General features: G+C 39.7%; 55 protein-coding genes, 8 tRNA genes, 1 rRNA gene and 1 riboswitch. Of the genes, 45 read left to right on the top strand and 19 right to left on the bottom strand.

Annotated features, from left to right (window positions below):
- Window positions 1–14 precede the first annotated feature (14 nt).
- From rrf to ACZSMY_RS21955, 3 genes are all read left to right on the top strand, one after another.
- A 5S ribosomal RNA gene (gene rrf / locus ACZSMY_RS21965) occupies window positions 15–130 on the top strand.
- Window positions 131–157: 27 nt separating this feature from the next.
- A tRNA-Asn gene (locus tag ACZSMY_RS21960) sits at window positions 158–229 on the top strand.
- Between the two features lie 6 nt (window positions 230–235).
- Window positions 236–308 (top strand) — tRNA-Thr (locus ACZSMY_RS21955).
- A gap of 329 nt (window positions 309–637) precedes the next feature.
- Here the strand turns inward: ACZSMY_RS21955 and ACZSMY_RS21950 are convergent.
- A complete protein-coding gene (locus ACZSMY_RS21950) occupies window positions 638–1,549 on the bottom strand; it encodes a glycine betaine ABC transporter substrate-binding protein (RefSeq protein WP_465148291.1) in 912 nt (303 codons plus the stop codon).
- A gap of 644 nt (window positions 1,550–2,193) precedes the next feature.
- A complete protein-coding gene (locus ACZSMY_RS21945) occupies window positions 2,194–2,589 on the bottom strand; it encodes a VOC family protein (protein WP_042531008.1) in 396 nt (131 codons plus the stop codon).
- Window positions 2,590–2,789: 200 nt separating this feature from the next.
- Here ACZSMY_RS21945 and ACZSMY_RS21940 point away from each other — a divergent pair, with 200 nt between their 5' ends.
- From ACZSMY_RS21940 to ACZSMY_RS21895, 10 genes are all read left to right on the top strand, one after another.
- On the top strand, window positions 2,790–3,026 hold the full coding sequence (locus ACZSMY_RS21940; RefSeq protein ID WP_042531011.1) for a hypothetical protein: 237 nt from the start codon (window positions 2,790–2,792) through the stop codon (window positions 3,024–3,026).
- Window positions 3,027–3,720: 694 nt separating this feature from the next.
- Window positions 3,721–4,554 carry a sugar phosphate isomerase/epimerase family protein gene (locus ACZSMY_RS21935; protein WP_052484943.1) on the top strand — a complete coding sequence of 278 codons (834 nt, stop codon included), beginning with the start codon at window positions 3,721–3,723 and terminating at the stop codon, window positions 4,552–4,554.
- 84 nt (window positions 4,555–4,638) lie between these two features.
- Entirely contained in the window at window positions 4,639–5,610 is a 972-nt protein-coding gene (locus ACZSMY_RS21930; protein WP_042531013.1) for a tripartite tricarboxylate transporter substrate binding protein, read from the top strand.
- Between the two features lie 61 nt (window positions 5,611–5,671).
- A complete protein-coding gene (locus ACZSMY_RS21925; protein WP_052484944.1) occupies window positions 5,672–6,187 on the top strand; it encodes a tripartite tricarboxylate transporter TctB family protein in 516 nt (171 codons plus the stop codon).
- 19 nt (window positions 6,188–6,206) lie between these two features.
- Complete coding sequence (locus ACZSMY_RS21920) at window positions 6,207–7,712, top strand: tripartite tricarboxylate transporter permease (RefSeq protein ID WP_042531015.1); 1,506 nt, start codon at window positions 6,207–6,209, stop codon at window positions 7,710–7,712.
- A 109-nt stretch (window positions 7,713–7,821) separates the two neighbouring features.
- Window positions 7,822–8,820, top strand: coding sequence for a PdxA family dehydrogenase (locus ACZSMY_RS21915; RefSeq protein WP_193065327.1), 999 nt, complete (start codon window positions 7,822–7,824; stop codon window positions 8,818–8,820).
- Window positions 8,821–8,909: 89 nt separating this feature from the next.
- Window positions 8,910–9,899: a dihydroxyacetone kinase subunit DhaK gene (locus ACZSMY_RS21910; protein WP_193065328.1), complete on the top strand. Its 990-nt coding sequence runs from the start codon at window positions 8,910–8,912 to the stop codon at window positions 9,897–9,899.
- 20 nt (window positions 9,900–9,919) lie between these two features.
- Complete coding sequence (dhaL, locus tag ACZSMY_RS21905; protein ID WP_042531021.1) at window positions 9,920–10,579, top strand: dihydroxyacetone kinase subunit DhaL; 660 nt, start codon at window positions 9,920–9,922, stop codon at window positions 10,577–10,579.
- Between the two features lie 99 nt (window positions 10,580–10,678).
- Window positions 10,679–12,691, top strand: coding sequence for a transketolase (tkt, locus tag ACZSMY_RS21900; RefSeq protein ID WP_368901931.1), 2,013 nt, complete (start codon window positions 10,679–10,681; stop codon window positions 12,689–12,691).
- A gap of 301 nt (window positions 12,692–12,992) precedes the next feature.
- Complete coding sequence (locus tag ACZSMY_RS21895; RefSeq protein WP_319022584.1) at window positions 12,993–13,775, top strand: DeoR/GlpR family DNA-binding transcription regulator; 783 nt, start codon at window positions 12,993–12,995, stop codon at window positions 13,773–13,775.
- A 96-nt stretch (window positions 13,776–13,871) separates the two neighbouring features.
- On the opposite strand, the gene ACZSMY_RS21890 is transcribed toward ACZSMY_RS21895, so the two are convergent.
- From ACZSMY_RS21890 to ACZSMY_RS21880, 3 genes are all read right to left on the bottom strand, one after another.
- Window positions 13,872–14,354: an RpiB/LacA/LacB family sugar-phosphate isomerase gene (locus ACZSMY_RS21890; protein WP_368901930.1), complete on the bottom strand. Its 483-nt coding sequence runs from the start codon at window positions 14,352–14,354 to the stop codon at window positions 13,872–13,874.
- Between the two features lie 260 nt (window positions 14,355–14,614).
- A complete protein-coding gene (gene tpiA, locus ACZSMY_RS21885) occupies window positions 14,615–15,388 on the bottom strand; it encodes a triose-phosphate isomerase (protein WP_368901929.1) in 774 nt (257 codons plus the stop codon).
- A gap of 251 nt (window positions 15,389–15,639) precedes the next feature.
- The gene (locus ACZSMY_RS21880) at window positions 15,640–16,005 is read right to left on the bottom strand and encodes a helix-turn-helix domain-containing protein (protein ID WP_193065333.1); all 366 of its coding nucleotides are present in this window, start codon (window positions 16,003–16,005) and stop codon (window positions 15,640–15,642) included.
- A 160-nt stretch (window positions 16,006–16,165) separates the two neighbouring features.
- On the opposite strand from ACZSMY_RS21880, the gene ACZSMY_RS21875 reads away from it, so the two are divergent.
- Window positions 16,166–16,759, top strand: a complete 594-nt coding sequence (locus tag ACZSMY_RS21875; protein ID WP_465148290.1) for a class D sortase — start codon at window positions 16,166–16,168, stop codon at window positions 16,757–16,759.
- A gap of 56 nt (window positions 16,760–16,815) precedes the next feature.
- On the opposite strand, the gene ACZSMY_RS21870 is transcribed toward ACZSMY_RS21875, so the two are convergent.
- The 3 genes from ACZSMY_RS21870 to fabI all read right to left on the bottom strand — a co-directional run bounded on the left by ACZSMY_RS21870 (window position 16,816) and on the right by fabI (window position 20,674).
- Entirely contained in the window at window positions 16,816–18,054 is a 1,239-nt protein-coding gene (locus tag ACZSMY_RS21870) for a metal ABC transporter solute-binding protein, Zn/Mn family (protein WP_368901928.1), read from the bottom strand.
- Window positions 18,055–18,289: 235 nt separating this feature from the next.
- Window positions 18,290–19,714 (bottom strand): aldehyde dehydrogenase family protein, encoded by a 1,425-nt coding sequence (locus ACZSMY_RS21865; RefSeq protein ID WP_042531037.1) that lies wholly within the window; start codon window positions 19,712–19,714, stop codon window positions 18,290–18,292.
- 183 nt (window positions 19,715–19,897) lie between these two features.
- Complete coding sequence (fabI, locus tag ACZSMY_RS21860) at window positions 19,898–20,674, bottom strand: enoyl-ACP reductase FabI (RefSeq protein WP_042531039.1); 777 nt, start codon at window positions 20,672–20,674, stop codon at window positions 19,898–19,900.
- Window positions 20,675–21,112: 438 nt separating this feature from the next.
- Between fabI and ACZSMY_RS21855 the strand changes: the two genes are divergently transcribed.
- The 10 genes from ACZSMY_RS21855 to ACZSMY_RS21810 all read left to right on the top strand — a co-directional run bounded on the left by ACZSMY_RS21855 (window position 21,113) and on the right by ACZSMY_RS21810 (window position 26,498).
- Window positions 21,113–21,187, top strand: a tRNA-Glu gene (locus tag ACZSMY_RS21855).
- Window positions 21,188–21,190: 3 nt separating this feature from the next.
- A tRNA-Val gene (locus ACZSMY_RS21850) sits at window positions 21,191–21,266 on the top strand.
- A gap of 4 nt (window positions 21,267–21,270) precedes the next feature.
- Window positions 21,271–21,346: transfer RNA gene (locus ACZSMY_RS21845), tRNA-Thr, on the top strand.
- A 42-nt stretch (window positions 21,347–21,388) separates the two neighbouring features.
- Window positions 21,389–21,473 (top strand) — tRNA-Tyr (locus ACZSMY_RS21840).
- A 9-nt stretch (window positions 21,474–21,482) separates the two neighbouring features.
- Window positions 21,483–21,557: transfer RNA gene (locus ACZSMY_RS21835), tRNA-Gln, on the top strand.
- Window positions 21,558–21,652: 95 nt separating this feature from the next.
- A tRNA-Lys gene (locus tag ACZSMY_RS21830) sits at window positions 21,653–21,725 on the top strand.
- A 334-nt stretch (window positions 21,726–22,059) separates the two neighbouring features.
- Window positions 22,060–23,349, top strand: a complete 1,290-nt coding sequence (locus ACZSMY_RS21825; RefSeq protein WP_193064930.1) for a hydroxymethylglutaryl-CoA reductase, degradative — start codon at window positions 22,060–22,062, stop codon at window positions 23,347–23,349.
- Window positions 23,346–24,302 (top strand): mevalonate kinase, encoded by a 957-nt coding sequence (gene mvk, locus ACZSMY_RS21820; RefSeq protein ID WP_212929419.1) that lies wholly within the window; start codon window positions 23,346–23,348, stop codon window positions 24,300–24,302. Before ACZSMY_RS21825 ends, mvk begins: the two co-directional genes overlap by 4 nt.
- A gap of 96 nt (window positions 24,303–24,398) precedes the next feature.
- Window positions 24,399–25,373: a diphosphomevalonate decarboxylase gene (gene mvaD / locus ACZSMY_RS21815; protein WP_042531045.1), complete on the top strand. Its 975-nt coding sequence runs from the start codon at window positions 24,399–24,401 to the stop codon at window positions 25,371–25,373.
- A gap of 9 nt (window positions 25,374–25,382) precedes the next feature.
- Window positions 25,383–26,498 (top strand): phosphomevalonate kinase, encoded by a 1,116-nt coding sequence (locus tag ACZSMY_RS21810; RefSeq protein WP_042531047.1) that lies wholly within the window; start codon window positions 25,383–25,385, stop codon window positions 26,496–26,498.
- Window positions 26,499–26,786: 288 nt separating this feature from the next.
- Here ACZSMY_RS21810 and ACZSMY_RS21805 read toward each other — a convergent pair whose 3' ends face one another.
- A complete protein-coding gene (locus tag ACZSMY_RS21805) occupies window positions 26,787–26,939 on the bottom strand; it encodes an aspartyl-phosphate phosphatase Spo0E family protein (RefSeq protein ID WP_139089041.1) in 153 nt (50 codons plus the stop codon).
- Window positions 26,940–27,076: 137 nt separating this feature from the next.
- Between ACZSMY_RS21805 and sigW the strand changes: the two genes are divergently transcribed.
- The 5 genes from sigW to glmM all read left to right on the top strand — a co-directional run bounded on the left by sigW (window position 27,077) and on the right by glmM (window position 32,207).
- On the top strand, window positions 27,077–27,640 hold the full coding sequence (gene sigW, locus ACZSMY_RS21800; protein WP_042531049.1) for an RNA polymerase sigma factor SigW: 564 nt from the start codon (window positions 27,077–27,079) through the stop codon (window positions 27,638–27,640).
- A 15-nt stretch (window positions 27,641–27,655) separates the two neighbouring features.
- Window positions 27,656–28,297: an anti-sigma-W factor RsiW gene (gene rsiW / locus ACZSMY_RS21795; RefSeq protein WP_042531051.1), complete on the top strand. Its 642-nt coding sequence runs from the start codon at window positions 27,656–27,658 to the stop codon at window positions 28,295–28,297.
- A gap of 485 nt (window positions 28,298–28,782) precedes the next feature.
- A complete protein-coding gene (gene cdaA, locus ACZSMY_RS21790; RefSeq protein ID WP_042531053.1) occupies window positions 28,783–29,604 on the top strand; it encodes a diadenylate cyclase CdaA in 822 nt (273 codons plus the stop codon).
- Window positions 29,597–30,829: a CdaR family protein gene (locus tag ACZSMY_RS21785; protein WP_465148289.1), complete on the top strand. Its 1,233-nt coding sequence runs from the start codon at window positions 29,597–29,599 to the stop codon at window positions 30,827–30,829. The genes cdaA and ACZSMY_RS21785 overlap by 8 nt, the downstream gene beginning before the upstream one ends.
- 34 nt (window positions 30,830–30,863) lie before the next feature.
- Window positions 30,864–32,207: a phosphoglucosamine mutase gene (glmM, locus tag ACZSMY_RS21780; protein WP_042531057.1), complete on the top strand. Its 1,344-nt coding sequence runs from the start codon at window positions 30,864–30,866 to the stop codon at window positions 32,205–32,207.
- Window positions 32,208–32,270: 63 nt separating this feature from the next.
- Here glmM and ACZSMY_RS21775 read toward each other — a convergent pair whose 3' ends face one another.
- Window positions 32,271–32,837 carry an NADPH-dependent FMN reductase gene (locus tag ACZSMY_RS21775; RefSeq protein ID WP_212929421.1) on the bottom strand — a complete coding sequence of 189 codons (567 nt, stop codon included), beginning with the start codon at window positions 32,835–32,837 and terminating at the stop codon, window positions 32,271–32,273.
- 3 nt (window positions 32,838–32,840) lie between these two features.
- Window positions 32,841–33,908: an LLM class flavin-dependent oxidoreductase gene (locus ACZSMY_RS21770; RefSeq protein WP_465148288.1), complete on the bottom strand. Its 1,068-nt coding sequence runs from the start codon at window positions 33,906–33,908 to the stop codon at window positions 32,841–32,843.
- A 307-nt stretch (window positions 33,909–34,215) separates the two neighbouring features.
- Between ACZSMY_RS21770 and ACZSMY_RS21765 the strand changes: the two genes are divergently transcribed.
- Window positions 34,216–36,009 carry a S9 family peptidase gene (locus ACZSMY_RS21765; protein ID WP_193064934.1) on the top strand — a complete coding sequence of 598 codons (1,794 nt, stop codon included), beginning with the start codon at window positions 34,216–34,218 and terminating at the stop codon, window positions 36,007–36,009.
- 58 nt (window positions 36,010–36,067) lie between these two features.
- Here ACZSMY_RS21765 and ACZSMY_RS21760 read toward each other — a convergent pair whose 3' ends face one another.
- The gene (locus tag ACZSMY_RS21760; RefSeq protein WP_193064935.1) at window positions 36,068–36,661 is read right to left on the bottom strand and encodes an AAA family ATPase; all 594 of its coding nucleotides are present in this window, start codon (window positions 36,659–36,661) and stop codon (window positions 36,068–36,070) included.
- Between the two features lie 583 nt (window positions 36,662–37,244).
- Here ACZSMY_RS21760 and glmS point away from each other — a divergent pair.
- Window positions 37,245–39,047, top strand: coding sequence for a glutamine--fructose-6-phosphate transaminase (isomerizing) (glmS, locus tag ACZSMY_RS21755; protein ID WP_042531067.1), 1,803 nt, complete (start codon window positions 37,245–37,247; stop codon window positions 39,045–39,047).
- 494 nt (window positions 39,048–39,541) lie between these two features.
- Window positions 39,542–39,820, top strand: coding sequence for a toxin-antitoxin system YwqK family antitoxin (locus ACZSMY_RS21750; protein ID WP_042531069.1), 279 nt, complete (start codon window positions 39,542–39,544; stop codon window positions 39,818–39,820).
- 98 nt (window positions 39,821–39,918) lie between these two features.
- Here ACZSMY_RS21750 and ACZSMY_RS21745 read toward each other — a convergent pair whose 3' ends face one another.
- Window positions 39,919–40,188, bottom strand: coding sequence for a hypothetical protein (locus ACZSMY_RS21745; RefSeq protein ID WP_465148287.1), 270 nt, complete (start codon window positions 40,186–40,188; stop codon window positions 39,919–39,921).
- A gap of 520 nt (window positions 40,189–40,708) precedes the next feature.
- Window positions 40,709–41,125, bottom strand: a complete 417-nt coding sequence (gene arr, locus ACZSMY_RS21740) for an NAD(+)--rifampin ADP-ribosyltransferase (RefSeq protein ID WP_368901977.1) — start codon at window positions 41,123–41,125, stop codon at window positions 40,709–40,711.
- Window positions 41,126–41,508: 383 nt separating this feature from the next.
- On the opposite strand from arr, the gene ACZSMY_RS21735 reads away from it, so the two are divergent.
- A complete protein-coding gene (locus ACZSMY_RS21735) occupies window positions 41,509–41,742 on the top strand; it encodes a GNAT family N-acetyltransferase (RefSeq protein ID WP_368901978.1) in 234 nt (77 codons plus the stop codon).
- On the opposite strand, the gene ACZSMY_RS21730 is transcribed toward ACZSMY_RS21735, so the two are convergent.
- The 4 genes from ACZSMY_RS21730 to ACZSMY_RS21715 all read right to left on the bottom strand — a co-directional run bounded on the left by ACZSMY_RS21730 (window position 41,719) and on the right by ACZSMY_RS21715 (window position 44,741).
- Window positions 41,719–42,009, bottom strand: a complete 291-nt coding sequence (locus tag ACZSMY_RS21730) for a Uma2 family endonuclease (RefSeq protein WP_052484947.1) — start codon at window positions 42,007–42,009, stop codon at window positions 41,719–41,721. The genes ACZSMY_RS21735 and ACZSMY_RS21730 overlap by 24 nt on opposite strands.
- An 82-nt stretch (window positions 42,010–42,091) precedes the next feature.
- Window positions 42,092–43,135 (bottom strand): hypothetical protein, encoded by a 1,044-nt coding sequence (locus ACZSMY_RS21725; protein WP_368901979.1) that lies wholly within the window; start codon window positions 43,133–43,135, stop codon window positions 42,092–42,094.
- Window positions 43,136–43,189: 54 nt separating this feature from the next.
- The gene (locus ACZSMY_RS21720; protein WP_368901980.1) at window positions 43,190–43,654 is read right to left on the bottom strand and encodes a CBO0543 family protein; all 465 of its coding nucleotides are present in this window, start codon (window positions 43,652–43,654) and stop codon (window positions 43,190–43,192) included.
- Window positions 43,575–44,741, bottom strand: coding sequence for a DUF2515 domain-containing protein (locus ACZSMY_RS21715; protein WP_465148286.1), 1,167 nt, complete (start codon window positions 44,739–44,741; stop codon window positions 43,575–43,577). Before ACZSMY_RS21715 ends, ACZSMY_RS21720 begins: the two co-directional genes overlap by 80 nt.
- An 84-nt stretch (window positions 44,742–44,825) precedes the next feature.
- On the opposite strand from ACZSMY_RS21715, the gene shc reads away from it, so the two are divergent.
- The 11 genes from shc (at window position 44,826) to ACZSMY_RS21660 (ending at window position 53,113) form a co-directional block, all read left to right on the top strand.
- Window positions 44,826–46,700 (top strand): squalene--hopene cyclase, encoded by a 1,875-nt coding sequence (shc, locus tag ACZSMY_RS21710; protein WP_465148285.1) that lies wholly within the window; start codon window positions 44,826–44,828, stop codon window positions 46,698–46,700.
- 366 nt (window positions 46,701–47,066) lie between these two features.
- Window positions 47,067–48,107, top strand: a complete 1,041-nt coding sequence (locus ACZSMY_RS21705) for a DUF1835 domain-containing protein (RefSeq protein ID WP_465148284.1) — start codon at window positions 47,067–47,069, stop codon at window positions 48,105–48,107.
- 27 nt (window positions 48,108–48,134) lie between these two features.
- Window positions 48,135–48,842 carry a hypothetical protein gene (locus tag ACZSMY_RS21700; RefSeq protein WP_465148283.1) on the top strand — a complete coding sequence of 236 codons (708 nt, stop codon included), beginning with the start codon at window positions 48,135–48,137 and terminating at the stop codon, window positions 48,840–48,842.
- 157 nt (window positions 48,843–48,999) lie between these two features.
- Window positions 49,000–49,164 carry a hypothetical protein gene (locus ACZSMY_RS21695; protein ID WP_175296989.1) on the top strand — a complete coding sequence of 55 codons (165 nt, stop codon included), beginning with the start codon at window positions 49,000–49,002 and terminating at the stop codon, window positions 49,162–49,164.
- Window positions 49,165–49,542: 378 nt separating this feature from the next.
- Window positions 49,543–49,893, top strand: a complete 351-nt coding sequence (locus tag ACZSMY_RS21690) for a hypothetical protein (protein ID WP_175297019.1) — start codon at window positions 49,543–49,545, stop codon at window positions 49,891–49,893.
- A 48-nt stretch (window positions 49,894–49,941) separates the two neighbouring features.
- Window positions 49,942–50,487, top strand: a complete 546-nt coding sequence (locus ACZSMY_RS21685) for a hypothetical protein (protein WP_052484948.1) — start codon at window positions 49,942–49,944, stop codon at window positions 50,485–50,487.
- 110 nt (window positions 50,488–50,597) lie between these two features.
- Window positions 50,598–50,912 carry a hypothetical protein gene (locus ACZSMY_RS21680; protein ID WP_042531090.1) on the top strand — a complete coding sequence of 105 codons (315 nt, stop codon included), beginning with the start codon at window positions 50,598–50,600 and terminating at the stop codon, window positions 50,910–50,912.
- Between the two features lie 10 nt (window positions 50,913–50,922).
- Entirely contained in the window at window positions 50,923–51,210 is a 288-nt protein-coding gene (locus ACZSMY_RS21675) for a hypothetical protein (protein ID WP_212929430.1), read from the top strand.
- A 106-nt stretch (window positions 51,211–51,316) separates the two neighbouring features.
- Window positions 51,317–51,416, top strand: a riboswitch (guanidine-I (ykkC/yxkD leader).
- Between the two features lie 74 nt (window positions 51,417–51,490).
- On the top strand, window positions 51,491–51,832 hold the full coding sequence (locus tag ACZSMY_RS21670; RefSeq protein ID WP_042535888.1) for a DMT family transporter: 342 nt from the start codon (window positions 51,491–51,493) through the stop codon (window positions 51,830–51,832).
- Window positions 51,832–52,146, top strand: a complete 315-nt coding sequence (locus ACZSMY_RS21665; RefSeq protein ID WP_193064948.1) for a DMT family transporter — start codon at window positions 51,832–51,834, stop codon at window positions 52,144–52,146. Before ACZSMY_RS21670 ends, ACZSMY_RS21665 begins: the two co-directional genes overlap by 1 nt.
- Window positions 52,147–52,246: 100 nt before the next feature.
- Entirely contained in the window at window positions 52,247–53,113 is an 867-nt protein-coding gene (locus ACZSMY_RS21660) for a hypothetical protein (RefSeq protein ID WP_193064949.1), read from the top strand.
- Between the two features lie 149 nt (window positions 53,114–53,262).
- Here the strand turns inward: ACZSMY_RS21660 and ACZSMY_RS21655 are convergent, their stop codons facing one another.
- A complete protein-coding gene (locus ACZSMY_RS21655; protein ID WP_042531095.1) occupies window positions 53,263–54,174 on the bottom strand; it encodes a DMT family transporter in 912 nt (303 codons plus the stop codon).
- A 137-nt stretch (window positions 54,175–54,311) separates the two neighbouring features.
- Between ACZSMY_RS21655 and pdxR the strand changes: the two genes are divergently transcribed.
- The gene (pdxR, locus tag ACZSMY_RS21650) at window positions 54,312–55,727 is read left to right on the top strand and encodes a MocR-like pyridoxine biosynthesis transcription factor PdxR (RefSeq protein ID WP_042531097.1); all 1,416 of its coding nucleotides are present in this window, start codon (window positions 54,312–54,314) and stop codon (window positions 55,725–55,727) included.
- The last annotated feature ends 519 nt before the right edge of the window (window positions 55,728–56,246 follow it).

The following is a 56,246-nucleotide window of genomic DNA, read 5'->3' as shown; positions in this document are numbered from 1 at the left end:
CTATATTAAGTAAGTCTGGTAGCGATAGCGAAGAGGTCACACCTGTTCTCATGCCGAACACAGAAGTTAAGTTCTTCAGCGCCGATGGTAGTTGGGGGCTTCCCCCTGCGAGAGTAGGACGCCGCCAGGCTTATTTTTTTACATATTTAATTTATATTCCACAGTAGCTCAGTGGTAGAGCAATCGGCTGTTAACCGATCGGTCGTAGGTTCGAATCCTACCTGTGGAGCCTTTTGCTTCCATAGCTCAGCTGGTAGAGCACCACCATGGTAAGGTGGGGGTCAGCGGTTCGAGTCCGCTTGGAAGCTTAGTGTTAAACGCTTATCCTATAAAGGGTAGGGCGTTTTTTTGTGTTTATAAGGCTCTATACTGAATGTGGTGGTGTCCTCCGTTCCATCGTCAGATGGAAAGAAGGCAAAAAAATACACTCCTTTTCCTCTCTCTGATACCCTTGAGTTGTCGAGACAAAAGGAATGGGAGAGGAAAAGAGTGCATCATCATTTTATCACAGAGTTATTAGGAATAAAAGATTCTCATGTAGATGTGTGGATATCAGACTTAAAAAAGGTTTCCATTCAATAGATATATTTATTGAATGGAAACCTTTTAATTATATAACAATGATTAGAGCTAAGAATTAATCCTTTGGTTCTAAATCCTCAAGTGAATCAATATCCATATAAGCTGGTACTGCCAAACCAGTCTTAGCACCATCTAAGTTTGGTCCCAAATCATCAAAATCGCTTTCGTATTGCTCATATAATTCGGCATGTGTCACGGGCATCCATACAGCTAAGGATGCATCAGCACTTCCGGTAGCGATGGATTCAAACATAATAGCTGGGTCAACCTGTGTCAATGTTACCTGAAACCCTTGTTGTTCTAATGCAATTTTAGCAATATTTGCTGTGAAAATAGCATCATCCCAGGGTAAAAGAGCCAACTCAATGGAAGTGCCATCTACAGAATCTACGCCATCTGTCCACTCTGTAACAATTTCCTGATTAGCATCTGCCCAGTCCTGCGCTACTGTTTCAAAATCCTTTTCTTGAGCTTCTAATAGCGCTTCTTCTACGTCTGGAAGCTCTAACTCGATACGATCAAGAATTGTATAAGCTTCAGGCATTTCATCCTTCAGGCCCTCTCTGACTATCGTTGTGATTTGTTCTTCATCTCCATGGATTCCCTGTGGATCATCTAAGTATTTTAAATCCCACTGAGCAAACTTATAGTGAGGAGACCAAGCACTGAAAACGATTGGTTCTTCATTTTCAATAGCATCACTTAATTGCGTTAACATTGCTCCTGCGGAAGACAGCTCCTGCTCCCAACCAGCAAGATTATTGTAGGAATCTAAAACTTCTTCATTTTTTAGAGTTTGCCCGGCACCAGGTTCTGTTCCAGTGATTGTATAATCCAGTTCGTCACTAATATTTGCTTCAGCGTGTACGTCCCCATCATTGGAATTGCAGCCTGCAACAATGAGTGATAAAGATAAACCAGTAATTATACCGAGACTTTTCCAAGTGAATTTCTTAAATTTCATCATATGTAAAAATACCCTCCAATTTTATGTACTGCTTTTCTAATAACGTTACCAATTACTTTATAATACACAGAGTTTGTTATGAGCCGGCAGAATCAATGCTATACTTATTAGGTTTTTAATTCAAACGCTAAAAATAGTTGTTTCTGCATAAATAAGTTGTTAAAAGCGGATTAAACATAGGTTTCTGTAAAAGAGCAGCCTTTTACTGCGTCTATCTCTGTATTACATGTTGCTTTCGAATTTTAGTTAGAAGTTTATGTATTGGAAGTATAGGGTGGTAGGAATTTAGCAAATAATTTTCAAGAGTACAGTCTTAGTTTGGAACGCTTAGATCATAGGAAATCAAAGTAGTTTAAACAACATATGATGTTAGAAAAAATTAAATTTAATATAGTTAATAATTGAATTTAAAAAGCTCAAAAAGTAGAAATAAAAGCATTATGTAGCTAATGAGTCTTCTTCCCTCAGGCTAGCATCCGATAGAGGAAAAGAGTAAATAAAACATGTGTAATCCATTTTAAATTCTCTACCTTTTTCAAAATTGAAAATGCCTATATAAAAAAGCAAATCCATTGAAAATAGGATTTGCTTTTTTATATAGGCATTAAACTATACTACATCCGTTGTACAACAAATAGCTGATATTAAGGTGCAACCAGCTCTACTTTTATTCTATCCGGATCTTCAAAATAAACGGCATAATGATTGTCTCCGCCCGCAAATGGATGTTGGTCAGCATAAAGAATAGATACCCCTCTTTGCTGGAGCCTTTTCGTCATGTCATCTACAAATCTCCGGGAATCTGCATGGAAGGCTAAGTGATTTAAGCCAACTCGGCATCGATGATAAGGAATATCCAGAAATCTTTCTTCCGCTTGTACAAAAACGAGATACGTTTCTCCCAGTTTCCAGCTTTGCCCGCCGTCCCAATTTTGAAAAGGTGTATATCCCAGCTCGCTTAAAAACCAGTCCCAAAAATGAATCGTTTTATTTAAATTAGTAACATAAATTTCAATATGATGAATTAGACCATGGTTCAAAGGAACGCCTCCTTAAATGCAGTAATTATCTTGACTTACTTAATTATTATCTATGCAGATAGATACAATAGGTTTGAAAAAAGTTTACAAAATACGGGATGAATGAGAAAATAAATAGTATATATCTTGATAGAATAAATGCATTATAATCTATTATAGAAGAGCTAGATGATAAAGAAAAGTATTGGAGGAGGAGTTTGATGGTTGAGCGTTATGTTAAATTAGATAAAATTAATGACGTTAAAGATTTTGTAGAAAGAGTATCTGGGTTTGAATACAAGGCAGAGGTTATTTCTGACACATATATATTAAGTGCAAAATCCATTATGGGGATATTCAGCCTGGATTTGACAGAACCTTTAAAATTAAGAGTTCATGCAGATAGCTGCGATGATCTATTAGAGAGTATTTCACTTTATCTTGTTGATAAAGAATAAACTATGAGGGGTATTCAGTTAGGTAACTACATATACTGACACCCCTTTTTTATGTGCGTAAGTAATAGATTTCTCCATAAGACAATGAAACCCTCAAAATGTTTTCCTCGGTGGTTGTTAAATAAAACCTTTCCATTATTGTTCTGTTTTGCCTTCAATGTTGTAAATGTTTCTAAGTAGATTTTTCAACATCTCTTAATTCTATTTATGAATTTCCTGTTTTTGATTTTTTTCAAATGTTTTCGTTTAACATAATGTTTTAAAGGCTAATAAACGATGACTCTTTTAGAGTTAAAGATAGTATTTAATCATTCATATTGAAAACCTGATGATTTCGTAATTTCTGACACCTATTGTAATTAATCAGAGTAGCTTCAATAAGTATGCTCAAACGCTGCATCTAAGTTATATAAGATAGCAAGAATTAAGTAATTGAACTTGTTAAAAAAGAGAAATTTAAATAAGATAGGTCTTTTCGTTGGTTTAATTGGGAAAATAATCAAAATGAAAATGATATAATTAATAATTACAAACATAATCAACAACGAAAAAAAATATTAACTAAATTTATCACAAAAAAACAAAAATATTATTGACAAATCGAAAATAAATGATAATATTAATCTAAGGATTTTGAAACCGATTTCAAGTCACTTTTAAAGTTTTATCCTTTATACAAATAGGGAGGTTACAAATGAGTATTAAATTTGGTTGTCATACATCAACTTGGGAACTAGATTACGATAAAGAGACAGACTATTTAGACAATGTAATGAACACAGTGAAGGATGCAGGATTTAAAGGGGTAGACGTACAGGTTGCGATGTTAGGAAGATATCAAAATAATCCTGAAAAACTAAAAAGAGCATTAGATGAAAGAGGTATATATTTAGCAGCTTTAACAGTACCTTTTACTTGGGAAAATGATGAAGAAACAGAAAAAGAAAAGGAACGTGCGGACTATTATATTGATTATCTGATAAATTTTCCTGGAGCAGTTATGAATCTCCCGTCTCGTGTCGGTCCTAATAGAGATAATTTATTAAAGCGTCAAAAGCAGATTATCGCTTGTGCAAATGCCGTAGGAAAAAGAGCATATGAAAAAGGAGTACAAGCTTCTTTTCATCCTGCTTCACCAAAAACTTCTTATTTCAGAACAAAGCAAGACTATGATGTTTTGTTTGAACTGCTAGATAAAACATATATGAGTTATACTCCTGATGCTGGTCATATAAAAGCTGGAGGAATGCGCCCAGAAGAAATTATTAAAGAGAATCTTTCTATTATCAAACATGTACATTTTAAAGATTGTTCTAATAATTTTGAGTGGAAGGAAATGGGCACTGGAGATATTGATTTCCCTTATATCGTACAGACTTTAAAAGATAGCGGTTACCAGGGGTGGATAATGATTGAAGAGGAAACAGAAGAGGCTGCGGAAGACCCGAATCAGGTGATTTTAAATGTTGGGAAATATGTTGAGGAAAAATTGAGACCGATTACAGATGGTGTTAACCAGGATAACTAATTTCCGTTTTACAGTAATATTTTTAGGTTTTTAATTTAACGCTAGTTGATTTTCAATATTTATAAAGGATGAGGGAGGATTATTATGAAGTTTAAAATAGGTCTTGTTTTATTATCCGTGATGATGTTATTGGCAGGATGCGGGGGAAACAGTGAAGAGGGTAATGCGGCAAATAATTATCCGGAAAGAAACATTGAAGTTTTAGTAGGGCATGGTGCAGGAGGAGGAACAGACTTATTTGCACGTGCTGTGACTTCGGAGTTAGAAGATATTTTAGGAGTAAATATTAATGTTGTTAACCAAGAAGGAGGAGCTGGGGTTGTTGCGGCTCAGAATGCTTATAATGCTCCATCAGACGGATATACTTTAGTGGGGGATGCTGCTTTCCCGCTTACAGTAGCTGCGGGTACGAATCAGCATGGGTTAGATGATTTTACCCCAATTGCCCGTTTTCAAAGTGATACATATGCGCTTTGGGTAGACCCTGATAAATATAGCAGCATTGAAGATTTTATCCAAGCTGCAGAGGACAACCCAGGTGAAATTACTGTAGGTGGAACAGGTTCTATGGGGATGGATGAATTTACAGTATTTCTTCTAGGACAAGAAGCAGAAGTAGATTTGAGTTTTATAGCGATGGAAGGTGCAGGTGATATGCACGCTGGAGTTATTGGAGGACATTTAGATGCAATGGTTGAAGAATTCGGTCCGGCAAAAGCGCTTTATGATGATGGTTCAGTTGAACCTCTTGTAGTTTTTTCAGAAGAGAGATTAGATGAATTTCCAGATTTACCCACAACGGTTGAGAATGGTTGGGACTTAACAGATGGGAATGAGCGTGGTTTTTATATAAAAAGCGATGCTGACCCTGAAATTATTAGTGTATTAGAAGAGGCTATGAAAGAAGTCTATGATTCTGAAGAATATAAAGCGTATGAAGAGGAAAATTATCTGCACTTACGTGAAGGATGGATGGATTCAGAAGAGTTTACACAGCGGACAGAGGAGTTAATTGAACGATATACAGAAGTTGCTGATGAATTGCAAGGAAATTAATTGAGAAAGGGAGGGAAGAACCCTCCTTTCTTAAGCATTACGATATAAAGGTGGGACGAAAATGAATCAAGCAAAAAAAGACTATATTTTCTATAGTATTGTCATGATCTTTGCTATTTTTTTTCTTGCTTCTACTCCTCAAATCCAGAGTACAAATCAATCTTTTATTATTGGACCAGCGACATGGCCATATATTCTTCTGATTTTAATGATTTTTTTGGGACTGTACGGGATTGTTAGCACATTAATTAAAGCAAAGGTAATGAAGTCAGAGGAATTAATAGCTAAAGAAGAAGCAGCACCAGTAAAGAAAATATTTCATTTGTCCATTCCGGTTGTTTCTTTATTGGTAGTAATTATTTATGTATTATTGCTGAATGTAATTGGTTTTATTTTCTCTACCGTTTTGTTCTTATATGGCATTACGCTTTTACTTGGTACAAAAAAACAATTAACGGCTATTTTATTTTCAATTATAACAATGGTAGTTTTTGTTATTCTGTTTTCTGTTTTATTACAAATCCCATTACCAAGGGGTATAGGTGTTTTTAGAGAACTCAGCCTGTTTTTTTACTAAGTTGTAAGGGGGCAACACAATGTTGGATTATTTAATATCGGGACTATTAAATGTAGTCACTGACCCAATAAACCTAATTATGCTAATTGCTGCAATATTTATTGGATATTTGGGCGGAGCTATTCCGGGGGTTAGTGGAACAATGCTGGTGGTAATAATGGTTCCGGTTACTTATTCATTTGAACCAGATTCGGCTTTTATTTTACTTACTGGGATATATGCAATAACTGCATTTTCAGGTGCTATTAGTGCTATTTTACTTAGAACACCAGGAACTCCAGAAGCGGTAGTAACCACGTTTGACGGCTATCCTATGGCGCAGAAAGGGCAGCCTGGAAGAGCTCTGGGGATAGCAATTTTCTGCTCCGTTGTAGGAGGAGTTATTGGTACACTCTGTTTGATGCTAATTTCCCCAGCGTTGGCGAACGTAGCCCTCTCTTTTTCAGCTCCAGAGTATTTTGCTTTAGCAGTAATGGGATTGACGGTAGTAGCTTCGCTTAGTGGAAAGGCTTTGGCAAAAGGGTTGATAGGAGTATTAATCGGGTTAATGATTAGTACAATAGGTATGGATCCGTTGACAGGAACATTGCGTTATACTTTTGGATCTTCAGCTTTATTATCAGGAATTGATTTGATTCCGGTAATTATTGGACTTTTTGCTTTATCGGAATTCCTTAAAAAAACGACAGAGAGCCATGCTGTGCAAGAGGTAATATCAAATGTTAAAACAAAGTTATTTGAAATAGAAATATTTAAAAAAATAAAAGGTACAATGGCCAGATCTACTATTATTGGTATATTTGTCGGCATTTTACCGGGGATAGGTGCAACTACCGCCTCTATGCTTAGTTACAGTGAAACGGTAAGGTGGTCTAAAGAAAAAGAAAAAGATTCTTATGGTAAAGGTAATCCAAAGGGGATTGCTGCATCGGAAACAGCAAATAATGCTGCAGCAATGGGGACGCTTGTTCCGTTATTATCATTGGGGATTCCGGGCGGCGCAACTGCAGCAGTTTTATTAGGTGCTTTTGTTCTTCATGGAATGCAGCCGGGCCCGACACTATTCAGTACGGAGCCAGAATTGATGTATACCATATTTGCAGCATTGCTGATTGCGAATTTAGTTATGCTGATTGTATCAAAACCATTTATAAAAATATTTCAAAAAATAGTTAATGTTCCTTATTCTATTTTAGGTCCGCTTATTGTTGTGTTTTGTGTTATTGGTACTTACACAGTCCGGAATAGTTATGTTGATATTTTGATTATGGTTGTGTTTGGGATTATTGGTTTTATCCTTGAAAAATACCGTTTTCCTTTGGCGACAATTATTCTGGGTGTCGTGTTAGGTCCGTTAACGGAAAGTCAATTTAGAAGAGCTGTTGAGATGTCTAGCGGAGACTTTTCTATTTTCTTCACAAGACCTATTAGCTTAACTTTATTGATTATTTCAGCATTAATGTTGTTTTTCCCATTAATTAGCGGATTATTTAAAAAGAGAAAAAATCAAGAGCAAGAGGGCTAACCTAATAGATAAAGAAAATTAATGATTTATATTTGCTCTCATTAAAATGAAAGGCAAGAGAAATATCATCATCAAAGAATGTGAAATTATTTATTGAGGAGGAGTTTAAATGAGTAAACCACGAGTTGGGTTATTATATGGAGATGCGGCAGGGGTAGGACCGGAAATTGTTGCGAGAGCAATGATAAAGGAAGAAATTTTAGAACAAGCAACATGGGTTTTAATAGGAGACGAAAGAATCTTTCAAAGAGGTGCTGAGGTAGCGGGTAATGAAATGAAGTATCAAAAGGTAGATACAATAGACGATGTTGATCCTGCGAAGGGCAGCTTATGGCTTATTGATGTAAAATCTACTGATCCTAATGATGTCGAATATGGTACTTTATCTGCTGCTTCAGGAAAAGCTGCAGGAGACAATTTAGTATATGCGCTTAATTTGGCAAAAGAAGGAAAGTTGGACGGTTTAACTTATGGTTCTATGAATAAAAGTGCCCTGTATCAGGGAGGGTATGAATTTAAGGATGATATTCATTTAGTAGCTTCTGTATTTGAATTAGAATCAGGATTTAGTGAAGTGAATGTAATGAATGATGTATGGTTTACGCGTGTGACATCTCATGTTCCTTTAAAAGAAGTCGCAGAAAATATTACTAAAGAAAGTGTACTAGAAAGTATCTATTTTGCTAATGAGATTGTTTCTAAAGCGGGTATTAAACCCAAAATAGCAATTGCTGGACTGAATCCACATGCAGGAGATAATGGATTATTAGGTGATGAAGAAAATGATATTATCATCCCGGCAATTGAAGAAGCGAAAAAGAATGGTGTGGATGCTCATGGACCATTCCCGGCAGATACAATGTTCCTTAGGTTAGAAAAAGAATCATTTAACACTCTGCTCGCAATGTACCATGACCAAGCTCAAATAGGAATGAAAACATTAGGATTTAGCAAAGGAATTACGATTAGTGGAGGACTGCCAATTGTAATTACAACTCCAGCTCATGGGACAGCATTTGATATTGCAGGTAAGGGAATCGCGGATTCGAACGCACTGGAAGAATCATTAAAATTGTGTGTGAAATTAATCAATAACGGATATAAGTAAAACGATTATAACTTGTAGAGTTCTCTCCTTTAAAGAGAAAGGAGAGAACTCTACAGAACAATACATAAATAACCGAGGAGGTTCCTCTCATGAAAAAAGTCATTAACAATCCAGGTGATGTAGTTGAAGAAATGCTAGAAGGAATTATGCGCGCACATCATGGTAGCTTCCAAAAAATAGATGGAGTAAATGGAATCGTTAAAAAAGAATTAAAAGATAAAGTAGCTGTTGTTACTGGTGGCGGTAGCGGTCATGAACCTCTTTTCTTTGGTGTAGTTGGGGATGGGTTGGCTGACGGAGTTGCGATTGGAAACGTTTTTGCTGCTCCTACGCCGAATACGGTTCAAGAGGTAGCAAAAACAGTGGACTCTGGCAAAGGGGTTTTATTTATATACGGGAACTATGCAGGGGATGTTCTTAACTTTGATATGGCAGCAGAGCTCCTTGAATTTGAAGATGTGCAGACGACCACTGTTAAAGTGACGGACGATGTGGTTTCTGCACCGTTAGAAAGAAAAGAAGATCGCCGTGGAATTGCGGGAGATATTTTCGTTATTAAAGTGGCAGGAGCAGCTGCTGAGAAAGGTCTTTCTTTAGAAGAAGTAACAGCGGTATCACAAAAAGCGAATGAATATACTTACTCTATTGGGGTAGCATTATCGCCTGGAACCATTCCTGATTCTGGGGAACCTACGTTTACATTAGCTGATGATGAAATAGAGTTAGGGATGGGTATTCACGGGGAGCCGGGGATGGAACGGACCAAACTAATGCCGGCTGATGAACTGACCAATCAATTAATGGAAAAGTTATTAGATGAAAGTCAATTGACATCGGGTGATGAAGTGAGTGTTTTAATCAATGGCCTTGGTTCAACAACATTAATGGAATTATTTATTGTTAATCGCAAAGTAGCGCAAATTCTCGATGAAAAAGGAATTGGCATTCATGATATCGATGTAAATAATTATTGTACAACCCAGGAAATGGGTGGATTTTCGATTTCTTTACTGAAATTGGATGATGAATTAAAAGCATATTATGATGCCCCGGCAAATGCACCATACTACAAGAAATAATGGAGTTGGAGGGATTTACAATGACGGCAACGGACGTAAAAAAATTGGATGCTGCGCAAACAAAAGCAATGATTCTCTATGCAGGAGAAAAAATAAGAGAAAATAAGCCATTGTTAACCAAAGTCGATAGCGCGATTGGTGATGGCGACCATGGAATTGGTATGTCAGTAGGCTTTGAAAAAGTGGAAGAAAATCTAAAAGATCAAGAATTTACAACGATTAATGATATTTTTAAAAAGACGGGTATGTCCATGGTGCAATCTATGGGAGGAGCTTCTGGCGTTATTTTCGGCACGATGTTTCTTGGCGGTGTAAAAGATCTGGATTCTAAAAGTGAATTAGATGTACCTGTACTTTCGGAAATTTTTAGTGCATCCTTAGATGCGATTAAGCAGCGGGGTAAAGCCAGTTTAGGAGATAAAACAATGATTGACGCTCTGGAGCCGGCTGTTAATGGGTTGAAAGAGAGTGTAACTGACTCTGCAACACTATTAGAAGCTTTGAAAAAAGCAGAAGAAAATGCTGCTGATGGAGTAGAGAAATCTAAGAATTATATTGCGAAATTTGGAAGAGCAAAATCTTTAGGGGAAAGAGCGCTTGGTAATCAAGATGCTGGTGCTACAAGTGTATGGATCATCTTTAAATCCATGAGAGAATGGGTAGAGCAATTAAATAAATAGATACGAGGTTAATATAGAGGCATTTCTAAGGAGTGCCTCTATATTATTGAGGCGATTAAAAACAGCAGCTTATATAAAGTAAGGAGAAGGTGATTTAAAATGACAAGTACTACAAACGTATCAACAGAACAATTATCTATTAATACAATTCGAACATTATCCATTGATGCCATTGAAAAAGCAAATTCAGGACATCCCGGTCTGCCGATGGGGGCAGCACCAATGGCTTACACGCTATGGACGGAATTTATGAGGCATCATCCGAAAAGTTCAAAATGGTTTAACCGTGACCGTTTTGTCCTTTCGGCTGGTCATGGTTCGATGCTTTTGTACAGTTTGCTGCATTTATCAGGCTATGACGTATCATTAAATGATATTAAAAATTTTCGTCAATATGGATCTAAAACCCCAGGGCATCCGGAAGTGCATCATACGGATGGGGTAGAAACCACAACTGGCCCGCTCGGACAAGGAATTGCGACAGCTGTTGGAATGGCGATAGCGGAAACGCACCTGGCTGCTACTTATAATAAGGAAGGTTTTAATGTAGTCGATCATCATACCTTTGCACTTGTGGGTGACGGAGATTTAATGGAAGGAATTTCTCATGAAACTGCCTCCTTAGCCGGTCATCTTGGTTTAGGGAAATTAGTTGTCTTGTATGATTCAAATGATATTTCACTAGATGGTGATTTAGATAGATCTTTTTCAGAGAATGTGCAGGAGCGTTTTCAAAGCTATGGCTGGGAAGTCATTCGGGTGGAAGATGGAAATGATGTCGATGCTTTGAGAAAAGCAATGAAAGCAGCGAAACAAAATACGGAACAGCCGACACTAATTGAAGTGAAAACGGTAATTGGGTATGGGTCGCCCAATAAATCAGGATCTTCTTCTTCGCATGGAGCGCCTCTTGGTGAAGAGGAAGCGAAACTTACGAAACAAAACTATAACTGGGAATATGGTGCTTTTCACGTCCCCGTTGAAGTATATGACGATTTTAAAAATAAAGTTGCAGAAAAAGGTGCCAAGGCAGAAAGTGATTGGAATGAACTGGTAGAAGCTTATGCTGATAAGTATCCAGAAGAGGGGAAACAATTGCAATCAGTGATGAAAGGAGAATTACCGGCTAATTGGGATAAAAATCTCCCGGTCTATGAAGCTGGTTCTTCTCTGGCAACGCGAGCCTCGTCTGGAGAAGTGCTAAATGCCATCGCGAAGAATGTACCTAATTTCATCGGTGGCAGTGCGGATTTGGCGGGATCTAATAAAACAACGATAAAGGATGTATCTGATTTTTCAAAGGCTGATTACGCCGGGAAAAATATTTGGTTTGGAGTGCGTGAATTTGCAATGGCGGCAGCGCTTAATGGAATGGCCCTTCATGGCGGATTAAACGTATTTGGCGGCACCTTCTTTGTATTCAGTGATTATTTACGTCCGGCAGTAAGATTGTCTTCTTTAATGAAATTGCCAGTCACCTATGTTTGGACACATGATTCTATTGCGGTCGGGGAAGACGGACCGACTCATGAACCAGTGGAGCATCTAGCTTCTTTCCGTGCAATGCCTGGTTTGTCTCTTATCAGACCTGCGGATGGAAATGAAACGCAGGCAGCATGGAGACTTGCTGTGGAATCAACGGATCAGCCCACAGCTATTGTATTATCGAGGCAGAATCTGCCGACTTTACCAGGAACAAAGGAAAGTGCTTATGAAGGCGTGAAGAAAGGTGCTTATGTGGTGAGTGATTCTTCTCAAGGTGAGTCTGATGCTATTCTTTTGGCAACCGGTTCTGAAGTTCAGCTGGCTGTCGAGGCTCAAAAAGTATTGCGGGAGAAAAATATAGATGCTTCTGTCGTAAGTATGCCATCTTGGGATCGTTTTGAAGCACAAACGGCATCGTATAAAGAGAGTGTTTTGTTGCCTAACGTGAAGAAGCGGGTTGCTATTGAAATGGCCTCTTCATTTGGCTGGGACCGTTATCTTGGGAATGATGGAGTAATGATTGGTATAGATACGTTTGGGGCTTCTGGGAATGGAAATAAGTTAACCGAAGAATATGGATTCTGTGTTGATAATATTGTGGCGCAAGTGGAGCGTTTATTTGTTTAGAATCCGCAGAGATTTAATTTTTTGGTGAACCCAATTTTGGTTCTGCCAAACTCATAATATCCTCATCTATTAAGAATCGGGAGCAAACCGAATCCGATAGATGGAGGATATTTCATTTCCTTTGTTTCTGCTAAGGGAGCATGGATACATAACTTTTAATAAAAAAATTCATTATTTAAAGTAAAATTATCAATCGCTTTCATTTATTATTTTATTCATTCATTTTATGGTATAATACACCATAGACAACTATGGACTAATCAGGAATAGGAATAGATACTTTTTTTTGCGAGGATGACGGATGATGAAAATGTTTGTTACGGAAAGAAGAAACAAGATAATGGAACTCTTGCATGATAAGCAGCGGCTGACCGTGAAAGAATTGTCGGAGCAAATCGGTGTGTCTGAAGCAACCTTGCGTACAGATTTAAACAAAATGGAGAAAAACGGTCTTTTAACTCGTACACATGGCGGGGCAATGTTAAATCAACAGAGCGAGGTTGATTATGATACCAGTTTTTCTGTGCGTGAAAAACAAAACCGTAAAGAAAAATCATTGATTGCTAAGGAAGCTTTTCAGTTCATTGAAGAAAAGCAATGTATCTTGCTCGATGCCAGTTCGACAGCACTTGAGTTAGCACGTTATCTTAATGAACAAATGATCCGGCTGACAGTAGTAACGAGCGGGATTCAAACAGCGCTGGAGTTAAAGGATAACCCGAATATTACGGTTATTTTAATTGGCGGTGTGGTGACGAAGGGTTCTACGACAATGGAAGGCACATTAGGGGTGGAGTTATTAAACAAGCTTAATATTGATATTCTTTTTACTTCTGCCAATGGGTTTTCTGTAGAAAATGGAATGACCGATTTTAATTTGTATGAGGTTGAATTAAAACAACATATGGTGAAGAAAGCGCAGAAAATTGTGGCTGTTATTGATCATTCTAAAATTGGGGTGACTTCTAGTGCGCCATTTGCAAGTACAGATCAGATAGATGTACTTATTACCAATGATTCCATCGATTCGGATACAGAGCGGATTCTTGTGAATCATAATATTCAAGTGATTTCGGCGCTGTAAAGCGAGTAATTTTTTGTTTATATATACTTTAAGGAAAAGCACTGTACAAGAATTTTCTTACGTACAGTGCTTTTCCTTATGATAATATCGAAAACATTAACAAGAACTTTTTGCTGCATCTTTGAAGTTCTGATCAAGAAATTGGCTTTCTCTGTCAGTGATTTGATCTACTTTGCGTTGAGATCCGCCGGACCATGCTACATTCAGATAGGCTTCCACTACTTTTTTAGCGGACTCTGGTCCGATGACTTGGGCTCCCATTGCGATGATTTGGGCGTTATTACTTAATTGAGCGCGTTCTGCAGAGTACGTGTCATGCGCTGTCGCTGCGCGGATTCCCGGGTATTTATTAGCTGCAATTGCAACGCCGAGACCAGTTCCGCAAATAAGCACACCGCGTTCTATTTTCTTCTCGCTGATGGCTTCTGCTACATTGAAGGAAACCCCAGGATAGTCCACAGCATCGCAGGAATGTGCTCCGAAGTCCACCACTTCATGATCGGTTGATTCTTCAATAAATTTCTTTAACGTTTCTTTTAATTCATATCCGTTATGGTCTGCACCAATACCAATTTTCATTCTGCAAACTCCTCTCGTATATTTAATCTACTTTCATTATATACTTCTAATTTTCTTTTATCAACTTTTATTTTCGTTTTTAATCAATTTGATAAAAAATGAAAATAAAATTGCGTACTTTATGGAAGCATCTTTTTCGACTGTGTACAATTCTACAGAAAAAGATTCTTTTGATTCAAAGTATATATTTTAGATATACGAGAGGACGTTGAAGGTTTCAATCATTTTTTATATCAATTATTATTTTATTTCATTTGCTTTTATTTTATTTTTACTTGTTTCACTGTATGAAGAATTTGTTTGTAATTTGCAGGGTCATGTCCGAATCGGCCGATGAAAACCCCGTCTACATCGTCATGGGCGGTAATTTCATAGACATTGTCTTTGCTCACCGAGCCGCCGTAAATGATACGGATGGCTTCCGCTGTTTCTGCATAATATGCTTCTTTAACAATTTCGCGGATCAGTTCATGTGTCTGATGCACATATGCTGCATCGGCTGCTTCTGTCTTTCCGATTGCCCAGACTGGCTCATAAGCTAAGATGGTCCTTCCAATATGTTTTACGTCGACTTCACCAAAGGAAGTAAGGATTTGTTCCTTCAACGCCTGTTTACGTTCCAATTTATTCTCTAAGTACTCCTCTTCACCAATGCATAGAACGGGGGTCAGTCCTTTTTCCAGCGTAAGTTTTGTTTTCAAATGAATCATATCCAGTGTTTCGTGGAAAATACGTTGTCTTTCTGCATGGCCAATTTCCACATAGGTTGCGCCTATGTCGATAATAGATTCAATTGAAACCTCTCCGGTATAAGCGCCATTTTCATAGGGTGAAATATTTTGTGCGCCAAAGGCAATTTCAGACCCTTTTAAGGCTTGTGCTGCTGGGTAGAGGACACCTAAAGATGGGAAGGCGAATTTTTCTACTTCGTTTTCGTTTTTGGCCACTTCTGCTAAGGCTTTTACTAATTCCGTTGCTTTGTCGATTGTGTTAACATATGTTTTATAGCTGATTCCAACGACTGGTTTTCTCATATTATTATCCTCGCTTTCTACTTTTTGAATGCGTTTCCATTTATGATTGTATTTTTCCCTCTATCGTATAGGTATTTCATTGTACCTTTTACAAAGAAACTGTACATTCGCCGGAGGGCAGGCGAATTCGGGTTTTGGCAATACATCACCCCTTTCAGGTAGAAGTTTAAAAGAATAGCTGTTCAACAGCTTGGGTGCATTTTAAATCATCGTGCCAACGTCATGGGGCAAATCAGATAGAAACAGGATTCTCAATCCTTTCTTCTGCTTTTTTTAAATAGCATATAATCATACACATCTTGCATTTCCTCGGGAGTGAGAGCTGCCATATCACGGAGCATCGCTTCGGCATCGGGACTTATCTTTTGAATGTGCTGGACCAATTCATTCTCGTGGTCAGCTGCACTAGAAGGAGCTTCTTCTGCTCTGCCTAATAAATAGTCTGCAGTAACCTTCAATGTATCGGCAATAGCGGTTAATTCTTCTCCTTTAATTGGGCGTTCGCCAGATTCGATCCGATTCATGACACTGACGTTCATATTTACTTGTTTAGCCAGCTCTTTTTGTGTCCAATTTCGTTGCGACCGTAATTGAATGATTCGTTGACCGGTATTCATTGCGCACCTCTTTATTTCTATTTTAGAAATTAATTATAACATATGAAAACGGTGAAAAATAACTTCTGGCGAGGTTTGGATAGAAAAGCGAAAGTATAGTATAATTGTTATAGATTCAGTGTTGGAGATACATATTTTGGTTGATGAAGGAGCGGCTTCAATGAAACGGATAGGAATCCTTTTTATAATAGCAGGTGTCATTTGTATTGGTGTTTTTGGCTATCAAATTATAGGACACGAACAAACGCAAAAGCAGTCTTTGATTCAGGCGGAGGAAAGAATCAAACAAGGCGCCAATGAGCAGGGTGAAGCAGGCGGGGAGGATACAGAAAAATCAATAGAAGCGTTCGATGCGGACCAGGACGAAGCATTTGCTACATTAGAGATACCTAAATTGGGAAAAACGTTGCCTATTGTGGAGGGGACAGACCCAGATTCATTGCAAAAAGGAGTCGGACACTTATCCAATTCCGTTTTTCCTGGGCAGGGGGAGCAAATCCTCTTATCCGGGCATCGGGATACGGTTTTTCGTGATTTTGGTGAATTGGAGATAGGGGATACATTTGTGGTGCAGATGCCTTATGGTGAGTATACGTATGAATTAAGAGAAACGGAAATTGTGCCTGAGGATGACACTTCTGTCATCGGTGAGATGGGGGAAGAGGTATTAGTTGTCACTACCTGTTATCCATTCCACTTTGTGGGCAGTGCGCCGGATCGTTTTGTTGCCTATGCTTATCCGGTTTCTGAATAATAGAACAAAAAAGGAGCTTTCAACCTGATAAATCATATCTGGCTGAAAGCTTCTTTTTAATCATTTAGTACGGTTTTTAACGTTTCAATATTTTTTTCCATTAGACTGAAGTAATCTTCGCCGTTTTCTATATCCTCTTCGGTAATAGTCTCCATATTGCTCAGTACAGCACTGTCAGCGCCAATTTCGTCTTGGATAATTTCACTAATTCTGCTGCTGATATTTCGTTCAAAGACAACATACTTTAAATCATATTCGCGGGCAGTATCCACTATTTCCACCAAAGCAGACTGAGAAGGCTCCTGCGAAGAGGAGAGTCCATGGATGCTGATTTGTTCTAAGCCGTATCGATCTTCCCAATAGCCATATGCTGCATGGGAGACAATCATTTGCGGATGGTCTGCGTTCTCAATCGTTTGTGCTAATTCCTGATCCACCTGTTCCAATTGTCCTTCTAATTCTTCTAAGTTCTCCGTGAAATATGCTTCATGTTCTGGCATTTTTTCGATAAGAAGATCGGTAATATTTTCAGCTAATTGAATGCTGATGACAGGGTCAAGGAAAACATGCGGATCACCCACACCGCTTTCGCCGTCATGATTATCGATCAATAATTCAACGACGCCTGATTCGGCAATTACTTCTCCATCTGCATCTTCAAGCTCCAGTTTTACTTCTAACGTATCGTTGATTTGTGTTTCAAAGGAAGCATCGTCCGCTTCTTCATCCAATTCCCATTCCTCTGAACCCTCTGTGCGGAAATACCAGTTCCATCCCGCGATGTCTTCATCGACATTTGCTTCTGCTTCTATGGAAGCTGTATCGCCGCTGTGGTAATGGTCATTGATGCCGTCAATGATAATGTCGCCGTTGTCCTCTGCTTCTTCCTCGTTGTAATGTTCTTCTTCATTCTCATGAGCGTGCTCCGCTTCTCCGCGAAGAGGGATATCTTCACCGATGGCAGAAACCTCTACATTTTCTCCTTCTAAAATATCCTCCGCTTTGGAAGCAAAAGGCTCCATGCCGACACCGGAATAAATAAATAAATCCTTCTTAGCTAAATCGACCATCTCACGTGAGCTTGGTTCGTATGTGTGTGCATCCGCATTTGGCGGGTAGATGCTTTCTACATCGACATAATCGCCGCCGATTTTGGAAATAAAATCTTCTAATGCGAAAATAGTAGTAGAAATTTCAAGCTGTTCCTGATCTCCATCCTGACTGTCCTCTGCGGATTGACAGCCTGCAAGGAAAAGAAGGAATAAACCGAAAAAGAGAATGACCCGTTTTTTCATTGAATTGAACCTCCATTAATTTATATAGTGCGTTTGAATTTCTTATAAAAAAGAAAAATAAGTAATCCTTACTATTATGGTTTGCTTCGTAAAAAACAAACAATGAACCTGTAATTCTTATTATTCGTAATCGTTACGATTTAAAATTTACAGGTTTTTAGAGGGGTTGTCAAGGAGTTTTTTACAAAAAAATTGTCAGCAGCTCATTTGCTGCTGACAATGGATGTGGTATTTATTAAGGTAAGCCGACAATCGTTTTTGGTTCTAAGAATTCTTCGATGCCGTAATCTCCCCATTCGCGTCCAATACCAGACTGGTCGAAACCGCCAAATGGAGCGGTAAAGTCAGCTTGTTCATTATTGACTACAATTCTGCCGGAGCGAAGGCTTTTTGCTGTTTTGGTCAGCGCCTCCGGATCATTACCGACAACATAGCCTGCTAACCCATAAATTGTACCATTGGCAATTTCAATTGCTTCATCTAAATCGTTATAGGTGATAACGGAAAGTACAGGACCGAAAATCTCTTCCTGGGCAATCGTATCTTCAGGTTTTACATTAGTAAATACAGTCAGTTTAGAATAATATCCGGTTTCCAAGCCTTCTGGTTTACCTGTTCCGCCGGTAACTAGAGTTGCGTTACTGTCGATTCCTTTTTGGATATAGTCTTGAACGGTTTTCCATTGATCCTCCGATACCTGTGGTCCGGTGAAAGTAGACTCGTCTTTTGGATCGCCGACAGGATATTCGGAAATATGGTTTTTAATCGCTTGGATAAAATCATCATGCATGGATTCTGGGACCAATGCTCGCGTTCCTGCTGTACATACTTGACCTGTATTGCCAGCGATATGGGAAATAGCTGTTTTTGCAGCATAATCCACATCTGCATCATCCAATACGACAATTGGCGATTTGCCGCCAAGCTCTAAGGAAACCTTTTTAATATCTTGAGCGGCGTTTTCCATAATTTTCGTACCTACGCCGCCGGATCCTGTAAAGGATACAAAGTCGATATCTGGATGAGAGCTGATGCCGTTACCGATGGTAGAGCCTGTTCCGTTTACCAGATTGAATACGCCTTTTGGAACACCGGCAGCTTCGAACACTTCTTTTAATAAGACAGCCGCGAAAGGTGTTTCTGTTGATGGTTTTAATACGACGGTGCTGCCCGCTGCAAACGCACTAGCCAGCTTTGTAGACGCCTGATTTGTCGGGAAATTCCAAGGCGTGATTAAACCAGCGACGCCAATCGCATCCTTTTGGATAAAGGAGTTTTCCCGGTTTTCAGTAAAGTCAAAATCACGTACCAGTTTTGCCGCTGTCCGGAAATGATTTAATCCCATCTGATATTGTACGTTGGTTGTAAATGTTACTGGAGAGCCAAGCTCTGCCATGATAACTTCAATAAATTGATCTTTTCGTTTTTCATATTCATCTGCGATTCGGTCTAATAAATCAGCACGTTCTTCTTTGGTTGTTTGTGAAAACGCCGGGAAAGCATCCCGTGCAGCTTGAACTGCTTTATCAAGATCCTCTTTGGTACCAGAGCTGATTTCACCAATTTTTTCTTCGGTTGCAGGGTTGATTACATCAATTGTTTCGTTTCCAGTGGAATCAACCCACTGACCGTTAATATAATGCTGTATATAGTTATACATTTTCTCCACCCCTTTGCTTGTTTTTCAATAAAGAATATTCAATAATACGTTATCAGCCTTTTTGAATATCCATTACTACTTGTTCCCGCAATAAAAAGTGATTAAACGTAGTAGAGAACATGGATTTAGCCAATAAAAAAACTGTCTCTTCTTAAATAATGAAGAGAGACAGTTTTTGAGAGATTAGCCGCCAATAATATTGAATCCGGCATCTACATGCAATACTTCGCCGGTGATTCCACGTGCCAGTTCGCTAAGAAGGAATAATGTTGCATCTCCAACTTCGTCTTGATCGATGTTGCGGCGCAGCGGAGCTTTTTCTTCCACAACTTGAGATTTTTCGTTGAAATTAGCTACTCCTTTTGCAGAGAGTGTACGGATTGGGCCGGCTGACACAGCGTTCACACGAATGCCATCTTTGCCCACATCTTCAGCTAGGTAGCGGACGCTTGCTTCCAGAGAAGCTTTAGCAACACCCATCACGTTATAGCCAGGAACGACTTGTTCTGCTCCGATGTAAGTTTGTGTCACGATCGAACCGCCTTCAGTCATCAGTTCCTTCGCAGCATTTGTTATGGTTACTAAGGAATAAGCGCTGATTTCTTGAGCAAGCAGGAAACCATCGCGGGAAGTAGTGACAAATTCACCCTGCAGGTCTTCCCGTTTAGCAAAGGCAACAGAGTGAACCAAGCCGTGAATCACGCCGATTTTTTCTTTTATTTCATGAAAGGCTCCCTGAATACTTTCATCGGATTCAACATCGCAAGAGATGATTGCTTTTGGTTCAATTTCATGCTTCTCTAAAAGTTTTACTAATTTTTTGTAGGATCTTTCCTGTCTATTGGTGAAAATAAGGTTCGCTCCGGCATTATGTAGAGATTTTGTAATACCCCAAGCAATACTTCTTTCGTTAGCGACGCCCATTACAACAATGTTTTTACCTTCTAATAATTTTGTCATACGTATCCTCCATTCAACATTTAACTTAGCATCTATTATAACGGATTAGTACCAGGTGATAAAGTTATAAACTGTTTTTCTTTTCTATAAGAAGTATGTGTGATAAGTAAAAAAGCAGTTCAGTTGGACTGCTTTGCCGATTCAGAACCCAGGTAATCGCAGTCGGGAAAATATACGGTACTTTCCTGCCGGAGAATTCTTGTTGTCAAAAAAGATACTCACGCTGGTTTTATATTTATAGAAGAAAAGAGAGGAAATAAGAAATGAGAAGCCTTGGAAATAGTGTCATAACGGGTTTGGTGGAGTGATTTATCGACTTTTGAAAAATAAAATAAAGTTTTTTTCATTTTTCCCTTTACAAACGGTTGGTTCCTCGATATAATAAAATTCGTCAGTTTGCGAGAGAAGCTTTCAAAAAGCCTCTCAGAAACGCACTATGGCCCGTTGGTCAAGCGGTTAAGACACCGCCCTTTCACGGCGGTAACACGGGTTCGAATCCCGTACGGGTCACCAAATGGAGGATTAGCTCAGCTGGGAGAGCACCTGCCTTACAAGCAGGGGGTCGCAGGTTCGAGCCCTGCATCCTCCACCATCACGCCGGCCTAGCTCAACTGGTAGAGCAACTGACTTGTAATCAGTAGGTTGGGGGTTCAAGTCCTCTGGCCGGCACCATTTTTTCATGTATATAATTGATAATATGGTTAACAATAATATGGAGGGGTAGCGAAGTGGCTAAACGCGGCGGACTGTAAATCCGCTCCCTCAGGGTTCGGCAGTTCGAATCTGCCCCCCTCCACCATGTTTTTGTTGGGCCATAGCCAAGCGGTAAGGCATCGGGTTTTGATCCCGTGTACCCCAGGTTCGAATCCTGGTGGCCCAGCCAATTTTATTTTTTAGAAGAAATACATGATAATACTATTACTGATAATAGTATTTTTTTATGGACAGGGCTATATATAATAACCTGTCTTATCATAGGAGCCATTAGCTCAGTCGGTAGAGCATCTGACTTTTAATCAGAGGGTCGAAGGTTCGAATCCTTCATGGCTCACTACAAGCATGACAAGTATAAAATACAGAAAAACGGGATAATTTTATCTCGTTTTTTTCTTTATCAGCATAAAAATCTCATATTATTTGAACAACAGTTCGACGTTAGTAAAGAGCCTGACATAGTCTGAGCAGTCCAGCGTTTTTGGTATATGTTAGAAGCTGGAAATACCAATGCATTACGGTAATGCTGCAAACATAGTTTCAGTCACGAAATAAGTATCTTCTGAATGAAAAAACGATAGAATTCGTGTTATAATCAAAATAGTTTATTTTAGTACATTGTAATAAAAAAGCATATTTCAGATATGATAAATAAAAAGGATGAGCTAGGCATGACCTCTTCAAGGATACCAGGTTTTTATAATATGACGGTAGAAGAAAGGCGGGCATTATTACGTGAGGCCTTTACTTTAACAGATGCAGAAACGCAAAATTTGTCTAACGCCGATGCGCTTACGGTAGGAAAAGCAGATAATATGATTGAAAACGTCATTGGCACCTATCAATTACCATTCGGATTGGGATTAAACTTTTTAATAAACGGGAAAGAATATGTAGTACCGATGGCTATTGAAGAAGCTTCTGTTGTTGCTTCTGCCAGTCATATTGCGAAGATAGTCAGAGAGGCTGGCGGTTTTCGGACAGAATCAAAAGAAAGACTGATGATTGGGCAGATTCAAGTGGTTGGATGTCCGGATTTTCAAGAAGCAAAGCAGCAAATCCTTCGTCAAAAAGATATATTAATGAAAGCTGCCGATGATGCCTATCCAAGCATTGTCAGCCGCGGAGGCGGTGTGAGAGACTTAGATGTACGGGTTTTGAATGAGAACGATGCATCGTCTTATAGCAAAATGCTGGTCATGCATATCTATGTAGACACCTGTGACGCCATGGGAGCGAATATGATTAATACCATGGTGGAATCGATTGCGCCAATCGTGGAAGAAATAACCAAAGGAAAAGTGCATTTGCGTATTTTATCGAACTATGCCGATCGCAGCCTGGCTACAGCAAAATGTGTAATACCTCCGCATCTGCTAAAAACAGGTTCGTTTGCTGGAGAAGAGGTCAGAGATGGTGTCATCCATGCGTATGAATTTGCTGCCTCTGACCCGTATCGTGCAGTAACGCATAATAAAGGGATTATGAACGGCATTGACCCTGTTGTGATTGCGACAGGAAATGATTGGCGGGCAGTAGAGGCGGGGGCACATGCTTATGCTGCCAGAAATGGTCATTATGGTTCCATGACTACGTGGTCAAAGGATGAAGAAGGTAATCTCGTTGGTGAAATTGAGTTGCCAATGTCGATAGGAACTGTCGGGGGAGCGACTCGCGTGCACCCATTAGCTGATTTTTCTTTATCCGTTATGCAAATTGAATCAGCAGAAGAGCTTGCGCAGGTAATTGTAGCAGTTGGTCTTGCTCAAAATCTTGGAGCGCTCAAAGCGTTGGCGACCGATGGGATTCAAAAAGGGCATATGGCGCTTCATTCACGTTCTGTTGCGATAGCTGGCGGAGCAACTGGGGAGATGATTGATGTGATAGCAAAACAATTAGTAGAACAACAAGAAATCCGTGTGGGAAAAGCTAAAGAATTGGTGGAACAGTATAAACAATGAGTGCAGAAAAAGTAACAGCATCGGAAAAAACAGCTATTGGCGTAGCTCATAGTAAGGTCATTTTAATTGGAGAGCATTCGGTTGTACACGGGCAGCCGGCAATTGCTATTCCATTTCCTTTAATTGGCGTAGAGACGGTAATTGAGTATGTTCCTGGAGCGGTGAAAATGGACAGTACCTTTTATCATGGCCCATTGCGGCATGCCCCGAAAGAGCTGGAAGGAATTGTGGAATGTGTCTCTAGTTCTTGTGAATATCTTGGGATTCCTTATAAGGATTTGTTAATACGGATTAATTCCTCGGTACCGCCAGGAAAGGGTCTTGGTTCAAGTGCATCTGTCGCTATTTCTATTATTCGCTCTTTATTCCATTATTGCGATAAGGAATGCTCGACAGAAGATTTGCTGCAATTAGCGAATGTGGCAGAAACCTATGCGCATGGAGCACCAAGCGGGCTGGATACCTTAACGATCACTTCCGATAAACCAGTGTGGTATAAAAAAGGAAGTCCTGTTGAGCACATTGAATTAGGAGAAGACCTGCATTTTATTGTTGCAGACTCCGGCAGATTTGGGGATACACGTACATCAGTTGAATCGGTAGCAAATCTGTTAAAAGCAGCTCCGCAGCGTATCCATTCCAAAATAGAACGGATTGGGGCGTTAACGCATCATGCAAAAGATGCATTGGAAAAAGCTAGTAAACAGTTTTTAGGTCAACTGTTAAATGAAGCACAAAAAGAACTGGAAGCATTAGGAGTCAGTGATGCCGGTTTAAATAAATTGATTCGCTTTGCCCGGGAAGAAGGGGCTTTAGGTGCGAAATTGACAGGCGGCGGAAATGGCGGTTGTATCATTGCGCTTGCGCAAAATGAAGTTCATTCAAAGCAGCTGGCAGAGAAATTACGCCGTTTTGGTGCAGCAGCAGTCTGGCCGTTTGTTTTGAAGAAATAAAGCGATGCCTCATTCGGCGGGGCTTTTCCCCGGCTGAATGAAGCCGCATGAAAAGAATGATTTGACAGGGATTGTAGAAAAGGAGATTCAAATAATATGAAGGCAACAGCAAGAGCGCATACGAATATTGCTTTAATCAAGTATTGGGGGAAGCGGAATGAATCATTGATTCTTCCTGCCAACAGTAACCTTTCCGTGACATTAGATGGTTTTTCTACAGAGACAACCGTTCATTTTCAGGAAGGGTTAAAAAAAGATTCCTTTCATTTGAATGAACAGAATGTAGAAGGAGATGCGCTTGGAAAGGTAGCGATATTTTTAGATAAGGTGCGTGCTCTTTCTGGAAAGGAAATCTATGCACAGGTTCAATCTGTGAATCATGTTCCTACTGCTGCCGGATTTGCTTCTTCTGCATCTGGTCTTGCAGCATTAGCTGCAGCAAGCTCCAAAGCAATCGGACTTTCTCTAAATGATACGGAATTATCGAAGCTGGCTCGTCAAGGCTCTGGTTCTGCTTCCCGTTCGATTTTCGGCGGTTTTGTTGAATGGCAGATGGGGGAACGGGAAGATGGATCCGATTCGTTTGCCGTGCAAATTGCTGACAAGTCACACTGGGATATTCGCATTGCTGCTGTGGTTTTGTCAAAAACAGAGAAAAAGGTCTCAAGCAGGGAGGGGATGCGACGTACCGTAGAAACCTCTCCTTTTTATGCAGGCTGGCTGGAGCAGACAGCAAAGGATCTGCAAGAAATAAAACAAGCCATTAAAGTGAAGGATTTTGAGAAGATGGGAAGCGTTGCAGAAGCGAACTGCATGCGCATGCATGCTACAACTTTGGGAGCGAATCCTCCGTTTACATACTGGCAGGATACCACGATGCGAGTGATGCAGACGGTACAAACCTTAAGAGAACAAGGGATTCCTGCCTTTTTTACGATTGATGCCGGCCCGAATGTAAAAGTTTTATATTTACCAGAAAACGAAGCTAAGGTGAAAAAACGCCTGCAGGCAACAGAAGGCGTGGAGGATATTATAATCAGCAAACCCGGAAGCGGAATAAGCTATAGATAGGAGGATAATATGGTGGCAAAATCAATCACGGTCAAAGTACCAGGGAAATTAATGATTGCGGGAGAATTTGCCGTATTAGAGCCTTATCAGAATCTGGCAGTGATGGCTGTGAACCGTTTTGTCTATGCGACGGTAGCGGAAGCGGATAGCCACCAGCTGACTCTTTCGGACTTTTCTCTTCATAAGGTTCCATGGTCTTGGCGAGAGACAGACATACATATTGATTCAGACGATCCCAGGCTGTCTTTTGTTAAGAATGCACTCCGGATTACATATCGTTATTTAGAAGAACAAGGACTGCCAGTTCTTCCGATGCATGTTTCTACACGCAGTGAGCTGGATGATGCCTCTGGCGTGAAATATGGATTGGGCTCCAGTGCAGCGATTGTTACTTCTATCGTAGCGGGAGTATTACGTTTTCAGGCTCCGCAATTGGCTGAAAAAGATACCATTTTCCGTCTGGCTGCGATATCGCATGTGATTACGCAAGGAAACGGATCGGGAGCAGATATCGCTGCATCCACTTATGGCGGGCTGCTTCAATTCTCTTCTTTTCAGGCAGATTGGCTTCTCGAAGCATACCAGGAAGCGGGGTCTGTCACAGAAGTCGTAGAGAAGGATTGGAAATATTATAAAACGAAGCCGATTACGCTGCCAGAAAATGTTTACTTTTGTGTAGGCTGGACAGGCAGTGCTGCATCTACGAAAGATTTAGTGAACCAGGTGCGCTTATTGAAAATAAACAATGCGAAAGCTTATACTTCATTTCTGAAAGACAGTGAACATGCCGTATCTCAGTTTTTAACTGGCTCAAAAGACAATGATATCAATCAATTATTTGCTGGGATAACAGCTAACCGAAAAGCGTTGAATCAAGTTGGGAAAGCAGCAGATACAAATATTGAGACACCCGATTTAACCGTCTTATGTAACTTGGCAGAGGATTTGGGTGGCGCAGGAAAGCCTTCTGGCGCTGGAGGCGGAGATTGCGGGATTGCTTTTATGCCTTCGCAGGAAGCTGCGGAACAACTAGCGCATGCGTGGGAAGAAGCAGGAATCAAAGCTTTGACGTTATCTCCTTCTACCGGCGGAGAGACGGTGATGGAAGAGAATCATTCTGTTTAAGAAATATTAGAAAAGATAAAGGAGAGCCGTTTTGCAATTCGATGCATTGTAAATCGGTTCTTTTATTTTTGCATTTAAATCAAAGGAATTCTGATACCATCTTCAAATATTTTCAAGTTTCTTATAAAAAATAAAAAATGTTTAATGAAGTGAAGGACAAAATAAGATATTATTATTCATAGAGATATAGTTGGTGAGGGGAAGATTACATAGAGATGTTTGTGGATAGGAAATGTAACAAAAAAAGACATACACAGGACATGTCTTTGAAAATTGAGTAAGGATGATTTAAGAGGTTTTTTTTAAATAAGCAAAAATTAATGCATCCAATTTTTCGCTTGTGGACAGAACAGGTTCTGAGTCTAATCCATGCTCCTCAGACAATGCCAGCATTTCTTGCCTGCATTGTTCAATCTCCATGAATAACGATTTTTTATCCACAAATTTCACTCCTTTTTTAGTATACTTATCGTTAGATATACCCTGTCGGAAAAAAAATAAACATTCTTTTTTAAAATGTGAAACCTTACAAGCGGTTGTTTCGTATAGAGAGTACCGCATAGTGCGGAGGTAATTAGATGGACCAATTTATAAAGAAAAAGATTATAGAAGTTAAAAAAGGAGACCAATCTGCTTTTTCGGATGTTGTATCCTTTTATCAAGATAAAATATACCAGCACTGCTACCGTATGCTGGGTAATAAGCACGAAGCGGAAGATATTGCACAAGAAGCGTTTATACGTGCATATGTGAATATTGATTCATTTGATGAGAGCAGAAAATTCTCTACATGGTTATACCGCATAGCTACGAATTTAACCATTGACCGCATGCGCAAGCGTAAACCGGACTTTCATCTTGATGCAGAAGTAAAAGGGACAGAAGGTTTGGATATGTATTCTCAGCTTGCCAGTACGGAACGTCTGCCTGGAGAAGAAGTGGAAAGCAGAGAACTGCAGCGGTATATTCATCATGAGATTTCTCAGCTTCCTTCTAAATACCGGAGTATTATCATGCTCAGGTACCTGGAAGAATTTTCACTAAAGGAAATCAGTGAAATTCTTGATGTTCCTCTTGGTACGGTAAAAACGCGGATTCATCGTGGAAGAGAGGCCTTGAGAAAGAGGCTTCGACATGTGTAAAGGAGCGTGCTTGATGTGAGCTGCAATAAAGAGTATATAAAAAAAATGCATGACTATTTAGATGGGGATATTTCCGCAGAAGAAGAAAGCTTACTAAGAAGGCATCTGGAGGATTGTGAAGATTGTCAGAAGCATTTTCATGAGCTTCATCGAACCATTGCTTTAATAAAAAGTGCGGAACGGATGGAAGCCCCGGTTGGTTTTACAGAAAATGTTATGAATAAATTGCCGACAGAAAAGAAATCGGTAAAGTATAAGCGCTGGTTTAAACATCATCCAATCCTTGTTGCAGCAGCTATTTTCTTCTTGTTGATGATAGGCAGTCTTTCCTCCACTTTTAATCAAGGAACGGATCAGCTTGTTGTTTCTGCACAGGAAGAGCTTGTCGTTGATGGAGACACCGTGATTGTGCCGGAGGGTGTCACTGTTTCTGGAGATGTCTACGTGAAAAACGGTGATTTATTAGTGCTTGGAACGGTGGACGGCAATGTTACCTTGTTTAATGGAGAGCTTTTAGACGGCGAATCGGAGCTGGAAGGCGGCGGCCTGATGGCCTCTGCAGGAGGAGTCAACGGAGAACTGGAAACCGTAGACCAAACGTTTGAGTGGATATGGTATCATATAAAGAATTTCTTTAAAGGATTATTCGCATTTTAAGATAAAACAATGAAAAAAGGAGCGAGATGATGTCGCTCTCTTTTTTTGGGCGAAAGAAACTGTCATAATGGAGTAAAACATAGCTGCTCCATCAATTATGAAAAAACAGCTGGTTCAGGGTATTGGAGTGGTCAAATTTGGCAGGATTTCTACACACACACATTTTAATGGTGTTCCATTTTCTAAAGAAAATAAAAAACTACAGACAGGTCTGTTTTTACAAATTTATGATATAATAATTATCGACTGTAATTCATAATAGTTCATGATAATATAAAACGAAACTTCATTCAGCGGGAATTTATTCTTTCCCTCCGCTGAAGGATTCAGAGAGCTGCATCACGTTATCTTCTGCTTAAATAAATCGAGTTTCATTCTCTATTTAAAGGCGGGAATTTTACGGCTGGTTCTCCGAGAGAAATAATTGCTTTTAAGATAATGTTTAAAACAAACAGGTAATTCTATTGGGTAAAGGATGTGTGCACATGCTTGATGGGGGATTTGACTTTTTAGATCTGCTGCGAATTGGCGTTGATATCGCTCTCGTCTGGTATGTATTATATAAATTAATCATGCTGATCAGAGGTACAAAGGCTATTCAGCTATTAAAGGGAATAGCAGTTGTAATGGTTGTGTGGGGAGTAAGTATGCTGTTAAACTTACAAACCATCCAATTTATCACAGGCCAAGTTATTAATTGGGGAGTTATTGTAATTGTTATTTTATTCCAGCCGGAATTACGAAGAGCACTGGAACAGCTGGGGCGAGGGAATATCTTCGCCAGATCGGGAAGCTCTGCTGAAGAAATTATTCAAAATGAAATTGAGGCTATTGTTACATCTTGTAATTATATGGGTAAAAGAAGAATTGGTGCGCTTATCTCCATTGAAAGAGAAACAGGAATTGGGGATTATGCGGAAACCGGGATTCCAATCAACGGAAAGCTTACTCACCAGCTTCTGACAAACATATTTACACCAAATACACCGCTTCATGATGGGGCAGTAATTATAAAAAATGAAGAGATCACAGCTGCGGCTTGTTACCTGCCTTTATCCGAGAGTCCATTTATCTCCAAGGAATTAGGAACAAGGCACCGTGCCGCAATGGGAATAAGTGAAGTAACAGATGCGTTAACGATTGTTGTTTCTGAGGAAACAGGTGCCGTCTCTTGTACAAAAAATGGAGAGCTGCATCGTGATATCGATGAAGAAAAATTAAGAGAAATGCTTTTAACGCATTTATCAATCGTCCCGAAAGCCTCTGACAAAAAATCATGGAAACGGAGGACTGGTAAGCGTGGATAATTGGTTTAAGAGTAAGTGGTTTGTCCGTATCCTTTCCTTAGCTTTTGCGGTAACACTCTATGCTTTTGTCAATGTGTCCGAAACACCAAATTCCGATTCAACATTTTCTGGTTCAACCACTTCCACAGAAACCTTGGAACAAATTCCAGTAGATATCCGTATTGACCGCGACAGCTATGTTGTCAGTGATGTTCCAGAAGAGGTCGATGTTACTTTACAAGGGAATCGAGGCAGTATGACACCGTATATACTTCAACGTAATTTTGATGTATACGTCGACTTAGAAGGCTTAGAAGAAGGAACGCATGTTGTTGAACTGCAGCATAATATAGCAGGAGATGTGGAAGTATTTATTGAGCCGAAAACAGCAGAAGTCACCATTGAAGAACGGGCATCTCAAGAGTTTACTGTAACTGCTGATCTGATTAATCAAGACCTGATGGCAGATGGTTACGAAGTGGTCGATTATAGAGTCGATCCGGAAACGATAACGATAACAAGCTCAGCGAGCGTCATTGAATCGATTGGCTCTGTAAGGGCTTATGTGAATATGGAAGGTGTCGATGAGTCAATTAACAATCGGGAGCTTCCGATTAGTGTATATGATATACAAGGAAATGAATTGAATGTCGGATTAGACCCTGAAAGTGTTCAGGTCTCCGTAGAAGTCGACAATCCAAGCAAGTCTGTACCACTGTCTGTAGAGACAACAGGTGAGCTGGAAGAAGACCTTGAGCTGGACTCTATTTCTCCAAATGAAGAGGAAGTGGAGATTTACTCTCAAAGTGACGTGCTGGAGGATATTTCAGAAGTGACTACCGAGCCGCTGGACTTATCCGAGATTGAAGAATCCGGCACAGTTGAAGTACCGCTTGATTTGCCTGAAAACGTGCAAGCACCGGAGACGGAAGAGGTAGAAGTTACGGTAGAAGTAGAAGGAACAAATGTAATCGAGAATGTAGCTTTAGAAGAAGAAGGCTTAGCAAATGGATTGGAAGCATCTTATGCAGACCCTGCATTAGAAGTAGAAGTGACAGGGGATGCCTCGGTGGTAAATGGTTTAACGGCAGATGATATCAACGCCGTACTGGATTTATCTGATTTAGAATCAGGAGAGCATGAAGTGCCTATTGACATTGAAGCTCCTGAAGATGTCACTGCCACAGGAAATGTGGAAGAGGTCACGGTGGAAATAATCGATCCGGCTGAAACAGCAGAAGAATAGTTGTATATTGTATGGTCAAAGGAGAGATATAATAATGGGTAAATTTTTTGGAACAGACGGTGTCAGGGGAGTAGCAAATGAAGGGCTGACTCCTGAAATGGCATTTAAGCTCGGTCGTTTTGGCGGATATACGTTAACAAAAGGCAGTGAAAAGCCACGCGTTTTAATCGGCAGAGATACACGTATTTCTGGACATATGCTGGAAGGCGCGTTGATTGCAGGACTTCTGTCAACAGGCGTAGAAGCAATGCGGCTGGGTGTTATTTCAACGCCGGGGGTCGCTTACTTAACAAAAGCAATGAGCGCGCAGGCAGGGGTGATGATTTCTGCATCCCATAATCCTGTAGAAGATAACGGGATTAAATTCTTCGGCTCAGATGGATTTAAGCTGACAGATGCTCAGGAAGCGGAAATTGAAGCTTTATTAGAACAAGAAGAGGATGATCTGCCTCGCCCGACAGGCGCTGGTATCGGATCAGTGAGTGATTATTTTGAAGGCAGACAGAAATACCTGTCCTTCTTAAAAGATACGATTGATAACGATTTTGACGGAATACGTATCGCTGTAGATTGTGCACATGGAGCAACATCCAGCCTGGCTACACATCTATTCGCAGATTTGGAGGCTGACATTCATTCCATGGGCTCTACACCGAACGGCCTGAATATTAATGATGGTGTCGGTTCTACACATCCGGAAGGACTACAGCAATATGTGCTGGATAAAGAAGCGGATGTCGGACTGGCTTTTGATGGAGACGGTGATCGCTTGATTGCTGTGGATGAAAAAGGAAACATCGTGGACGGCGATAAAATCATGTTCATCTGCGCAAAATACCTGAAAGAAATTGGGATGCTTCGTAAGGACACTGTCGTATCCACTGTCATGAGTAACTTAGGCTTTTATAAGGCATTAGAAGAAGCTGGTCTGAAAAGCGATAAGACGGCAGTCGGTGACCGATATGTTATGGAAGAAATGCGTAAAAACGACTATAACCTAGGCGGGGAACAATCCGGCCATATTATCTTTTTAGATTATATTACGACAGGAGACGGTCTGTTATCTGCATTGCAGCTTGTGAATGTAATGCGTGAATCAGGCAAGACCTTGTCAGAACTGGCAGACGAAATGACTATTTTCCCGCAGACATTGATTAATGTTCGGGTTACAGATAAGAATGAAGCATTGACCAGTCCAATCATCTTAGATGAAGTACAAGCTGTTGAAGAAGAACTGGGAGAGAATGGACGCGTTTTAGTCCGCCCATCTGGAACAGAACCGCTTGTGCGTGTCATGGTAGAGGCGAAGACAGAGGAAGATTGCCAGACCTATGCAGAACGAATCGTAAAAGTCATTGAAAATCATTTAGGTGCTTAATAATATCATGTACCTAAAGTAAAAAAACGCATGGATGTACCCATCCATGCGTTTTTTTAACTTCTAGAATCCATAGGAATCCTCTTTCTTTTTCCGGATGATTTCGTTGGCTTCATACGTGTCCATGGTATCCTCAATCAAACGCTCTAATCGAATGAAGACATCGTCATCGACGATTTTCTTTTGTTGAAAGCTCTTTTCCTCAACATAAACAAAGGTTTGTACTATTTGTGCTTTCATATAGGATAAAGTTGGTTTTAATTGATGATCAGCAACTAAATAATGCTTGGAAGAGCCTGCGGTTACGAAAAAGCTTACGGTCTTATTCTGAAATGCCCCGACAGGAAGCAAATCAAAAATATTCTTTAAGCTTGCCGGAATCGATGCCTGGAAGACAGGCGTGCCGATAATCATCACATCTGCCTCCATCACCTGCCTGGTGACCCAGGCGGTGTCTCCGGAATAATCGAGATAGTTCCGGCCGTCACTAAATTGCAAATCATAATCTTTTAAATCAATCAGCTGAAAATCTGCTTCTGGATATTTTTCAGCAATTTCTTTTGCTACAGCATCCATGACTGTCCGTGTTTTTGAACCGACAATGGAGCCGGATAAACCAATGATCTTCATGTGCTAATCCTCCTGATTCATGCCAGTGTGCTTACGAATGGCAGGCAAAATTTTCGTGCCAATCATTTCAATATTCTTAGCCAATTGTTCAAATGGAACGCCACCAAAGTCCATTTGCGCTAAGTAGCGCTGATGTCCAAACAGCTCATGCTGATAGAGAATTTTTTCAATAACCTCCTGCGGACTGCCGACATTGATGACACTGCGCTTATCCTTTGCTTGTGCAAATGCCTGCTTTGGAAATCCTTGTCCATTCGTCAGCTTCATTCCTTCATTGATATAAGGGTACATTTGCTGCAGTGCCTCCTGGCTTGTTTCTGCCACATGGAAAAAACCGGTGGCGCCGACAGGAAGATCGTCAGTATGATGTCCGCTTCTTTCAGCTGTTTCCCGATACGCATCAATAACATTTTTAAAAGCGCTGGCCGGTCCGCCAAGTGTTGCCAGCATCATCGGTACCCCGGTATAGCCTGCCTTCATTGCACTGGCCGGGGTTCCGCCAACTGCACGCCAGATGGGCAGTGTATTATCTTTCGGGCGGGGCAGCACATGGGCATCTTTTAAGGGTGCACGATAGTCCCCTTCCCAGCTGAGCCTTTCCTTCTCATTAATTTGCAGCAGCAAATCAAATTTTTCTTCATATAACGCTTCATAATCCTGTACGTCATATCCTAATAATTCAAATAGCCCGATTCGGGAAGCTCTTCCGGCAATAATTTCGGCACGTCCATTCGAAATTAAATCAATCGTAGCAAAATCTTCATAAACCCGAACGGGGTCAGAAGTGCTGATAATCGTTGACGAGCTGCCCAGCTTGATGGTTTCTGTCGCCTGCGCAATCGCCGCCAATACCACGCTGTGTGCCTGCGTAGTGAAATAATCCTGATGACTTTCTCCGACACTGAAAAAATCTAACCCTGCTTGTTCTGCCAGCTTTGCTAATTCGATAATTTCCTGAAGACGCTGCTGTGCCGAAATCCGTTTTCCGGTGAAAGGGTTGGCCAGATGGTCTCCCAGTGTATAGAGCCCAAATTCTAATCCTTTCTTTTGGTCAATGCGATATTGTTCCATACCTATGCTCCTCCATTGTTTTAGATTTTAAGGTTAAACCTATCTATTAAAAAATGTATTTGAAGTAAATTGCTTTGGGGAGGAAGTGAGCTACAGGCAGATAGGAAAATGGCGTGTTATTTTCTGCATGTATCGTCTCAAATTCTCCTCTCTATATCACTTTACTATTCAAATGATAAAATGACAATCAAAGTAGCTTGAATTAAAGATAGTTTTGCTGTTCCGCACGGAAAGGCCAGAGTGTATGGTGTATTTTATAAATAGTGGTATAATATAGAAAATACAGATAAAAGGGAGTGCGGGCAGAATGATAAAATTTCCAAAACCGAAAGTAGAACAGTTCTTTTATACGTATAGTATCGATCATTTCCAAGTGAGCAAAGATGAACAAAAGCTGGTATTTTCAACGAACTTGAGCGGTAAACGTAATTTATGGGCATTAGACTTGAGTAAAGAGCATGCGTATCCATTTCAGTTTTCTCAAAAGGATGAATCCTCCTCATTTATTCAGTTTGATCCAAATGGGAAGTATGTTTTAACAAGCTTTGATGCAGATGGGGATGAAAATTATCACATTTACGCCCTGCCTCCAGAGGGCGGATTACCGCAGCCGCTGATTACGGGAGCAGAGGACGAAAAATACTTGTTTGCACACCTGAGCAAGGACGGAAAACGAATTTATTATAATACCTCTAAAAATAATCCGAGCTTTTTAAACACACATGTGCGCCATCTGGATACAGATAAAGATGAGCTGATAGCAGAGGGAGAAGGAGCGCCGACTACACTGGCAGGTGTATCGGAAGATGAAGAGACACTAATATACGAAAGCGTGTTTGCGAACACGTATAATAATATATTCATCGAAAAAGAGGAAGAGAAAATCTATCTTACTCCTGATCCGAAAAAAGTGCATGTATCCTATGATCCAGTTTTTACGGATAATCACAGCATTTATTTCCCGACGGATTATGAAGGCGAATATATGTATTTAGCCAAGTATGACATGAAGCAAGAGACGTTTTCAAAAGTTCTTGAGCTGGAGGAAGAATCGATTGAAACCGTAAAATATGATAAATCATCCGATTCATTGTATGTAGTGACAGAAAAGGGTGTTGTCGATAAGCTTTATCAGTATAAAATAAAATCAGGAGAGCTGAAAGAAATCACAAAGCCTTTTGATTTGATTGATCAGGTGACTGTAACAGAATCAGGGGCAGTATATCTCCTTGGAGGATCCGCAGTAAAGCCGGATAACATTTATCGTCTGACAAATGGTGAGAAATGGGAGCAGCTCACAGATAATCGTGTTCTGGGTGTATCGGAAGAGGAGCTCGTGGATCCTGAAATTGTGACCTATGCTTCATTTGACGGGATGGAAATCGAATCACTTCTGTTCAGGGCAAAACCGGAAAATGCCAATGGGTATACCGTTTTTTGGCCGCATGGCGGACCGCAGGCAGCAGAACGGAAATTTTTCCGTGCGATGTTCCAAAGCATCCTCAATCGCGGCTATCATATTTTCGCACCAAACTTTCGCGGGAGTACAGGCTATGGTTCCTCTTTTGTGAAACTCGTCGAGCAGGATTGGGGGCATGGACCGCGCCTCGATAATGTGGAAGGTATCAAATGGCTGTTTGATCAAAAGATTACGGACCCGGATCATCTATTCTTAGTAGGAGGAAGCTACGGCGGTTATATGGCGCTGCTCCTGCATGGACGTCATCCAGAATATTTTAAAGCAGTGATTGATATCTTTGGCCCGTCCGACTTATTTACCTTTGTCAATTCTGTACCGGCGGATTGGAAGCCGATTATGGAAAGATGGCTAGGTGATTCAGAGCGTGATAAGGAGCGCTTTGTAAATGATTCTCCAGTGACTTATTTGGAAACCATGACAAAGCCGATGCTGGTTATCCAAGGTGCAAAAGATCCGCGTGTGGTGAAGGAAGAATCAGATCAAATTGTCCAAAAGCTGCAGGATAAAGGCCGCGATGTGGAGTACCTGGTGCTGGAGGATGAGGGGCACGGATTCTCTAAAAAAGAGAATGAGATTAAAGTGTATAAGCGGATGTTAGATTTTATGGAAAAGCATAAGTAGAAAAAACATCAGTGAAGCTGCGAATGGGATAGCTTTGCTGATGTTTTTTGTTTATAAATTATCGAATATGTTTTATCTGTGTTGTTATCCGGTCCAATCGCTTTTTTAGATTGGAGCGGTTATCTTCTTGTAATACTAAATTGGCTTTTGCTGCAAGGATTTCTACAACGCCGTCAATGGATAAATGGTCTGTCTGTATTTTTTCTCCAAATGCGTCATCAGCTAAACGTGTTATACATCGGTCCATTTGTCTGAAGCTCCATGAATTCTTTCTTTCCAGCCGTTTCTTTAACCGGCGTTCAATGACTTCTTTTGATGCGGATAAAACGAACGGATATAATTGGATTTCTTCTGATTCCAAACTTCCGGTAATTTCTTTAAAATAAAGCTTATCTGTGATTGTCATTGGAATAATAATTGGCTCTTTATCGTTTTCAGCGATATACTTTATGGTCTTGCAATTAAATTCTCTCCACATTTCATAATCTTGAAAGTCATTCTTTCTCAACGTGTCAGGCAAATTCTGATTTAGGAAGAAACCAATATTTTCTGGGTCGTACACGAAGGAGTTTTCCAGTCTTCTGTGAAGCTCATATGCTGTTTGTGTTTTTCCTGCTCCAAAAGCACCGTTGATCCAAATAATTTTTGTCATGGGGAAGCTCCTTTTGTCAGGTGAGGTTTTAAAATTTTCTTTAAAGTCTTTTCATTTATTTTTCATTATATCACTCTGCTTCACCCCTCTTCAAACCTTCTCCCATCCACTTCTGTAAGGCGGATACCTCCCGTCACTTATGGATATTCTGCAACATTTTAGAAGGATTTCATAAACTATCTTATCGGAAAGCAAGAAAAAGGTTGACCTTGAATACGACTTTCCGATAGAATATAGAAAGTTCTTGTTTTCCAAATGAAAGAAGTCCGTTTAACAAGAGCAAATAAAAGGAGAGAGGAGCAGAGAAACACGAAAGGAAACTATAATAACAAGCGCCAGGACTATTCTACGGACGGTCAGGAAGAATAGTTGACGAGGTCGGGGGTTATCGAATTATTCGGCGGGTGCCTCCCAGCTGTCCATCGCAGCTGCTGCTTTATCTTTAAACCATCAGGGTGACTTGATGAACAAAGAGATAAAGAATGATGTCTATAAAAACTAACACGAGAAAGGGGCAGAACAAGGCCCCTTCGCTTCGAATCGGTCTTTTGTCTCTGCCCCTTCAAACAAGGAGGACATCGACATGTGCGGAATCGTCGGTTACATTGGACAAAATGATACGAAAGAAATTTTATTAACAGGCTTGGAAAAATTAGAATATCGCGGATATGACTCTGCAGGTATTGCGACTTTAGGGGAAGATGGCGTACACGTAACAAAGGTAAAAGGACGTATCGCAGCGTTACGCAAAGAAGTAGATAACAGCAAGGATGCGACTATTGGTATCGGTCATACGCGTTGGGCGACGCATGGTGTGCCAAGTGTGCAAAACGCACATCCACATCAGAGCTCAACAGAACGTTTTACCATTGTGCATAATGGGGTTATTGAAAACTATGTAGACCTGAAGAAGGAATATCTGGAAGATGTTGACTTTGTAAGTGAAACAGACACAGAGGTTATCGTACAGCTTATTGAAAAACTTTATGAAAAACATAAAAATACCAAAAAAGCATTTGGTGAAGCAATGAGCCTGCTGAAAGGTTCTTATGCTATTGGTCTGATTGATGCAGAAGATCAGGAAACTTTATATGTATCCAAAAATAAAAGTCCGCTATTGGTTGGTTTAGGCGAAGGTTTTAACCTGATTGCCAGCGATGCTATGGCGACGTTGAAAGAAACAAACGAGTACTTGGAAATCTATGATAAAGAAATTGTTCTTGTCAATCGAAGCTTTGTAGAAGTGCAGACATTAGATGGAGAAGTTATCAACCGCGAGCCGTTTACAGCGGAAATCGATGCAAGTGATACAGAAAAAGGAACGTATCCTCATTTCATGCTGAAAGAGATCGATGAACAGCCAATTGTGATGCGCAATATTATTCGTGAATATCAGAATGAAAAAGGCGAATTAAAGCTAGAAAAAAATATTCGTAAAGCCATGCAAAAAGCAGATCGCATATATATTATTGCAGCAGGAACGAGCTATCATGCCGGATTAGTTGGAAAAGAGTTTCTAGAAAAGCTTTCTAATATCCCTGTAGAAGTACATGTTGCAAGTGAATTTTCCTATAACATGCCACTGCTATCTGAAAAACCTTTATTTATCTTTATTTCCCAAAGTGGGGAAACTGCAGATAGCCGTGCTGTATTAGTTAAAGTAAAAGAATTAGGACATCCAGCACTGACATTAACAAATGTGCCTGGATCAACCCTTTCTCGTGAAGCAGATTATACCTTGCCTTTACATGCTGGACCAGAAATCGCTGTTGCTTCCACAAAAGCATATACAGCACAAATTGCTGTTTTAGCGGTTCTTGCAGTAGATACAGCAAGGGTAAAAGGTATTAAATTAGATTTTGATCCATTACAAGAGTTGGCTATCGTAGCGAATGCAATGGAAATCATTACGAACCAAAAAGAAGAGCTGGAGCAGTTAGCAAGAGATTATTTTGCGACAACACGCAATGCTTTCTTTATTGGCCGCAGTACAGATTATCATGTTGCGCAAGAAGCAGCATTGAAGCTGAAAGAAATCTCCTATATCCAAGCAGAAGGCTTTGCTGGAGGAGAGTTGAAGCATGGTACCATCGCATTGATTGAGGATGGTACGCCAGTTATTGCTTTAACTACACAAGAAAATGTAAACTATTCTATTCGTGGAAACGTGCAGGAAGTGGTTGCACGCGGGGCAAATGCACTTATTATCAGCTCAAAAGGCTTAGAGCAGGATGAGGATGCTTTTGTACTGCCGGCAGTGCATGAGCTATTGACTCCATTGGTAAGTGTGATTCCAATGCAGCTTCTGGCTTATTATGCAGCATTGCATCGTGACTGTGACGTGGATAAACCACGGAATTTGGCGAAGAGTGTTACGGTGGAATAAGTGGAGATATTCATTATTTCTGTTTGTGTCCCAATAGAAAATTAATATTCCCAAACCCGAAGGCCTTTCTGATATATTTCTACTGTGCCTTCGGGTTTTTTTTATGTCCAAATCCCGTAGAAAATTCAAAATTAACCACGCTTCATGTCTTCACCTTTTCCGGTGGGCACATGGTAGAGAGCGCGTAATTTGTATGATATACTTCAATAAAAAATTAATATATCCTGGCTTCATCCTGTGGTATGCCTTGCTATTTTGCCAGAACTCTTTATTTTAACTGAAATTGCGGAATACGGGTTTGTGGTAGGCGGTTTAAGGGATTCTCGTTTTATTATACGTAGGAACAAAATGGAATTTAGTGTATTTCTTCTGTGATTTACAAGATAAGAATGCATACAAAAAGAATTGGGATGAGGCTTTTAGTGTCTTTATTTTTAAGATGAATAAGTTTTGGGAAAGGAGATATTAATTTTGAAAGTTAACGGAGGTCCATTATGGAGAAAAAACAGTGCGATATAATACAGCCAAAGGGTGTTAAGGAAAAGAAACTAGAAGTGATTGACGGGTTCACGATAAAGTATCATGCAAACGGAAAAACTATATGGTCAAAGGGGAAAATGATTGGAGATCAGCCAGAGGGCTATTGGGAATGGTATCGTGCAGATGGAACCATAAAACGTTCAGGGTATTTTGGAAATGGGGAGCCTGTTGGTGAGTGGATCACTTATGACAGCAAAGGCGAAAAATACAAAACGACTAATCGGGACAAGTAAAGGGTACTGTGCTCTGTCAAGTAGATAGTGAAAAAACAAAAAATCTATGCAACAGGCTGGTACCGATATTTCTTTTACGTATATTGCGAACCAGAACCCTATGCAACAAAGGGCGGCATCTGGGTTTGCTTCCAAGGCTGCTTTGATGTTTCCATGACCAGCTCATTATTGTTATAGTAACCCGCCTGATAGGCAACGGTAGGACCATCATAAAGGTCTTTGATGACACTTAGATATGCTTTATTAATCAAGCTGTATTCTAAGTGTTTGATATCTGTTACCCATTTTTGATTTGATGGGTCTGCTGTAAATTCCTGATCAAGAATATTTCCTCGATATTGACATAGCTTGTTTTGTGGAGTAACCATTGGAACGGTGTATAATTGATTTTAGGTCTAACACAATCATTAATCGACGAATGCACTTCAGAATATACCCATAGCGGGATACCTTTAAAATGTTGCATAACAATTGAATAGGGATACCTGCTTCTTTATGATATTCATGAACCGCTTCAAATGCAGGAAGTTGTCTCTCTAATGGTTCTACTCTCTCCTGTCGGTTTCCTCTAACTTTTTTAGGAGGCCATTTTTTGTCTCCAAATACTGATTTTACGGTGTTCCAGTTCCTTGATTTGAAGCTCTAATTTCTCTTCTTCCATCAGATTTGGCTTGGATTCTAATGTCTTTCCACGACAATTTTGAAAGTCCTGTTCTCCATTTTTCTTATATTTACGAACTCAGAAATGTGATGTGAGAGCATGAGAGAGAAGCGGTGCTGGGTGGAACGTTAATTTTATATAGGGAAAATAAATTTATTGAAATTAAGCCCCTCAATTGGAGGCTTAATTTTTGGTTTACTTGGGTCATGCTTTATAAATTTTAAGGCTTAATCGTATATTACATTTTTTCCTTCTTCCGTCAGCTTTTTTAAAGATGTAAGCATATGATTTATTTCTTCATCGGAATGTCTTTGCCAGGAACCTAATTCAGCTATTATTTTTAAAGGGGATTTAGATCTATAAGAACGTGTGGGGTTTCCAGGAAACCTTTTGTCAGTTAAGTTCGGATCATTTTCAAAATCACCCAAAGGTTCTACAATATAAATTCTTTCTTTTGATTTAGATGTTGCTAATTCAGCGCCCCATTTAGCAGCATCTAATGTTGCAGTAAAATATATATGGTTAGATTTTTTGTCTTGGTAATTTGATAAGAAATGTGGTTCTAATAAATCTCCAATTTTTAATTTTGTTTTAGTACCATGGAAAAAAGGACCCAAATCTAAGACATCTTTTTCGTTATTCATACGGAAACATCCCCTCGTATTTTAGGCTTGTATATAATAGTATAGTCTCGGAATTTTAGAAAGAATAGTCTATAAATAATTTAGAAAGAATAGTATAATGAAAGTAGAGAGAATGAAGTGCGTATATAAAATTAACGTTTCTTATAAAAAGTAACATTCCCAAACTTGAAGGTCTCCCCGGTATATTGCCGCTGGACCTTCGGGTTTTTTATGTTTAATTTCGTTGGGAAATCCATCAGCAGGAACGTAATTTTTCTATGACAAAGATTGGGGAAGCGGTGTGAGAGTAATGATACAAATAAGTTTTTGAATTATATTCTTACTCATTATATAGTTAAGGGAATTTACCTCCTTGGGCAATTGAATACAAAGAAATTAAGAAAGTGATAAGAACCATAGATTTTGTTGCCTGGCCAACTTTTCATTATAGGGATGAAACAGGATTTATATTATCAAAGGATTATTGGAGAAAAGGTTTAATCGTTGAAGCTGTTTCTAAGGTAATTAAGTTTAAATTTGAAAATATGGAAGTAAATAAGATTGAGGCATCGTGTATGGTTGAAAATACGCAATCTCAAAGAGTTCTTCAAAAATTAGGGGTTACATGTCACAAATAAGTCGGGAACAACCCTTTTATTTTTATTATGATCATTCCCGCTTTGTTCAAACAGGACATCCGTTGGTGCGGAAAATACTTCGCAACCGCTATTTTTTAATAAGTTATGAAGTTCACCATGAAGAAAAGAAGCCATTCTTTGATGTGTTATGCTTGGAGAAGGAGAAATGTAAATAATTCCATCGATATATTCTAATATCTCATCGGTTTGTTGTCGTTTCTCTTCAAATGCTTCATAGGTGTTGAAATTCCTATCTGATACAAGCAATTCAAGCACCATCCTTATTTGAAGTATAAGCGAATTCATATTAAAATAAAATGAAATATCTATTTACTTTATTATCCCTGCTTTATTTCTCAGGCATTCTTTTAATCAATAACCACAACAGAAAGAACAACCCCAGATAACCAAACAACGGGTACAATACCGACAGTAATTTTCCATATCCCACCTGGCTGATTAAAAAGACAACAAACAGAATTACCAGGACAGCATGTTGATAACGAAGACGAAATGCCGACTGCAGTTGTCGTGTGATTCCAAACACATTCCCGACCACTGTATTGAAAATCTCGCCGTAAATAACGATTAAGAACAGAATATGAATAAGGGCTCCGAAATGTTGGACAATCTCGGCCATCGGTATTTCATAAGGAAATGTTTGCGGAAAGACGGACAATGAAAAATGGATTAGTAATAGGATGAAAAATAAAGCCATTCCACCCAAAAATCCGCCCCAGCGTAAAACGTGTTCATCCTGAATTTCCTTTCCCAATGGTACAAGAACAACCTGTGCTGTCATCAGATTAAATGCTGCATAGGCAAAAGGAGAGCCTGCCCAAGAAAGGTTGTCCGATAACTGAACAGGTAGGAGTTTTTCTGCCAGCAGATACGGATGCTCTCCCGCGATAGAGCCTGCTACAAACAGGACGAAAAGAAGCATTAGTGGCACAATATAGGAGTTGATGGCAAATAATCCATTTAATCCTTTCATGACAACGATATAAGAGAGAATGAGTGTAAGGATCACTCCTAATTGAAATGGAAGACCGAGCTGTTCATGAAATACAGCGCCAGCCCCGGAAAGCATGACAGAAGTGACGCCAATAACAACGAAGAAAATAAAAAGATTAATCACTTTGGCAATCTTTCTTCCAAAGAGATATTCATTTAAATCCTGGTAAGAATAGGCCCCAATTCGGGCTGATATAATCATTATTTTAGTTCCAATCAGAATAAACAAGACTCCGCTGATTGCAATGCCGACGGTCCCTAAAGCTCCATAGACACTAAAAAACGTAACAATTTCTTTCCCTGAAGAAAAGCCTGCCCCAATAACCGTTCCAACATATGTAGCTGCTAACAGCAATATAGAAATTTTTCGATTCCGCATCACGCCACCTCCTCATCATTTCTATGATTAGGAGGACGAGTAAATACCAGCTTTTCAAATTTTCACCTGAAAAAACCGAAAAATTATCCAAACAATCATGAGGAAAAGCATATACCCGAAAAAGGAATAGGCATGATTCCAATCTGGATGAGGCATAAATCCTCCCAGCTTTTCAGCGGTTTTTTCGATAAAAATGACCGCTGTACTAATCGTAAGGATCATTATGCACCGCGGAAGAATCCTCATCCGATTGGCCAGGTACAAGAATAAAATGACGGAAACAGGAAGAATCAGCAGTGTAAAGGCAATATTGACTGTAAATATTTCTGGGAAAAGCCGCATAGGAAAGTGATACATGCCGATGCCGACAAAAAATAAATCTAAATAGGTCCCGACGATGGAAGAAAAGAGAGCTGCGATGACATACGCCTGCTGTTCTTTACTCCTGTCTGAGGAAGATCGCCTTTTTTGCAATGATGATAAGCTCGATTTTTTCCATTGCCTTGCAGTATTTTTCATGAATTTCCCCACCTGTATTTTTTTCTTCTTCTACGAAATAATCAATCACACTTACATCGTTAAACCAGTCTCCTCTTTCAGCCGGGGAGTTGTTAACGTTTTTCCAAGCATATTTAAATGGAGGGCTATAGATTCGGGGAGCTCCTTTTCTGCGTTCACAATGCCTTGTTCTTCGCCGATAGACCGTACCCGGTGCAGATTCATTCACAGAATGAAACAAATCCTTCCAATAATCGGCTCGGGAGCCTGTATGCGGATGCTTCCCTGCCCATAGCAGAATATCTTTTAAGACAGATTTTTGTTGAAAAAGGATGGCATATAAACGTTTTCCCAGCATAATCCGCTCATGGAGAGAGCCGAAATGGTGCAGGGTATCACCGATTAATACGGGCTTCTTTTCTATTTTTCCAAGGTGATAATGCGGGAAAATAACATGATTAAAGCGTAAAAAATCATACAGCTTAAAACCCAATGTATCTAATACCGTTTCTTTAAAATGAGGATGATGCACCACTCTTTTTTCTAAATAGCTTTGTTCATTAATAATGGTTGCGATGGCTAACAGATAACGGTCACCATGCTCCCAAAAATGATTCCATACCACTTCCATAAATACAGAGACATTCAAGAAAGGAAGAAGGTGAAAAAGATTTTGATTCATTCTTACACTTTGCTGATACAGCAATAATTGCGGATAAACATCCTGGAATATTAACCAATTTCCCCGTTCTAAAAATAAATAGAAGTTTTTTTGTTCTTTTTCGGATAACAAACGCGATAGGAGGTCGCCTTTCAAATCAGTCATGTTCCAACCGCCGTTGCGTGATACCATATGCCCTAATAAAGCCCAATGGATTTCTGGGTACTGCATATAAAAATCGAAGTAGGCTTGTGTCCGGGTGACATTATTTTTATTCCATTTAATTGTCAGTTGATGAATGCGTTGAATGAATACCTGCTCTCTTTTAGGAAGCATGGATACGGATAGGCCGTTTGCTTTTGGATTCCTTATATTCTTCAGTTCTTTTTTTATCTCAAGAACAGACTTTTCATACACTTTTCTTTTTTTGAAACAGCCAATTGTCATCCAGTCTCCTCCCTCTCTAAGGAATATGCTTACACGGTGTCTCATATGTATAGGAAAAACGGTTCTTATAAGAGAGGTTTTCTGATGAAGGAAAAGATAGATGTAGAAATCAATCGTCTGGTTGACAGGCTTACAAAAGAACAAGAGCACGATGGTTCCTGGGCGTATCCCTTTGAAACAGGGATTTCCACAGATTGTTATATGATTATCCTCTTGCGTACATTGGAAATGGATGATGAGGACCTTATCGATGCGCTGGTAAGCAGGATCCTTCGTAAACAAGGGAAAAATGGCGCCTGGAAAATATTCCACGATGAAGTGGAAGGGAACCTCACAGCAACGGTAGAGGCCTGTTATGCGCTCCTTTATTCCGGCCGCCGAAAAGAGGAGGACCGGGAGATACGTTTGGCCACAAGGTTTATCCAGCGGCATGGGGGCTTAAAAGAAATCAATATGTTTGCAAAGGTCATGTTAGCTCTGACAGGGCAGTATAAATGGCCGCGTTATCTTCCTGTTCCAGTTAAATTCATTCTTTTTCCAGTTTCTTTTCCACTTAATCTATTTGACTTATCGTTATATGCACGGTCCAATTTGGTTCCTATATTAATTACGGCAGATTATAAATTCAGCCGAAAGACAAAGCGTTCGCCTGATTTGTCCGATTTATTTTTACAACGGGAAGATGACGGCGATTGGGAAACGGAGTTAAACGATTGGCGCTCCTTTCAAACCCCTTTTCAACGAGGAATTAGCAGTCTGATAGGAAAGCCGGAAGAGCTCCATGAATTAGCCTTGCAGCGTGCAGAGGAGTATATGCTGAATCGAAGGGAATCAGACGGGACATTTTACAGCTATTTCAGTGCAACATTTTTGATGATATTTGCTCTGATGGCCAGGGGCTATTCGAAAAAGGATCCGATTATTATCAAGGCAGTAGAGGGACTAAAAGCTTTTCAAACCAGCATTGGAAAACAAACGCACATGCAGTATACGACAGCAAACGTCTGGAATACGGCTTTAATCAGCCATGCTTTGCAAAAGGCTGGTGTATCCCCCTCTGCCACGGTAATTAAGAAGGCAAATCAGTATTTACTTGGGAGACAACAGATGAAGTACGGCGATTGGAGCATCCATAACCAGGATGTGACACCGGGCGGATGGGGTTTCTCTCATATCAATACGTTCAATCCTGATCTGGACGATACAACAGCTGCGTTGAGGTCTATTCGTTCCTTTGCCCGTCACACCCCCGTCTATCGACAAGCCTGGGACCGTGGAATTCAGTGGGCAGTCTCCATGCAGAATGGTGATGGCGGCTGGCCGGCCTTTGAGAAGAATGTAGATAATACATTGCTTTCCTGGCTGCCGATTGAAGGGGGAGGATCGATGCTGCTGGATCCATCAACGGCAGATTTAACAGGGAGGACATTGGAGTTCTTTGGAAATGACACGCATACAGATACGTATCAGCCTTTTATAAAACGCGGCATGAAGTGGCTTCTGCAAAATCAGGAAAAGGATGGATCCTGGTATGGCAGATGGGGGATTTGTTATATCTACGGAACCTGGTCGGCGATTACAGGATTAGCAGCGGTTAAAACACGCAGCAATCATCCGCAGATGCAAAAAGCGATCCAATGGTTATACGCCATTCAAAATCAGGATGGCGGCTGGGGAGAGTCGTGTAAAAGTGATATAGAGAAAAAATATGTCCCGCTCAAGGAAAGCACGCGTACACATACCGCCTGGGCGTTAGATGCACTGATTGCTGCAGAAGGAAAAGCAACGCCGGAAATCAAGCGGGGTATTGCGTATTTGCTGGAGACGGCGGAAAAAGTGGATTGGACAACAGCCTATCCGAAGGGGCAGGGGCTTCCTGGAGGGTTTTATATTCATTACCATAGCTATGAATATTTGTTTCCGTTGCTTGCTTTGGCGAATTATCGGGAGAAGTTTTGAAAAAAGGAGGATGTTTGAAAAACGTGGCTGCTTTTTGAACACATACTAAAAAATTACCCGGCATGCTCGGATAAAGCATGCCGGGCAATTTTGCTGGTTTAAAAATGCACAAGCAAAATAGGCAAGGGTATTGATAGAAACAGATCCGTTCTATAAAGATTTTTTATTAGTTAGAAAAGGGAGTATGAAGTTATCTCTTAATAAGTATTTACATCAATAAGCAATTTCGTGTAACGTGAATGTATGGAAATAGTTGAAATGAATGATAGAGGATTATGAAAAAAATTCTTATGTGATCGAGCAGTTACGTTTAATTAAGAGATAATAGGCGCTATCGTAATAAAACCTATAAAGGTGGGAGATACATTGATCGATGAATTAAAAGGAACCCTTAATCATGCTGGGGAAGAGGAAGTGAAGTCCCTTTTATTTCAAACCTTTTTTCGAATCCATATGCTTGAAGAATCAGACCAATATACGGAGGAGCAGTTTGTAGCAGACTTGAAGAAAACATACCATGATTTTCTAAATGTCAAAAGAGGCCAAACAAAAATAAAAAATAGTACCAATGATAAAGTTGTGCATATCCTCTTTGATGATTCCGCGGCTGGAAGCTTGAAATGGGTATTAAAAGAAATGGGATTACAAGATGAAGAAATGGTTATCTCCTTTTCAGATGTCTTTTCAATCGGCCCAATTTGGCAGTTGCATAATCAAGCGGGACTTGACTACAGGGAGGAATGGCTAAAAAACCATCTTATCCTGGATGATGATTATCTAGATGAATACCGACATCATTTCAACCGTACACTCTCCATGATAAGTGCTATCCCTGAAACGGCGTCTATTATCATTTGGACTGGGGAAAACGCTCATGAACAGATTGCTTTAAGCTATGTTCTGTATTTATTGAGAGATAAAAGGAATGATATAACCGCTATAAACACAACGAAACAGTATAAAAAACAATTCAATATTCCAGAAAAGGATAATTATCCGTTGCACACCGGGGAAATCATGTCTGAAAAGCTGCAGTTGATTTATCAAAATAGCAGTAAGACACCTGCTTTAAGCAAAGAGCAGCGGGAAAAATTCGAGCAGAAATGGCAAGCATTAGCTGCTACACAAGAAGCTCTGAGGATATGGGAAAATAGAGATATAAAAAGTGTAGATGAAAGCTATTATGACGACTTGATAATCAACAAAGCAAAAATGCTGCATCAGGAGCAAAAGAATACGGAATTCATCCTATCAGCACGTCTTATTGGCGAGGTGATCGGCTATTTAGATCAATATATTAGCGATATGTTTGTGGAGTATAGCGTAAGACGTTTAATTTTGAAGGGCGTTTTTGAAATAAAAGGTGTTCCCAAAGCAATGCGGTTTTACAGTGTGAAACTCAAATGAATTACGAAGCGTCAGGAGTAAATACATATGGAAAATAATTTAGAAAGCCTCTTTCTAAGAAAGCTAAGCGCAACCTTTGTGACCACCATCTTTCTATCGGCATTGTTTATTGTTATTCATTTTATAAATGGGTTTGAATCTGCATACCATCGCGGAAATCAATTCATGGGCTGGTTTACCGTTTATGCCCTGTATATTGGGATGATTATCCTGATTTATGGAAACGCGGTGGCAATAGCAATAGAATATTTGCAAAGTAAGTGGTTTCGTCAACATGACTGGCTGTATGTGTTGATTCTCGGCTTTTTCGGACTGGCTAATGGCATCATCTTTCAAGATGGAATGGCTGCCTTATACGGAATGCCAGCCGCCATCATCTATGGGATGTTTGATAAGTGGCTAGACAGAAGAAAGAGGAAGAAAAAGAGCGTTAAACCTTTTTGGATTATCCCAATCGCTTGCCTTGGAATAAGCTGGGGTTATTTAGAAGTAACCTCTCCGCCTATGCCCCCATTTACCAAAGAAGATGCGGTTGATTTTGCAACTTCTGGTGAAGGAACGTTAACAGATGACTTCCCTGACAATATTGGACAATGGGAAGGTACAGTGGAAGGCTATCACATTACAAAGGAAACAGATGCAGAAGAAATTGGGGATGAAACGTATATTGTCACCTTTACAGAACACTGGAAAAAGGGGGGGGGGGGAATCAGGTACTTGGACAGCTTCTTATGAAGTTGACAGGCAAAGCATGACTACAGTTAACATAGAGGGAAAGAGGCCGTCATAGGATGGGATGCATTAATAGGATTTTAGGAGAACGTGATGACAATAATAAAGTGTGGTGTGTTGTTGGCAGCTGATGTGCTGATTATTTTAGAGGGGAGGATCAATGATGGATAACCAATATTTTGTAGGATGGGGCACACTGGCATTGATAAATGCCGGACTTGCACAGGGAAAGAATCGGACAGGGTTAAATTGGTTCTTGCTTTCCCTTGTATTAGGCCCGATAGCAACATTAATTTTGTTATTTGTTGAGAAGCGAATGCAATGAATACGATAATACGCAGGAAGACTTCTAAGCAAGACACCAATAGAAGCACCTTGGAGTTTCTAAAGGATGAAAATAAATGCGGATCATTTTTCTTAACCAAAGGACGCCATAGAGAGGAGCGGCTTCATTATGTATAATAATAAAGATAAAAAATTCCATTGTGATCATTGCGATAAAATCATAGAAACAGGTGAAAAGTGCTGGATAAAGTGGAATTTCCCTCCCAGCCATTTGAAGACGCAAACAATGCCTAGAAAAAGTTTTGAGTGGGAGAACGTTCCTGTGATTTGCAGTGAATGTTCGAATAAGGATATTAAAATGTCAGATTATTAATCTATATCTTTGATAGGCTATTATTAATTAAATGACTTTACTTCAATGAGCCAAGATTATTTAATTGAAAATAATTATGATAGCACAATTAAACGCAGGTTTTCGTATAGTTCTCATTTTTCATACAAGCATCAAGCAGCTGCATATGCTAATCAAATTCCTTTGAACAATCAAATTAAAGGACCTGCAGAAGAAGAGAAATGTTTAACTATACTATACAATTATATGGACGAAGCAATTCAAAATAGTCAAGTTGTTGAGTATTTTACATCTTGGAATGGCGAAGAAGATTTAGCTCTTTTTAAAAAGAGGAGTATTCATTGTCTGGACATAAAAAATCCGTATGACTTAGTCATAGAAGATCGGGAGCTTTGGGAAATATTGCTTTGGAACTGAAATAAGTGAGCATACCATACTATTCTTTAGTAAAGGCGGGTATATCTAATGAAGAAGTTATTCCTTTTTATGCTGCTTACGCTTTCTCTATACGCGTGCAGTCAACCGGAAACAAATGAACCCGAACCTGAAACGACTCCCGTTGATTCGGTTGCCAATATGCCGGAAAGTATGCCGGATGACTTTGATTTTTCCATCCAGTTTGGTGTGGGCAAAAATAATGAGATTAACACTTTCGAAGGCACAGTGACGAAGGATTTAATAGAAAATGGTACAGCAACTGCAGAAATCAGCTTAACAGAGGAAGAAATGAACCAAATTTATGAAAAAATGAAAGAAATCAATATAAAAGAACCAAAAGAGTTTACTCCAGAACCCGTCGACGGAACGATTTGCAGTGTAGAACCACATGAAGAGGATGCGTGGGAAATTATCGTCAACGGAGAAACAATAACACATTCTGTTTCTGGAGCTTACTGTGAACCGACTGAAGATACAAAGGAATTTATCGGATTACGCGATGATGTATTTAGCGTTGTTAAGGAAAAGGATGCGTATAAAGCGTTACCTGATGCTAAGGGCGGTTATGAATAAAAGATTATCAATGTTTTATACATGAAGTAATAAAATGGCGAGTGGACTTATTCCATATATCAAGACGGAAGCCCCGTCTCCCATTTGAAAAATGAAAAGAGGAACCAGCTATGATCGGTTTACTTAATATAGGCAGTCTTCTGCTTGGACTCGTTGCGTGGATACTTCCTGTTATTATTCTCACAAGATATGATAAAAACAATCCAAAGAATTGGGCTGCGTTTTCCCTTGCGAGCATGAGTGCTTGTGCTATTTCGTTATGTTTTCAGTTAGCTTATAACTATCATTTAGTAAAAATAGAGGATTGGATTGCTCTGATGGATACAGCAGGTGCTGTTGTTTCTGCCGCAGCGGTTCTGCTTATCGTTACCATCCTATTAAATGCTATTACTATATTTGTATATCGGGACAAAGCAGCAAAATAGGGGAATAAATGTGTTAGAAAGCGATGGAAGAAAGGGACAAAATGAGGGGAAGGAAGAGAGATACATGCGGTTATATGATAAACCGATAACAGCGTATTTACATAATGATTTAACGGCTTTTGAATCGGAGGAAAATGACAAACAGCTTGTTTATCTTTTTGAAAAAGGCTATGTAACTGTTCTTGGGGAGTTCGAGTCTGATAAATATGTTGGTGGAAAAGCCTGTATTATTTTTAATCAGGAGGATGTTATATCGGTTGATAGAGGGATGCTGCGCTTTGTTGATGGGGAAAGTTGACGTATGTAAAAATGTTGCATCAATTTCTTCTTTTTGATATGGTTTTTTAAATGAAAGCTTTTATGGCAGAAAAAAAACGTCTATTATGATAAGAAATTACGTTGAAAAAAATGTTTTCTAGGGTTCCGCACATCAAATGCTGGTCTGGTCCGAGAGAAAACACACAGTGAATTACTGTGTCACGGAGGGATAAAAGCCCGGGAGAAGCTGTATGTACAGTTGCCTCTCAGGGCTTTTTTTAATTCGTTTTTTGGAAATAATAAAAGTGGAGGTGTTTGCAGTGAATCGAAATTGGATGAAAGTATTCGTTGCAGCTTTTTTGGAAATTTTTTGGGTGATTGGTTTAACGCATGCATATGATTTTTGGACATGGACTGGCACAGTTATATGTATTATTGTTAGTAATTATTTAATGATTACAGCGGCACAAGTACTGCCGGCAGGAACGGTTTATGCTATTTTTGTAGGGTTAGGGACAGCAGGTACTGTTATTGCAGGATTTCTTTTCTTTGGAGAAGCGTTTAAATGGGAAAAAGTAATTCTCATAGCAACATTATTAGCTGGAGTGATGGGTTTGAAATTGGTCACACCAGATAAGGCAGAGAAAGGAGCTGAATCCTGATGGCTTGGTTTACTTTAATTATCGCAGGCTTACTGGAGACATTTGGTGTTGCCATGATTAATCAGCTCTCTGTAAAACGGAATTGGCAAACAGTCATTCTACTTATTTTAGGGTTTGGTTCAAGTCTTGCTTTGCTGAGTTATTCCTTACAATTCATCCCTATGGGAACAGGCTACGCCATTTGGACAGGGATTGGTGTTGTCGGCGGCGCACTTATCGGCATGATATTTTATGGAGAATCAAAAGACTGGAGGCGTATGGTTTTTATCGCTATGGTTTTATGCTCTGTAATCGGGCTTAAATTAATCACGTAATAAGCGAAATGGGTATTGGTTTCAGTAGAATCTTTTGATAAAGGCGAATGGGTTAAAAGAAAACCATTCCACAAGAAATGAACTAAGAACGGGGAATCTTATGACAAAAACAAAATGGGCGCTCCTTGTTTTAGGAATCATGGATTTGGTTCTTATCATGATGCATGGTACCGATTATTATTTTCTTTTTTTAAAACCAACTGGATATGTTATTCCTATGGTTATAAACCTGATCGTTCTTGCTGCAATCGGTTTTCGTGCAAAGCTCCCTATTCGTTCAAACCTTCCTAAAATATGGACAATTGCCGGGCTTGTTATTTTTATACCAATCATATTGTTTCATGGCTTCATGGTTTTGTTGATGGAATATAGTTACACAAAAATCGATTCACCATACGATCAGCAGTCGCTAGTAATCGAGCATCGCAGCTTTACCCTTGGGGAGACAACCTATTCTTATAATTTTTACAAGACGAAATTTGGCTTTATCGGCAAACAACTGGATGACCAATCCATTAGCATAGTTGCTCGACGCAGGGACTATCCGTCTGAAAGCTTCAATGCTGAAAATGCTTTGGGGTTAGGAAATGTAGAGTGGTTAACAGCAGATTCTGTTCGTTTCCATACTTGGAAAGGGACGGAGGATGTTTATTTAGATTCTACACAACCTTCATCTGAAACAGACGAGACGGAAAACCTGGAGGAAGCGATAGAGCAGTTTATGGATAATGCTGAAAAGAAAGAGGGCGGACAAACCATCACCGTGAATGGAAATACATTAACAGTACGGTATGATGCGGCTGCAAATCAAGAGTGGATTGACATAGCCAATGAGAATGAGGCTGGAGCCATTCCGACACAGCAATGCTCGCGTATTGTGCCAAACAAGGAACGCGGATATTATATGCTGGAAGAATGTACGCACCAATGGGAATATCCTTTATATCCTATGTCTGAAAAAAGATAATTCCGTCTAATCGATAAGGCGCTATTCCTCCATTGATTTTATCGCTATATCATTGTCTGAGTTTACAAGAGGGATGGCTGTAAATAAACAGAGAGAATCGGAGCTAAACTTGTTTACTTGAGTTTAGCTCCGGTTCTCTCTTTGTGCTTTTATAAATTTTTTAACGGTGTCTGGCTAACCTGTAACTCATCCTCTCTCTTTATATTTGACATAAACACCCCTGATAAAGTAATCATGCCTCCCGCGATTGCAAGGAAATGAGGAATCTCATTCAACCAAACCCATGCAATAAGGAAAGCAAACACTGGTGTTAAATAAAGTGAACTCGTTGCCTCGGAAGCCCCGGTTTTGGACGTAACGTAGGCCAAAGTGAAGTAGGGAATAACCGTTGGAAAAATTCCCAGATAAACCACTGCCAGTGTTGCGTCCATTGGCGCGTTCATGATTGCCTCTCCAAGTCCAGGCATAAAAATCAACATGAAAAGCGTGCCTGCCCAAATCGTATATATCGTGAATGCGAAAAAACCATATTTTTTTAAGTAAGCATTTTGAAAAACAAAGTAAATACTTTCTGAAAGGGATGCGATTAAAATAAGGATAATGCCAGCGTTAAATGAAAAGCTGCCGGCGGAGTCACCGAAAGCAATAAAAGCTACCCCGCAAAAACTGATAAAGGAGCCTATCCATCCCCACAGGCCAAATTTTTCACGGAAAAATAATAAAGCCAATAATGCAGCGAATATAGGTGTTGTAGAGACCAATAAACTTGCAATCCCTGCACTAACCGTTTGTTCCCCATAATTTAGTGCTGTTTGATAGACGGAGAACCCCAGAAAACCTAATAATAAAATAATGGGTATATCTTTGATTTCCGGCAAACGAATTCTTTTGATAAAAGCTGCAAGAATCAGCATCAATGATCCAACTAATAATCGTAAAAGGGATATATGCTCTGGGGAGTAAGCAGTCAGAGCAGCTCGGATTCCGGGAAATGCAGATGCCCATAAAATAATGGTTACCAAATGAGCAAAAGCGATTTTTACATGGAAAGATTTTATCATAAGTACACCTCATTTATTTTAAGTACAACCAGTTTCGAACGGTGTTTCCTATGGTAATATGAGTGTGTTAGAATGTCTGCAACAGCTTAAATAGAAAAAATCCAACCAGTTTAAATAGGGTTGGAAAAGGAGTATCTATGAAAAAGCCCAAATATCAAATCATTATTGATTTTATAAAAGAGAAAATTTCTAAAGGAGAGTGGGCGATTGGAAGCCAAATACCGAGCCAGCGTCATTTGGCAAGAATGTTTGGAGTCAATCGAAGTACGGTTATCATAGCGTTAGAGGAATTAATGGCAGATGGATTAATAGAAGGAAAAGCAGGAAAAGGGACTGTTGTCACCAATAACACATGGACATTGATGGGAGACCATCTTTCCACAAACTGGAATGGGAATGTCACGCAGGGTATTCATAAGGCAAGTGTCTCTACAGTGCAAGAAATCAATGAAACGGAATCAGATAATCGTTTCATTCAATTAAGTAAAGGGGAATTATCACCAGAGTTATTTCCTTTAGAAGAAATGCAGGATATCATCCAAAAAGTTTCGAAACAATTGACCCCGTTCGGGTATGAAGAGCCAAAAGGGAATATAAAGCTGCGAGAGGCCATTAGTAATTATTTGAAAGAAAGAGGTATCGATGTGTCGCCATCATCCATCTTAGTGGTTTCTGGAGCGCTTCAAGCCCTCTATCTTATCTCCATTGGCCTTTTAAAGGATAAATCAACGGTATTCTTGGAAGAACCTTCTTACCTTTATTCGTTATCTGTTTTTCAGTCAGCCGGTATGGATCTCGAGGGGTTGCCGATGGATAACAAGGGCGTTAAGGTCGATTCTATTTACCAAACGAAGGAAACGGGCAGAAATATTTTATATACCATACCTTCCTTTCATAACCCAACAGGTATCTTAATGGAGGACAGAAGAAGAGAAGAATTAATGGAATACTGCATTAGAGAACAGATTCCTGTTATTGAAGATGATGTGTATCGTGATTTATGGATGGATAACGCACCTCCAGAACCATTAAAAGCCAAAGATCGTCATGGCAATGTCTTATATATTGGAAGCTTATCAAAGACATTAAGTCCTGGATTACGCATCGGCTGGCTGGTCGGTCCAGAGCCTGTTATTGACCGGTTAGCGGACTTGAAAATGCAATTAGATTACGGGTCAAGTACATTATCTCAGCTTGTAGCAGAGAAATGGTTATCCAGCAGTTTGTATGAACATCATATCGAAAAAGTTCAAAAACAACTGAGGATTCGCCGACAAAGAGCTTTAGAGGCATTGGAAAAATATTTAGGTTCTGTCGCCACTTGGGATGTTCCAAAAGGCAGCTTCTTTATATGGGTGAAAATAAATCCTGCTTTTAAAGTGAAAAAGCTATTTGAAAAAGCATTATCCAAAGGGATTCTCATCAATCCAGGAAGTATTTATAAGGAAAAAGCAGGACAATTTGTACGACTGTCCTATGGTTTTGCTTCGCTGGATGAAATTGAAAAGGGAATATTTCAGTTGAGTGAAATAATTAAAAATAATAAGGGATGAGATATTGCAAAACGGACAGCCCCTTCAATATAATTGAATGGCCAGTTTTTTAATGACTGTGCGTCGAATAAAACGGTTCGGGAGTTCATTATCCCATCCTCAAAGAAGCTGATTGTATTAGCCTCTAAAAAGCCGTTGAAAATGTGCATGATTCTTATACTCGTTATTACAAAAAGCAGAATCGGGCACCTCTTTTTAAATCAAAGAAGAGCTCGAATAGAATTGGGGAAAGAAAGTTTCGTTCGAAATTGTTTTTGACTAACTATTATTTATCTAACGTTTTAAATATAAGTTACTACCACTGAAAGACTGGCGTATCAGCATTTTGTTGCGTTATTTGCTGTTTGATAGAATTATTGATTCATAGTATGAAGTTATTTAATTTAATTTAATTTGGATATATTTTAAAATAATCGTTGACTTTCTATTTTCAGCATGGTAAATTTAATCTCGTTGCTAATTCGAGCGATCGTTCAGCTAACATAAATTTAAAAAGTTGTTGACATCGAATTGCAGATA

Source organism: Oceanobacillus sp. B139/18, from assembly GCF_055524595.1.
Note: the sequence above shows the minus strand (reverse complement) of the source record. Positions and strands in the feature narration are given on the sequence as shown.

Bases quoted from the DNA above. Each gene is read 5' to 3' on its own strand.
- ACZSMY_RS21940 (WP_042531011.1), top strand. From the start codon at position 2,790: ATGGTTGAGCGTTATGTTAAATTAGATAAAATTAATGACGTTAAAGAT.
- ACZSMY_RS21810 (WP_042531047.1), top strand. From the start codon at position 25,383: ATGGTGGCAAAATCAATCACGGTCAAAGTACCAGGGAAATTAATGATT.
- ACZSMY_RS21745 (WP_465148287.1), bottom strand. From the start codon at position 40,188: ATGGTTACTCCACAAAACAAGCTATGTCAATATCGAGGAAATATTCTT.
- ACZSMY_RS21925 (WP_052484944.1), top strand. From the start codon at position 5,672: ATGAATCAAGCAAAAAAAGACTATATTTTCTATAGTATTGTCATGATC.
- dhaL (WP_042531021.1), top strand. From the start codon at position 9,920: ATGACGGCAACGGACGTAAAAAAATTGGATGCTGCGCAAACAAAAGCA.
- ACZSMY_RS21935 (WP_052484943.1), top strand. From the start codon at position 3,721: ATGAGTATTAAATTTGGTTGTCATACATCAACTTGGGAACTAGATTAC.
- ACZSMY_RS21660 (WP_193064949.1), top strand. From the start codon at position 52,247: ATGACAAAAACAAAATGGGCGCTCCTTGTTTTAGGAATCATGGATTTG.
- ACZSMY_RS21775 (WP_212929421.1), bottom strand. From the start codon at position 32,837: ATGAAGATCATTGGTTTATCCGGCTCCATTGTCGGTTCAAAAACACGG.
- ACZSMY_RS21950 (WP_465148291.1), bottom strand. From the start codon at position 1,549: ATGATGAAATTTAAGAAATTCACTTGGAAAAGTCTCGGTATAATTACT.
- ACZSMY_RS21655 (WP_042531095.1), bottom strand. From the start codon at position 54,174: ATGATAAAATCTTTCCATGTAAAAATCGCTTTTGCTCATTTGGTAACC.
- glmM (WP_042531057.1), top strand. From the start codon at position 30,864: ATGGGTAAATTTTTTGGAACAGACGGTGTCAGGGGAGTAGCAAATGAA.
- ACZSMY_RS21665 (WP_193064948.1), top strand. From the start codon at position 51,832: ATGGCTTGGTTTACTTTAATTATCGCAGGCTTACTGGAGACATTTGGT.
- ACZSMY_RS21875 (WP_465148290.1), top strand. From the start codon at position 16,166: ATGAAACGGATAGGAATCCTTTTTATAATAGCAGGTGTCATTTGTATT.
- fabI (WP_042531039.1), bottom strand. From the start codon at position 20,674: ATGACAAAATTATTAGAAGGTAAAAACATTGTTGTAATGGGCGTCGCT.
- arr (WP_368901977.1), bottom strand. From the start codon at position 41,125: ATGAATAACGAAAAAGATGTCTTAGATTTGGGTCCTTTTTTCCATGGT.
- ACZSMY_RS21910 (WP_193065328.1), top strand. From the start codon at position 8,910: ATGAAAAAAGTCATTAACAATCCAGGTGATGTAGTTGAAGAAATGCTA.
- ACZSMY_RS21890 (WP_368901930.1), bottom strand. From the start codon at position 14,354: ATGAAAATTGGTATTGGTGCAGACCATAACGGATATGAATTAAAAGAA.
- ACZSMY_RS21760 (WP_193064935.1), bottom strand. From the start codon at position 36,661: ATGACAAAAATTATTTGGATCAACGGTGCTTTTGGAGCAGGAAAAACA.
- pdxR (WP_042531097.1), top strand. From the start codon at position 54,312: ATGAAAAAGCCCAAATATCAAATCATTATTGATTTTATAAAAGAGAAA.
- ACZSMY_RS21715 (WP_465148286.1), bottom strand. From the start codon at position 44,741: ATGACAATTGGCTGTTTCAAAAAAAGAAAAGTGTATGAAAAGTCTGTT.
- ACZSMY_RS21765 (WP_193064934.1), top strand. From the start codon at position 34,216: ATGATAAAATTTCCAAAACCGAAAGTAGAACAGTTCTTTTATACGTAT.
- ACZSMY_RS21930 (WP_042531013.1), top strand. From the start codon at position 4,639: ATGAAGTTTAAAATAGGTCTTGTTTTATTATCCGTGATGATGTTATTG.
- mvk (WP_212929419.1), top strand. From the start codon at position 23,346: ATGAGTGCAGAAAAAGTAACAGCATCGGAAAAAACAGCTATTGGCGTA.
- ACZSMY_RS21720 (WP_368901980.1), bottom strand. From the start codon at position 43,654: ATGAAAAATACTGCAAGGCAATGGAAAAAATCGAGCTTATCATCATTG.
- ACZSMY_RS21915 (WP_193065327.1), top strand. From the start codon at position 7,822: ATGAGTAAACCACGAGTTGGGTTATTATATGGAGATGCGGCAGGGGTA.
- shc (WP_465148285.1), top strand. From the start codon at position 44,826: ATGAAGGAAAAGATAGATGTAGAAATCAATCGTCTGGTTGACAGGCTT.
- ACZSMY_RS21895 (WP_319022584.1), top strand. From the start codon at position 12,993: ATGATGAAAATGTTTGTTACGGAAAGAAGAAACAAGATAATGGAACTC.
- ACZSMY_RS21825 (WP_193064930.1), top strand. From the start codon at position 22,060: ATGACCTCTTCAAGGATACCAGGTTTTTATAATATGACGGTAGAAGAA.
- ACZSMY_RS21750 (WP_042531069.1), top strand. From the start codon at position 39,542: ATGGAGAAAAAACAGTGCGATATAATACAGCCAAAGGGTGTTAAGGAA.
- ACZSMY_RS21870 (WP_368901928.1), bottom strand. From the start codon at position 18,054: ATGAAAAAACGGGTCATTCTCTTTTTCGGTTTATTCCTTCTTTTCCTT.
- ACZSMY_RS21725 (WP_368901979.1), bottom strand. From the start codon at position 43,135: ATGCGGAATCGAAAAATTTCTATATTGCTGTTAGCAGCTACATATGTT.
- tkt (WP_368901931.1), top strand. From the start codon at position 10,679: ATGACAAGTACTACAAACGTATCAACAGAACAATTATCTATTAATACA.
- ACZSMY_RS21880 (WP_193065333.1), bottom strand. From the start codon at position 16,005: ATGAATACCGGTCAACGAATCATTCAATTACGGTCGCAACGAAATTGG.
- ACZSMY_RS21695 (WP_175296989.1), top strand. From the start codon at position 49,000: ATGATGGATAACCAATATTTTGTAGGATGGGGCACACTGGCATTGATA.
- sigW (WP_042531049.1), top strand. From the start codon at position 27,077: ATGGACCAATTTATAAAGAAAAAGATTATAGAAGTTAAAAAAGGAGAC.
- glmS (WP_042531067.1), top strand. From the start codon at position 37,245: ATGTGCGGAATCGTCGGTTACATTGGACAAAATGATACGAAAGAAATT.
- ACZSMY_RS21700 (WP_465148283.1), top strand. From the start codon at position 48,135: ATGGAAAATAATTTAGAAAGCCTCTTTCTAAGAAAGCTAAGCGCAACC.
- cdaA (WP_042531053.1), top strand. From the start codon at position 28,783: ATGCTTGATGGGGGATTTGACTTTTTAGATCTGCTGCGAATTGGCGTT.
- mvaD (WP_042531045.1), top strand. From the start codon at position 24,399: ATGAAGGCAACAGCAAGAGCGCATACGAATATTGCTTTAATCAAGTAT.
- ACZSMY_RS21680 (WP_042531090.1), top strand. From the start codon at position 50,598: ATGATCGGTTTACTTAATATAGGCAGTCTTCTGCTTGGACTCGTTGCG.
- ACZSMY_RS21685 (WP_052484948.1), top strand. From the start codon at position 49,942: ATGAAGAAGTTATTCCTTTTTATGCTGCTTACGCTTTCTCTATACGCG.
- ACZSMY_RS21770 (WP_465148288.1), bottom strand. From the start codon at position 33,908: ATGGAACAATATCGCATTGACCAAAAGAAAGGATTAGAATTTGGGCTC.
- tpiA (WP_368901929.1), bottom strand. From the start codon at position 15,388: ATGAGAAAACCAGTCGTTGGAATCAGCTATAAAACATATGTTAACACA.
- ACZSMY_RS21690 (WP_175297019.1), top strand. From the start codon at position 49,543: ATGAGCCAAGATTATTTAATTGAAAATAATTATGATAGCACAATTAAA.
- ACZSMY_RS21920 (WP_042531015.1), top strand. From the start codon at position 6,207: ATGTTGGATTATTTAATATCGGGACTATTAAATGTAGTCACTGACCCA.
- ACZSMY_RS21865 (WP_042531037.1), bottom strand. From the start codon at position 19,714: ATGTATAACTATATACAGCATTATATTAACGGTCAGTGGGTTGATTCC.